Annotated in this window: 53 protein-coding genes and 4 pseudogenes (1 of these 57 running past the window's edge); 34 read left to right on the top strand and 23 right to left on the bottom strand. The window is 61.3% G+C overall.

Going from position 1 to position 56,965, the window contains the following annotated elements:
* Nucleotides 1-717: 717 nt before the first annotated feature.
* A pseudogene (locus tag FJ946_RS31420) lies at nt 718-1,107 on the bottom strand (transposase); the annotation flags it as partial.
* On the opposite strand from FJ946_RS31420, the gene FJ946_RS30195 reads away from it, so the two are divergent.
* Nucleotides 1,082-1,327 carry an FCD domain-containing protein gene (locus FJ946_RS30195; protein ID WP_140523216.1) on the top strand — a complete coding sequence of 82 codons (246 nt, stop codon included), beginning with the start codon at nt 1,082-1,084 and terminating at the stop codon, nt 1,325-1,327. The pseudogene FJ946_RS31420 and the gene FJ946_RS30195 overlap by 26 nt on opposite strands.
* A gap of 85 nt (nt 1,328-1,412) precedes the next feature.
* Here the strand turns inward: FJ946_RS30195 and FJ946_RS30190 are convergent, their stop codons facing one another.
* Nucleotides 1,413-2,420, bottom strand: coding sequence for a LysR family transcriptional regulator (locus FJ946_RS30190; protein WP_140523218.1), 1,008 nt, complete (start codon nt 2,418-2,420; stop codon nt 1,413-1,415).
* A gap of 122 nt (nt 2,421-2,542) precedes the next feature.
* On the opposite strand from FJ946_RS30190, the gene FJ946_RS30185 reads away from it, so the two are divergent.
* Together FJ946_RS30185 and FJ946_RS30180 are read left to right on the top strand one after the other, a co-directional pair.
* On the top strand, nt 2,543-3,241 hold the full coding sequence (locus FJ946_RS30185; protein WP_140523221.1) for an HAD-IA family hydrolase: 699 nt from the start codon (nt 2,543-2,545) through the stop codon (nt 3,239-3,241).
* 31 nt (nt 3,242-3,272) lie between these two features.
* Nucleotides 3,273-4,568 (top strand): FAD-binding oxidoreductase, encoded by a 1,296-nt coding sequence (locus tag FJ946_RS30180; protein WP_140523224.1) that lies wholly within the window; start codon nt 3,273-3,275, stop codon nt 4,566-4,568.
* Nucleotides 4,569-4,588: 20 nt separating this feature from the next.
* On the opposite strand, the gene FJ946_RS30175 is transcribed toward FJ946_RS30180, so the two are convergent.
* The 9 genes from FJ946_RS30175 to FJ946_RS30135 all read right to left on the bottom strand — a co-directional run bounded on the left by FJ946_RS30175 (nt 4,589) and on the right by FJ946_RS30135 (nt 15,428).
* On the bottom strand, nt 4,589-6,631 hold the full coding sequence (locus FJ946_RS30175) for an NADH:flavin oxidoreductase (RefSeq protein WP_140523226.1): 2,043 nt from the start codon (nt 6,629-6,631) through the stop codon (nt 4,589-4,591).
* A gap of 142 nt (nt 6,632-6,773) precedes the next feature.
* Entirely contained in the window at nt 6,774-7,565 is a 792-nt protein-coding gene (locus FJ946_RS30170) for an amino acid ABC transporter ATP-binding protein (protein ID WP_281405127.1), read from the bottom strand.
* Nucleotides 7,549-8,388, bottom strand: a complete 840-nt coding sequence (locus FJ946_RS30165) for an ABC transporter permease subunit (protein ID WP_140523229.1) — start codon at nt 8,386-8,388, stop codon at nt 7,549-7,551. The genes FJ946_RS30170 and FJ946_RS30165 overlap by 17 nt, the downstream gene beginning before the upstream one ends.
* Entirely contained in the window at nt 8,385-9,131 is a 747-nt protein-coding gene (locus tag FJ946_RS30160; RefSeq protein ID WP_140499588.1) for an amino acid ABC transporter permease, read from the bottom strand. The genes FJ946_RS30165 and FJ946_RS30160 overlap by 4 nt, the downstream gene beginning before the upstream one ends.
* Before the next feature lie 48 nt (nt 9,132-9,179).
* Nucleotides 9,180-10,040: a transporter substrate-binding domain-containing protein gene (locus tag FJ946_RS30155; protein WP_140523232.1), complete on the bottom strand. Its 861-nt coding sequence runs from the start codon at nt 10,038-10,040 to the stop codon at nt 9,180-9,182.
* A complete protein-coding gene (locus FJ946_RS30150; protein ID WP_140523234.1) occupies nt 10,037-11,623 on the bottom strand; it encodes an FAD-dependent oxidoreductase in 1,587 nt (528 codons plus the stop codon). Before FJ946_RS30150 ends, FJ946_RS30155 begins: the two co-directional genes overlap by 4 nt.
* A 69-nt stretch (nt 11,624-11,692) precedes the next feature.
* The gene (locus tag FJ946_RS30145) at nt 11,693-12,787 is read right to left on the bottom strand and encodes a LysR substrate-binding domain-containing protein (RefSeq protein ID WP_224684691.1); all 1,095 of its coding nucleotides are present in this window, start codon (nt 12,785-12,787) and stop codon (nt 11,693-11,695) included.
* A 48-nt stretch (nt 12,788-12,835) separates the two neighbouring features.
* Nucleotides 12,836-14,374, bottom strand: a complete 1,539-nt coding sequence (locus tag FJ946_RS30140; protein ID WP_140567532.1) for an FAD-dependent oxidoreductase — start codon at nt 14,372-14,374, stop codon at nt 12,836-12,838.
* A 202-nt stretch (nt 14,375-14,576) separates the two neighbouring features.
* Nucleotides 14,577-15,428 carry a transporter substrate-binding domain-containing protein gene (locus FJ946_RS30135; RefSeq protein ID WP_140523240.1) on the bottom strand — a complete coding sequence of 284 codons (852 nt, stop codon included), beginning with the start codon at nt 15,426-15,428 and terminating at the stop codon, nt 14,577-14,579.
* 155 nt (nt 15,429-15,583) lie between these two features.
* On the opposite strand from FJ946_RS30135, the gene FJ946_RS30130 reads away from it, so the two are divergent.
* The 5 genes and pseudogenes from FJ946_RS30130 (at nt 15,584) to FJ946_RS30110 (ending at nt 19,946) form a co-directional block, all read left to right on the top strand.
* Nucleotides 15,584-16,504, top strand: a complete 921-nt coding sequence (locus FJ946_RS30130; RefSeq protein ID WP_181165427.1) for a LysR substrate-binding domain-containing protein — start codon at nt 15,584-15,586, stop codon at nt 16,502-16,504.
* Nucleotides 16,505-16,603: 99 nt separating this feature from the next.
* Complete coding sequence (locus FJ946_RS30125) at nt 16,604-17,890, top strand: FAD-dependent oxidoreductase (RefSeq protein WP_140523245.1); 1,287 nt, start codon at nt 16,604-16,606, stop codon at nt 17,888-17,890.
* Nucleotides 17,794-18,378, top strand: a complete 585-nt coding sequence (locus FJ946_RS31505) for a DUF1403 family protein (protein WP_140567530.1) — start codon at nt 17,794-17,796, stop codon at nt 18,376-18,378. Before FJ946_RS30125 ends, FJ946_RS31505 begins: the two co-directional genes overlap by 97 nt.
* Nucleotides 18,359-18,598 (top strand): annotated as a pseudogene (locus FJ946_RS30115) (DDE-type integrase/transposase/recombinase); the annotation flags it as partial. The gene FJ946_RS31505 and the pseudogene FJ946_RS30115, both read left to right, overlap by 20 nt.
* Before the next feature lie 205 nt (nt 18,599-18,803).
* The gene (locus FJ946_RS30110; protein ID WP_140523249.1) at nt 18,804-19,946 is read left to right on the top strand and encodes a GSU2403 family nucleotidyltransferase fold protein; all 1,143 of its coding nucleotides are present in this window, start codon (nt 18,804-18,806) and stop codon (nt 19,944-19,946) included.
* A 444-nt stretch (nt 19,947-20,390) separates the two neighbouring features.
* Here the strand turns inward: FJ946_RS30110 and FJ946_RS30105 are convergent, their stop codons facing one another.
* The 6 genes from FJ946_RS30105 to FJ946_RS30080 all read right to left on the bottom strand — a co-directional run bounded on the left by FJ946_RS30105 (nt 20,391) and on the right by FJ946_RS30080 (nt 25,927).
* Nucleotides 20,391-21,305, bottom strand: coding sequence for a polysaccharide deacetylase family protein (locus FJ946_RS30105; protein ID WP_140523252.1), 915 nt, complete (start codon nt 21,303-21,305; stop codon nt 20,391-20,393).
* A 197-nt stretch (nt 21,306-21,502) separates the two neighbouring features.
* Nucleotides 21,503-22,261 (bottom strand): SDR family NAD(P)-dependent oxidoreductase, encoded by a 759-nt coding sequence (locus FJ946_RS30100; protein ID WP_140523255.1) that lies wholly within the window; start codon nt 22,259-22,261, stop codon nt 21,503-21,505.
* Between the two features lie 52 nt (nt 22,262-22,313).
* On the bottom strand, nt 22,314-22,619 hold the full coding sequence (locus tag FJ946_RS30095) for a hypothetical protein (protein ID WP_140567528.1): 306 nt from the start codon (nt 22,617-22,619) through the stop codon (nt 22,314-22,316).
* The gene (locus tag FJ946_RS30090; protein WP_140523261.1) at nt 22,616-23,785 is read right to left on the bottom strand and encodes a mandelate racemase/muconate lactonizing enzyme family protein; all 1,170 of its coding nucleotides are present in this window, start codon (nt 23,783-23,785) and stop codon (nt 22,616-22,618) included. Before FJ946_RS30090 ends, FJ946_RS30095 begins: the two co-directional genes overlap by 4 nt.
* 8 nt (nt 23,786-23,793) lie before the next feature.
* Nucleotides 23,794-24,870, bottom strand: a complete 1,077-nt coding sequence (locus FJ946_RS30085; protein WP_140523264.1) for a tartrate dehydrogenase — start codon at nt 24,868-24,870, stop codon at nt 23,794-23,796.
* A gap of 79 nt (nt 24,871-24,949) precedes the next feature.
* Nucleotides 24,950-25,927, bottom strand: coding sequence for an asparaginase (locus FJ946_RS30080; protein ID WP_140523267.1), 978 nt, complete (start codon nt 25,925-25,927; stop codon nt 24,950-24,952).
* Nucleotides 25,928-26,140: 213 nt separating this feature from the next.
* Between FJ946_RS30080 and FJ946_RS30075 the strand changes: the two genes are divergently transcribed.
* From FJ946_RS30075 to FJ946_RS30940, 15 genes are all read left to right on the top strand, one after another.
* Nucleotides 26,141-27,802: an ABC transporter substrate-binding protein gene (locus tag FJ946_RS30075; protein WP_140560030.1), complete on the top strand. Its 1,662-nt coding sequence runs from the start codon at nt 26,141-26,143 to the stop codon at nt 27,800-27,802.
* A 63-nt stretch (nt 27,803-27,865) separates the two neighbouring features.
* Nucleotides 27,866-28,789 (top strand): ABC transporter permease, encoded by a 924-nt coding sequence (locus tag FJ946_RS30070; RefSeq protein ID WP_140523273.1) that lies wholly within the window; start codon nt 27,866-27,868, stop codon nt 28,787-28,789.
* A complete protein-coding gene (locus FJ946_RS30065) occupies nt 28,789-29,799 on the top strand; it encodes an ABC transporter permease (protein ID WP_210239621.1) in 1,011 nt (336 codons plus the stop codon). Before FJ946_RS30070 ends, FJ946_RS30065 begins: the two co-directional genes overlap by 1 nt.
* 13 nt (nt 29,800-29,812) lie before the next feature.
* Nucleotides 29,813-30,832, top strand: a complete 1,020-nt coding sequence (locus FJ946_RS30060) for an ABC transporter ATP-binding protein (protein WP_181168562.1) — start codon at nt 29,813-29,815, stop codon at nt 30,830-30,832.
* A complete protein-coding gene (locus FJ946_RS30055; RefSeq protein WP_140523278.1) occupies nt 30,829-31,884 on the top strand; it encodes an ABC transporter ATP-binding protein in 1,056 nt (351 codons plus the stop codon). Before FJ946_RS30060 ends, FJ946_RS30055 begins: the two co-directional genes overlap by 4 nt.
* Before the next feature lie 29 nt (nt 31,885-31,913).
* Nucleotides 31,914-32,663 (top strand): 3-oxoacyl-ACP reductase FabG, encoded by a 750-nt coding sequence (gene fabG / locus FJ946_RS30050; protein WP_140523280.1) that lies wholly within the window; start codon nt 31,914-31,916, stop codon nt 32,661-32,663.
* A gap of 84 nt (nt 32,664-32,747) precedes the next feature.
* Nucleotides 32,748-33,512, top strand: a complete 765-nt coding sequence (locus tag FJ946_RS30045) for a FadR/GntR family transcriptional regulator (RefSeq protein ID WP_224656196.1) — start codon at nt 32,748-32,750, stop codon at nt 33,510-33,512.
* 41 nt (nt 33,513-33,553) lie between these two features.
* A complete protein-coding gene (locus FJ946_RS30040; RefSeq protein ID WP_140523283.1) occupies nt 33,554-34,453 on the top strand; it encodes a polysaccharide deacetylase in 900 nt (299 codons plus the stop codon).
* A 318-nt stretch (nt 34,454-34,771) separates the two neighbouring features.
* Nucleotides 34,772-36,307 (top strand): sugar ABC transporter ATP-binding protein, encoded by a 1,536-nt coding sequence (locus FJ946_RS30035; RefSeq protein WP_140567526.1) that lies wholly within the window; start codon nt 34,772-34,774, stop codon nt 36,305-36,307.
* A 2-nt stretch (nt 36,308-36,309) separates the two neighbouring features.
* The gene (locus FJ946_RS30030) at nt 36,310-37,284 is read left to right on the top strand and encodes an ABC transporter permease (RefSeq protein WP_140523288.1); all 975 of its coding nucleotides are present in this window, start codon (nt 36,310-36,312) and stop codon (nt 37,282-37,284) included.
* Entirely contained in the window at nt 37,284-38,294 is a 1,011-nt protein-coding gene (locus FJ946_RS30025) for an ABC transporter permease (protein ID WP_140523290.1), read from the top strand. The genes FJ946_RS30030 and FJ946_RS30025 overlap by 1 nt, the downstream gene beginning before the upstream one ends.
* A gap of 30 nt (nt 38,295-38,324) precedes the next feature.
* A complete protein-coding gene (locus FJ946_RS30020; RefSeq protein ID WP_140523293.1) occupies nt 38,325-39,539 on the top strand; it encodes a sugar ABC transporter substrate-binding protein in 1,215 nt (404 codons plus the stop codon).
* A gap of 183 nt (nt 39,540-39,722) precedes the next feature.
* Nucleotides 39,723-40,055, top strand: coding sequence for a hypothetical protein (locus tag FJ946_RS30015; protein ID WP_140523295.1), 333 nt, complete (start codon nt 39,723-39,725; stop codon nt 40,053-40,055).
* Complete coding sequence (locus FJ946_RS30010; protein ID WP_140523298.1) at nt 40,048-41,088, top strand: GTP-binding protein; 1,041 nt, start codon at nt 40,048-40,050, stop codon at nt 41,086-41,088. Before FJ946_RS30015 ends, FJ946_RS30010 begins: the two co-directional genes overlap by 8 nt.
* Nucleotides 41,089-41,142: 54 nt before the next feature.
* Nucleotides 41,143-41,316, top strand: a complete 174-nt coding sequence (locus tag FJ946_RS30940) for a hypothetical protein (RefSeq protein ID WP_181167739.1) — start codon at nt 41,143-41,145, stop codon at nt 41,314-41,316.
* 496 nt (nt 41,317-41,812) lie between these two features.
* Here FJ946_RS30940 and FJ946_RS30000 read toward each other — a convergent pair.
* Nucleotides 41,813-42,250: pseudogene (locus tag FJ946_RS30000) on the bottom strand (transposase); the annotation flags it as partial.
* 559 nt (nt 42,251-42,809) lie between these two features.
* On the opposite strand from FJ946_RS30000, the gene FJ946_RS29995 reads away from it, so the two are divergent.
* Entirely contained in the window at nt 42,810-43,685 is an 876-nt protein-coding gene (locus tag FJ946_RS29995) for a hypothetical protein (protein ID WP_224656195.1), read from the top strand.
* 215 nt (nt 43,686-43,900) lie between these two features.
* Here the strand turns inward: FJ946_RS29995 and xth are convergent, their stop codons facing one another.
* From xth to FJ946_RS29975, 3 genes are all read right to left on the bottom strand, one after another.
* Nucleotides 43,901-44,677 (bottom strand): exodeoxyribonuclease III, encoded by a 777-nt coding sequence (xth, locus tag FJ946_RS29990; protein ID WP_140523301.1) that lies wholly within the window; start codon nt 44,675-44,677, stop codon nt 43,901-43,903.
* A 10-nt stretch (nt 44,678-44,687) separates the two neighbouring features.
* Entirely contained in the window at nt 44,688-44,870 is a 183-nt protein-coding gene (locus tag FJ946_RS29985) for a DUF3606 domain-containing protein (RefSeq protein WP_140523303.1), read from the bottom strand.
* Nucleotides 44,871-46,076: 1,206 nt separating this feature from the next.
* Nucleotides 46,077-46,292 (bottom strand): hypothetical protein, encoded by a 216-nt coding sequence (locus FJ946_RS29975; protein ID WP_140523309.1) that lies wholly within the window; start codon nt 46,290-46,292, stop codon nt 46,077-46,079.
* A gap of 171 nt (nt 46,293-46,463) precedes the next feature.
* Between FJ946_RS29975 and FJ946_RS29970 the strand changes: the two genes are divergently transcribed.
* From FJ946_RS29970 to FJ946_RS31410, 5 genes and pseudogenes are all read left to right on the top strand, one after another.
* Entirely contained in the window at nt 46,464-47,474 is a 1,011-nt protein-coding gene (locus tag FJ946_RS29970; RefSeq protein ID WP_140555432.1) for an SDR family oxidoreductase, read from the top strand.
* A gap of 254 nt (nt 47,475-47,728) precedes the next feature.
* Nucleotides 47,729-47,866 (top strand): hypothetical protein, encoded by a 138-nt coding sequence (locus FJ946_RS29965; protein ID WP_246673105.1) that lies wholly within the window; start codon nt 47,729-47,731, stop codon nt 47,864-47,866.
* A 512-nt stretch (nt 47,867-48,378) separates the two neighbouring features.
* The gene (locus FJ946_RS29960) at nt 48,379-48,615 is read left to right on the top strand and encodes a hypothetical protein (RefSeq protein ID WP_140523311.1); all 237 of its coding nucleotides are present in this window, start codon (nt 48,379-48,381) and stop codon (nt 48,613-48,615) included.
* A 509-nt stretch (nt 48,616-49,124) separates the two neighbouring features.
* Entirely contained in the window at nt 49,125-49,925 is an 801-nt protein-coding gene (locus tag FJ946_RS29955) for an amidohydrolase (protein WP_318013598.1), read from the top strand.
* A pseudogene (locus FJ946_RS31410) lies at nt 49,907-50,041 on the top strand (ACP phosphodiesterase); the annotation flags it as partial. The gene FJ946_RS29955 and the pseudogene FJ946_RS31410, both read left to right, overlap by 19 nt.
* Nucleotides 50,042-50,265: 224 nt before the next feature.
* Here the strand turns inward: FJ946_RS31410 and FJ946_RS29945 are convergent.
* Nucleotides 50,266-51,144 carry a GNAT family N-acetyltransferase gene (locus FJ946_RS29945; RefSeq protein WP_140523314.1) on the bottom strand — a complete coding sequence of 293 codons (879 nt, stop codon included), beginning with the start codon at nt 51,142-51,144 and terminating at the stop codon, nt 50,266-50,268.
* A gap of 227 nt (nt 51,145-51,371) precedes the next feature.
* Between FJ946_RS29945 and argE the strand changes: the two genes are divergently transcribed.
* The 5 genes from argE to FJ946_RS29920 all read left to right on the top strand — a co-directional run bounded on the left by argE (nt 51,372) and on the right by FJ946_RS29920 (nt 56,577).
* The gene (argE, locus tag FJ946_RS29940) at nt 51,372-52,496 is read left to right on the top strand and encodes an acetylornithine deacetylase (protein ID WP_140523316.1); all 1,125 of its coding nucleotides are present in this window, start codon (nt 51,372-51,374) and stop codon (nt 52,494-52,496) included.
* 17 nt (nt 52,497-52,513) lie between these two features.
* On the top strand, nt 52,514-53,437 hold the full coding sequence (locus FJ946_RS29935; protein WP_140523319.1) for a glyoxylate/hydroxypyruvate reductase A: 924 nt from the start codon (nt 52,514-52,516) through the stop codon (nt 53,435-53,437).
* Between the two features lie 14 nt (nt 53,438-53,451).
* A complete protein-coding gene (locus FJ946_RS29930; RefSeq protein ID WP_140523322.1) occupies nt 53,452-53,808 on the top strand; it encodes a cupin domain-containing protein in 357 nt (118 codons plus the stop codon).
* 229 nt (nt 53,809-54,037) lie between these two features.
* Nucleotides 54,038-55,081, top strand: a complete 1,044-nt coding sequence (locus tag FJ946_RS29925; RefSeq protein ID WP_140523325.1) for a tartrate dehydrogenase — start codon at nt 54,038-54,040, stop codon at nt 55,079-55,081.
* A gap of 20 nt (nt 55,082-55,101) precedes the next feature.
* Nucleotides 55,102-56,577, top strand: a complete 1,476-nt coding sequence (locus tag FJ946_RS29920) for an NAD-dependent succinate-semialdehyde dehydrogenase (protein ID WP_140523327.1) — start codon at nt 55,102-55,104, stop codon at nt 56,575-56,577.
* Nucleotides 56,578-56,724: 147 nt separating this feature from the next.
* Here FJ946_RS29920 and FJ946_RS29915 read toward each other — a convergent pair whose 3' ends face one another.
* Nucleotides 56,725-56,965 carry the final stretch of a haloacid dehalogenase type II gene (locus tag FJ946_RS29915; RefSeq protein WP_140523330.1) on the bottom strand. Its footprint extends 449 nt past the window's final position, so the window shows 241 of its 690 coding nt (coding positions 450-690); the start codon falls outside the window, past its right edge; it ends in the stop codon at nt 56,725-56,727.

Here is a 56,965-nt window from a genome sequence, read left to right as displayed (position 1 = left end):
TGCTCTTTGGGTTTTGGTCATGCCTTGCATGTACTACTGCTTGTTCAATACTTACTGCTGGCGATATACCGGCATGTTTGACCGCATGTTATGCGTCTGGCTTCTGCTAAGCGCAATTCAGAAGGTTCGTTCGCAAGATCCGGATCGCCCGTTCATGCGGGCGCTCCTTGGTTAAAGCGTTCCTGCATGTTGGCGGACTGAAGTTTGTGTCGACAAATCGGGAGTTAGTCTGGTCAAATGCTATGATCGATAAAACCAACAAAGGAGGCGATCAAAATGAATATTCCTGGATTTGCTGCAGAAGCCGCTCTCTTACAAGAAAGAACCGGGCGCTACCGACTCATGCGATTTCCGATTCAAGCAGGGCCAATTACGCCGAGTCATGAAGGACGTTTGCGCAAACCGGTGAATCCCCAAGCGCTGAATTGGGGAGGAAGTCGACCGGGGAGCTGTGTGGACCGTTGTTTGGCGTCGTGCCCAAGGGACTCCGTCGGTGGAATCGAGGTCGCGTGTGCCCTCAACTGCCTTTGGATCTGCTCCGGATCTCGAGTTCTTGGGTATGCTTCCTTTGCCGCCACCTGAGTGCCGGTGCCCGTGGGCAAAGTTGGCGTCCGCGGACCCCACCCTAGTGGCAATCCGCATCGACATTTTCTTTTGAGGTATTTTGATAGTCACTTCCTCCTCTCGGCCAGCCAAACCGGTTGAGAACCGCTTCTCCATGCCGATCTCGATGTCGACCATGTTGAGCCAACTGGCGTGCTTGGGCGCATAGTGGAATTCGATGCGCCTGAGCAGGCGGCGCGCTTCCGATGACGGGAAGGCCGCATAGAGGACGGCGGGCGTGTGTCGACAGATTGACCAGCACGATCTGATGTACTCGGCCTTTGGGAAGTGGAGATCGACGAGTGCATGCAGAGCGCGAAGTCATCGGAGGTTCGCCGCTCGGTCACCTTGACGTTCCCCCATGACCGATGGGCATCGAGGCAAACGAAGAGATTGGCGGTGCCGTTGCGGCGATACTTCGTAATCGATACGCTGCGGCTTTCGCGATGCGGCGCCGTTCGGCTGGCGAAGTTCGCCGATGAGCTGGATCGGGCTCTTGTCGAACAAACGACCGGTCGTCGGGGGATCGGGAGCTGAGACGCTCGAGGCGCAGCGCCAGATGACGCATGATCCCGTCCGGTTGCAGATTTCCGACGCCGAATTCCACCACGCCATCTGTCGGGCCGGCGGCAATCCGCTTCTGGCCGATTTTCTGCACAAGATGTATTCGTTCGGCCTGGAATTCCGCCGCCGGGGCTTTTGGCGAAGGGCGCCGTGTCACTGAGCGTCCGCGATCACACCCGAATACTCGACGGCCTTGAAAAGCGCGATGCCGCCGCAGCCGTTGGAGCAATGGAGAAACACCCTTATCAGAATCCGCCGCAAGACGCTGGATGGGATGAACTCCTGATCGGATTACGGCCATTTTCCTGGCGCGATGGATCGGCACCAAGTTCAAGGCCAGGATACTGCGCGTCGACGCGCTTCATATCGGTGGTGAATTCGGTATCTATCCAATCGCAGATCTCGGAAACTACAGGAGTCTCCTGCTTGCGGGCGATGACCAGTTCGCAGGTCCGGCCGGTCTTCATGACCGGGCCTACCGGCACCAGGACACCGCGCGCCAGGTGATGCGACACGACGTTGAGCCAGCCGAGAGCGACGCCCTGCCCGAGCAGGGCGGCCTGGACCACGACTGTATAGTCCGAAAACTGCAGCCCGCCCGCCGTGCCATTTGCCGTGTTCTCCGAAAACAGGCCCGACCAGTCCGGTTCTGCCGTGCTGAGATTGATGATCCTGTCGAGCGCCGGCATGAACGTGCCGGTGGGCGCCTGTTTTTCCGGCAGGTGAGGAGCGCGGATCGGCACCAGCAATTCCGGCATCAGCTTGCGCGCGACGTGCCGGGCGTTGCTGCCATGATCGAAGCGCATCGCAATATCGACACCGTCCACGGCTCCGCCAAGCGGTCCGCTGATCAGCTGAAAGCGGATATCGACTTTCGGGAATCTCGACTGGAACAGCGCTAGCCTGGGCATGAACCAGTGCGTGGCGAAGGCAGACGACACCGAAAGAACCACTGTCCGCATTCCCGACTGCCTTGACTGCTGCACCCGCAGGACTGTTCGCTCGATTTCGTCGAAGCTGCCCGAAATTCCCGAAAAAAGCACGCTGCCCTGCTCCGTCAGGACGGCGCCGGAAGCGGTCCGGTGGAAAAGCGCGACGCCCAGATGGGCCTCCAGCCGCCCGATCGTGCGACTGACAGCCGGGCCGGTGACGCAAAGTTCCTGTGCGGCACGAGCAAAGGTCCCGCAGCGTACGGCCGCCTCGAAGGTCACGAGCGCATTGAGCGAAGGAAGCAGGTGTCGAAGGCGGGACATTACAAAATGTAAGCTCCCCGATCAGCATTTGTGGAATTGCGGCGACGCATCCTCTTCTGTTCATTGAACGCAAGCTTCCGCCGGTCGGAAGCCGGTTTCAGCGAGGAAGAGAGGCAGGTCTGATGTCCTTCAAGCAATTCAAAATTTTGACATTCGACGTCGTGGGGACGCTCATCGATTTCGAGAAAGGCATTCTCGACGCGTTCCGCTCGATCGGGGGAAAGGCTGCCGAGGGGCTGAGCGACGACGATCTCTTCGCCCCCTATCTTGAAGGGCGCGTCGATCATCCCGGCCGCTCCAGCCAGGTGATGGCGGACGTCTACCTCCATGTGGCCCATAAGCTCGGCCTGCCTGCGGACCAGCGCTCGGCCGACGCTTTCCAGATTGCCGTGCTGCGCTGGCCGGCATTCGAGGATTCCGCCGAGGCACTCAAGCGGCTGCGCCGGCATTTCCGCCTGGTCGCCATGACGAACGCCGACCGCGTTGCCTTCAGCGCCTACTCGCACACGCTGGGGACCCCTTTCCACGACGCCGTCACGATGGACGACGCCAGATGCGCCAAGCCTGACCCACGCTTCTTCTCGCATAATCTCGGGCGGCAATCCGCCTTCGGCTATCGCCAGGAGGACATGCTGCACGTTGCACAGAGCCAGTATCATGATATCGGCGTTGCCCGCTCGCTCGGTTACAAGGTCTGCTGGATCGAGCGGCGGATGCACCTGGAAGGCTATGGCGGCACACCGCATCCGGGCGAAGTGACGAAGCCGGATTTCCATTTCGCCACACTGCGCGACCTCGCCGACGCCGTCGAGCGGGAATAGCTCCGCCGGCGCCCAAGGGAGGACGATGCCGATGCAGGACCTGGCACATCCACGATCGCTGTGGCTGGAAACGGCCTCGCCGGCGCCGCCGCCGGTCGCGCTTGGAAACGCGGTCCAGGCCGATATCGCCATCATCGGCGGCGGATATACCGGCCTCAATGCCGCCTTGCGCGCCATCGAGCGCGGCCTGCATCCCGTCGTTCTGGAAGCGGTCGAAATCGGCTGGGGCGCTTCCGGCCGCAATGGCGGGGTCGTTTCCACCAAGTTTCGCGCCTCGCTAAGCGACATCGCGGCGCACCATGGGCTTGAAGCGGCGCGGCGCATGCACCGCATCGGCCATGATGCGATGGATCGCGTCGAACGGAATATCCAAGAACTGGGTATTGCCGACGCCGGCTTCATCCAGACCGGCAATTTGCGTTGCGCCCACAACGAACTTGCCCAGAAAAGGCTCGTGGCCGAAGCGGAGACGGCGCGGGGTATGTTCGGCGATGCCAGCCTGACCATACTCAACGCCAGCGCGGTGCGCGAGGAAACCGGTTCGGCCGATTTCGTCGGCGGCGTGCTTTCCACCCATGCCGGCATCGTTCATCCGCTGAACTATGCGCGGGGGCTTGCCGGCGCAGTGCGCAGCGGGGGCGGCGAGATCTTCGAGAATTCGGTCGTGGTGGCACGCCGGAAGGACGGCGACCGCACCGTTTTGACGACGGCGCGGGGCCAGGTCGCAGCCAGGCATGTCTTGATCGCCACCAACGGCTATTCCGACATTACCGCCGCCACTGCGCCGGTGCGCGGAACGGTGATCCCCTTCCGCAGCGCCATGATCGCGACCGAGCCGCTTGGCGCCGACCTCAGGGCCACGCTGATGCGGCACTGCCGCAGCTACAGCGAGACGCGGCGCATGATGCGCTGGTTTCGACCCGCCGGCGACCGGATGCTGTTCGGCGGGCGCGGGGCCTTCGGGCGCGAAGATTCCGCCTCCGCCTTCCAGGCGCTCGAAAGGGCGCTGAAGGAGATGCTCCCCCAGCTTGCCGGCACCGCGATCACCCACCGATGGTCGGGGCTCGTGGCCATGACCATGGATAGCCTGCCGCAGATCGGCATGCTCGACGAGCGGACCGGTTTCGCGCTCGGCTACAACGGGGCCGGCATCGCCATGTCGGGCCTCATGGGCCGCCGCGCCGTCGACCTGATGCTGGGAGACAGGCCGGAACTCAGCCTGATGCAACGCAACGAGCCGCAATCCATCCCCTTCTATTTCCTGCGCGAGCCGGCGGTGCGCACAGTGGCGGGCTGGTATCAGTTTCTCGACCGCATCGGCCGCTGACACCGCCGGCGCGCGCACCGTCACAGCGCGCTGCATATGCGCAAGGCGTCCAGCACCGCGGCATGGATGTTGCGGCTCGAAACCGCGTCGCCGATACGGTGCAGTTCGAAGCCGCTTTCCCGCAGGCGCGGTTGCGGCGCCGCCTTAACCATGGCGTCGAGATCGGTGACGCCATCATTCGCCGAGTGGCTGCGCAGCGCAAAATAGGTTTCGTCCATGGGAATGCTGCCCTGCTCGACGATGACCTGGTCGACAAGGATACTCGTCACCTCCCGCGAGATTTCATTGACAAAGCTGGCTTCCAGCCGGTTGTCCTTGCGCTGAACCGCGAAGAGTCGGCTCTCGAAGACTGGCCTCACGCCAAGCTGCAGGAAGCGCTTCTTCCAGCGCAGCCGCTCGGCATAGGTCAGTTCCTCCGAAAGCTGCGCGTCGATCGAGACATAGGCGACCTCCGCACCTGCATCTCTGGCTTGTTCGGCGGAAAGCGGGCCTGGATGCCGTCCGGTTCCGTCGTAAATCAGCACTTCGCCATGCAGCGGCACCTGTCCGGTCAGGACGTCCCATGTGTTGAGACAGAGTTCCGCGCCCTCCTGCAGGTCGATCTGCGGCAGGCCGCCCGTGGCGAGGATGACGACATCCGGTTCAAGCGCGGCGATATCGGCGCTTTCCATATAGGCGTTGGTATGGACGGCAACGCCGAGACGCTGCAGTTCGGCTTCGCGCCACTCCACAATGCCCATGAGGTCGCGACGCCAGGAGCCGGTCGCGCCGATCCGGATCTGCCCGCCGAGATCGCCAGCCGCCTCGTAGAGCGAAACGGCATGGCCGCGCTCGGCGCTGATACGCGCCGCCTCCAGGCCGGCCGGTCCGCCGCCGACGACGACTACCTTGCGGGCAGGTCCGTCAGTCTTCTGGATGATGTGGCGCAGCGTCAGTTCGCGGCCCGTCGCGGCATTGTGCAGGCAGGAGGGGCGATACGGCGACTGGCAATGCGTGGCGCCAACGCAAGGGCGTATCTCGGCCTCGCGGCCGCCGGCGAGCTTCTCCACCAGATGGGGGTCGGCGATCTGGGCGCGCGTCATGCCCGCCATGTCCAGCCTGCCTTCCGCCACCGCGAAGCGAGCCGAAGCGACATCGGCAATGCGCGCGGCGTGAAAGACGGGCAACCCGACCTCGTGGCGGAAGGCGCCGACCGGTTCGATCCATGGAGCCAGCGGCGAGCCCATGCCGGGCATGTTCTCCTCCGCAAGCGCGCGTGTCGTATCCATCGTGCCGTAAATGGCATTGAAGAAGTCAACGCCTCCCCCCGCCTTGAGCATCAGGGCCGCCTTGACGCATTCCTCGAAGTTCAGGCCGCCATCGGGGCCTTCGTCGACGACAAAACGTATGCCGACGAGGAAATCATCCCCCACGGCCTTGCGGATCGCTTCGTGGACCATCAGGCCGAAACGCAGGCGGTTCTCAAGCGCGCCGCCGAAACGATCCGTGCGGCGATTGGTCAACGGCGACAGGAATTGGCCGATCAGGTGCCCGGCCGCCAGGGTCTCGATCCCGTCCAGACCGCCTTCCTTGCAGCGCAGGGCAGCCTGGGCGTAAGCCTTCACGACACGGTCTATGTCGTGCTCGTCCATCTCCTTGGGGATGCTGCGGTGGAGCGTCTCGCGCACTGGCGAGGGTCCGATCGTAGAAAGCCGGTCGCCGGCATAAGGATCGCCGCGGCGGCCCAGATGGGTGATTTGGCACATCAGCGCCGCACCGAGATCATGCATGCGCGCGCTGAAGCGCTGGAAGTGCGGGATGATCGCGTCGGTGCCGACATTGAGCTGCCGGAAGATGTTGGGGGAATCCAGGTCGACGTTGGACGAGCCGCCGAACATCGATAGCGCCAATCCGCCGCGCGCCTTCTCCTCGTGATAGCGCTGATAAGCTTCCTCGGGCATGCCGCCGACTTCCAGGCCACAGGCATGACTGGTGCTTATGATACGGTTGCGCAATGTCAGCTTCTTGATGGTCAGCGGCTGCAGCAGCGGATCCCTGGTAATGGTCTTGACCGGCCCGTTCATTTCATTCTCCTGCCGAATTCCGGCCGAGCACGATCGCTCGCGCAGACGGATCGGTCCGCGCGTCGCCGTTGCCGGCCTGTTGGTTCAATTTCCGAGGCCCAAGGGTCTTGGGCCTAAACTCCTAGTCCGAGGGCCTGCGGCCCTAAAGAACCTGACTCAGGAACTGCCTCGTCCTGGGATCCTTCGCCTTGGTGAAAAACTCGTCCGGTGGGCCGTGCTCCACGATCACGCCCCGGTCGGTGAAATAGATGTGGTCCGCCACCTCGCGGGCGAATCCCATCTCATGGGTGACGAGGATGCAGGTCATGCCCTCTGCCGCCAGTTCCCTGATCGTGAGCAGCACCTCCTTCACCGTCTCGGGATCTAGCGCCGCCGTGACTTCGTCGAACAGCATGATGTCGGGGCGCATGGCCAGGCTGCGCGCAATGGCGACGCGCTGCTGCTGGCCACCCGACAGTTCTCCCGGATAGGCGTTTTCCTTGCCCTGCAGGCGGACTTTGGCGATCAGCGCGCGGGCGCGCTCCTCGACTTCCCTCTTCGGCTCCTTCAGCACCAGGACCGGCGCCATCATGACGTTCTGCAGGGCCGTCTTGTGCGGGAAGAGATTATATTGCTGGAACACGATGCCGACTTTCTTGCGCAGCGCGAGAAGATCGAGCTTGGTGTCGTTCACCTCCTGCCCTTCGACCTTGATCGAGCCCTTCTGGACAGGACTGAGCCCGTTGATGCAGCGGATCAGCGTCGATTTACCCGAGCCGGACGGGCCGATGACGCAGATCACCTCGCCTTTGCGGACATCGAAGCTGATCCCCTTCAGCACCTCCAGGGCGCCGAAGGACTTGTGCACGTCGCGCAGCGATATGATCGGCATGTCCGGCGACCAGCCTGATTTCAGCTTTGCTTCGTCGGTATTCGATTTAACTTGCAACGACATATTTTCGCTCGAGCTTCCGCGTCCAGATTGCGATCGGATAGATGTAGGCGAAGAACAGGCACAAAAGAAAAAGATAGAACGGAATGAGGAATTCCGGCCGCGCGCCCGCCGCTTCCATGGCGGCCTGGGCATTGCCGACCGCCTCGTGCACACCGAGGATCGAGGCCATCGGCGTCGCCAGCGCCAGCAATGCGTACCAGTTCATCCATGGCGGAATGGCGCGCCTGACGCATTGCGGCAGGATGATCCAGCGCAAGGTCTGGCCACGCGTGAAGGCAAGGCTCTCCGCCGATTCCCACTGACCCTTCGGGATGGAGTTGATGGCGCCGCGCAGCACCTCGCTGATATTGGCCATCACCGGTAGCGAAAAGGCGAAGGTGGCCTTGATCCAGTCCGGTATCGCCACCGTTCCGGCGCCGGGCAGGCGCATCTCGAACGGCACCAGCAGCATGACCGTGAACAGGATCACCAGCCACGGCGAATTGCGGAACAGATGCGTCACGAACCATGCGGGCGTTCGCAACAGCTTCGAGCGGCTGACCCGCAGCAATCCCAGCCCGATCCCCAGAAGGGTTGCGACCGCCATGGCGATGAAGCTCATCAGGAGATTGAGAGCGAAACCCTTGAGAATGAAAGGCAGCCACAGGATCAGCGTGGCGATGGCCGACGGGGCCTGCTGCTGGGGGTCCGATTGGGCATAGGCGAAGGCAAGCGAGCCGAAGAAGGCGAGCACCAGCCACAGCCCGTGCCGCCAATGGATGCGCGAGCAGAAGCTTTCTTCTGCGAAGCGGCCCCTTTCGATACGGAAAGCCGCGCCGCTCATTGGCCGTATCCCGGCAGGGTCAGCCTGTGCTCGATGAAATGGAGCCCGGCGGCCAGGAGCGAGACGACGAGCACATAGAACAGGAACAGGAGCAACATCATCTCCGGCACGTTCACATTGTCCGACCACACCTGGTTCAGCGTATAGGTCATCTCCGGGACGGAAATGACGTAGGCGAGCGATGTCGTCTTGGCGAGACTGACGAGATTGTTGGTGAGGGCCGGCAGGCTGATGCGGAAGGCCAGCGGTAGGGTGACATACAGGTATATCTGCCACTTGCTCATGCACAGGCTCTCGGCTGCTTCCTTCGTCGATCCCGGCACCGCCTCCAAGCCGGCGCGGAAGATCTCGACATTGAAGGCGCCGCCGAAAATGCCGAGCGAGATGATCGCCCAGGCGAAGGACGAGATCAGCGGCTGGTAATAGCCGCCAACATCGACCTGCGGCGTGAAGGCGCCGAGAGCGAAATAGAAGAACAGGAGCTGGATCATCGGCGGCGTGTTGCGGAATGCCTGGATATAGGCATCCATCAGCACCCGCAGGACGGGAGACCGGGCGCTTTGCGCCCAGGCCCCCAAGACGCCGATCACCAGCGACACGACGATCGACCAGAAGATCAGCTGTAGCGATATGCTGATGCCGGACAGGAAGCGCCCATATTCATAGCTGTCGTAGAAGACGATGAAATTGAGGCCCGTGCGGTCGTAGAGATCCTGGAAGAAGGGCGCGATCAACTGGAACATTTTAGCTCCGGCAGCCGGTCATCGATCAGCGTTTCGCAGAGCATCGGCTCAGTTGCCGCCCTTCAGGTAGCTCGTGTCCCACTCAGCCTTCTTGTGCTGCTCGGCGATCCACTGCGACGGCTTCACCTTCCATTTCTTTTCAAGCTCGACCAGCTTTCCGGACGCTTGCCAGCGATAGGCCATGCCTGCCATGAACACGCCCAAGGCCTTGTCCACTTCCGCCACGGGCACCGCGGCCGCCCAGGGATTGTCGAAGAGAACGGAAACAGGCATCTCATAACCCTTCCACTCGCCCGAAGCGAGGTCGGCCATAATGCTCGCATCGTCATAGACCCAGGCGATGCACTTGCCGGAGCGCAAGGCTTCCTTACCCTCCGTGTTTCCGGTGAAGGCGACGACCTTGGCGTGATATTCCGTCTCCACCAGCTTGTTGTAGTAGACGCCCTGCTTGGCGCAGACCGGCTTGTCGGCGATGTCCTTCCAGTCCTTGATGACACCCTCCTTGGCCAGCAGGGTCGGACCGGACGTCCAATAGGCCGGCTCGATGATGCCGACCGCCTTGCGCCGCTCAGTGGTGTCGTACATGCCGCCGATGATGACGTCGATCTTGCCCTGCTGCAGGAACTGCATGCGGTTGGCGGACGTGACCACGACCGGCTCAAGCTTGACGCCGAGCGCATCGGCTACCGACTGGGCGAGGTCCACCTCGATGCCTTGCATCGAACCATCCGGCGATGGGAAGGACCAGGGCTTGAACGCGCCGAGAACGCCGACACGCACGGCGCCTCGTTCCAGAATCTGCTGCAGATGCGATTCGGCCGCCTGCGCGCTGCTGGCGGGAAGGATCGCACTTGCGGCCAGCGTGACTGCAAGGGCGGCGATGGTTTTCAGTGCTGATCCGATTTTCATGCTTCTACATCTCCCATTTTGTGTGTTGTCGGCTGAATTGGAAGGTCCGATGCGGCGCGGAACGCCGTCTTCTGGTATCGGATGAACCCGTCGATTTCACTGACGGTCCGCTCCGGCGCCCAGCCGACCAGATCGGCAATGGCATCGGCAGCCTCCTCAACCTCGGCGCGGTCGAGATGGCGGCGCCAGGCGAGGCCTGTCCTCGTATAGAGAATACCTTTCAGGTCGCGGGCATGCTCGACCGAAACCGCTGTGCGGAAAGCGGCGCGCCTGCCTTGCGAAAGCGGCCTCGAAATTGCGAACTCCGCACCGCTGTCGCCTGTCTCCGGGATCCGCCTCGCCACGGACTTGCGCGTCGGCTTCAGTTGCTTCTCGACGATCCGCAGCATCTCGCGCCCTGCGCTCAGATGGCTCATGACCGGCCCTGCCGTCATCGCGAAGATACCCGGCCTGCCGGCAGATGCGAGATCGTGGATCTGACGCGTGCGCCGCCCCATCGGCTCGGCTGCATCGAAGGTGAGCGGCCGCACGCCGGCCCAGGTGAATTCGACGTGGCGGCGGCCGAGCCGCAGGCCGGGAAGCATGTGACTGGCTTCCGCAAGCAGGAAATCGATGTCTTCGTTGGTGGCTGCGGCACCGGCGGCGTCGCCGTCGAAAGGCGTCTCCGTCGGCCCGAAATAAAAGCAGTCGTCATGCGAAGGCAGACAATAGAACGGCATACCGCTGCGGTTGATCGTGGCGATGCCGTAGCCGCGATAGGAATCCGGCAGCCTGACCGCGATATGAGCGCCCTTGGTGCCGCGAACAAGGCAGGGCGCTGGCTTGCCGGCGACGGGATTGGCGTTCACCGCGTCCACCCAGGTGCCGGCCATGTTCAGCACGACGGACGCGCGAACCTCGGCCGCTTCCCCCTTACCGTCGCGCAGTTCGACGAGCCAGCCTTCCGGCTTCCTACGTATAACGGAAGCTTCGCAGAACAGGCGTATTTCGGCGCCGTTTCGCTCGGCGTCGAGGGCGGCATCCACGCACAGCCTGTCCGGCCAGTCCATGATGTATTCACGGTAGGTGGCAATCGACCGCAGACTTTCGGGGTCCCGCAGGTCGTTTGCGAATGGCAGGTGGGTTTCGAAATCACTCTTCAGCCGACGATAGGCGAGCGCCGGTTCCGGTGGCCCGAGACGGCGCAGGATGCGGAAACCGAGATCCAAATGCCAGCCGCGGACGGGGCTCTCCGGATAAATCGGAAAGCACATGGTGAAGGGCTTGCACCGTTGCGGGCTCCGCCCGACAAGTTCGGTTCGCGCTTCCATCCCCGCCCGCGCCATGCGCAAGGCCGCGGCGAAGCGCTGCGGATGAAACGCAAAGGTGCGGATCGGGTTGGGCGTTTCGAAATATCGAAGGCCGCAATGCAGGATGCGCGAGGATCGGCTGGAGGCGCCGGCGGCGAAATCGCTCCTGTCGACCAGGAGGACGCTGTAACCCGCTGCGGCCAGTTCTCGCGCCGCGCTCGAACCGTTGATGCCGGCGCCGACCACGACGACATCGTAGTCCCGGCCCTGCATCTCGATAATTCTAGGCGACATTGGCGGCCTGTTTTCCTGGACGGTCGATCACGCCAATAAAGCGCTGATACCGAAATGTTCAAAATAGAATTATCGGCGATTGATATGCGTAGTGTGCATATCGTCCTGGTCCGGCAATTGTCTCAGGATCCGATCGCGCTTTTGCGCCATCAGCTCCAGCAGGGCATCGGCGGCGGGGTTGGGCCCGCGCGACTCCGGGCGCAGCAGGGCAACGTTAAACGGGATCTTCGGCGCGAAGGGGATCAGCCTGACCCGGTCGTCCAACTGCTCGACCGCGGTGTAGGGATCGATGATCGCAATACCGATCCCGTGCTTGACCATTTCATAGGCCGACACCGAAAAGGTCGTCTCATAGGCGGCATCCACCTTGACGCTACTGGACAGCAGCGCCTGATCGAGGAGATGCCGTGCCGAGACGAAGGAAGTCCAGGAAATGAATGGCCCCTGGCGCAGGTCGGCCGGGCCGAGCCGGCTGCGCCCGGCGAGCGGATGATCGCGCGGAACAGCCGCGATATAGGGCGCGTCACTGAAGACTTCGGTCCGGAACCCGGAGCGCTTGAACGGTGTTTCCGCCAGTCCGAAATCAATCTGCTGCGCGGCCGCCCATTCCTCGATCTTGACGGACATGCGCACGTTCAGCGTGACCTTGGTCTTCGGCCAGTTCTTCCTGAAATCGGCCAGCAGATGCGGCACGAAATTGATGCCCAGCGCCGGCATGACCGCAAGGCTGATCTCGCCGCCTTCCCCGCTTGCCAACCGTGCTGCGAAGCTGCTCAACGCGTCCAGCGAGACATAGGCTCGCTCGATCTCGTCGAGTAACAGGTGTGCCACGGTGGTCGGCGTGATCAGGCCCCTGCGGCGCTCGAAAAGCGAAACGCCAAGCTCGTATTCCAGCTTGTCGAGAAGCCGGCTGACGGCCGGCTGGCTGCGCCCCAGCAATTCGGCCGCGCCGCTGACGGTGCCGGTGAGCATGACGGCGCGAAATGCCGAGTAGTGCAGAAGGTTCAACGTACTTGTCATGGCGCACCGGTCTTCCCCGGACTCCCTGCAAAGCCATTCGTCCCGTAATCGCGATTCCCGCGATCGCGTACCGGCTGTGTAGCATCTATCCATCAGCAGGCTGTCATTATCTTTGACGGCTTCAAGGCGCGGACTGTCCTGCAAAGAGGGCATGAAACACTGCCTCTGGTGGCAGGTGGGCCCGATATTGGGTCAAGCGGGCGGATCAATGTGCAGCCGATGGGCGATAGCCTCCCGGGCGGAAGCAGCCTCCTGCCGCTTCCTCTGCGCCGACCATGAGCGCGCCTTGGCAAGCACCTCGGCTGCCAGGTCCACGTCTTCGCCAAGCGGGTCGTCGTTCCAGACGAGGCCGCTGCGGCGTACCAGCAGATCGTCGATGGTCTCGGCCTGCTCGCTCTCCACGCCCCGTTGCATGATCGAAAGCTTGTCCTCGCGTGAGCTGTTCCCGGTTTCGCGCGGAACGCTCCTGGAAGCGAAATCCGGCTGCTGGCTCGGCCGTGACGGTGCCAGTCCCTTGCCCAGTGCCGTCAATGCGAGCTGCCCTGCCGAGCGATGGCTCATGATCGGCCCTGCCGTCATGGCGAACAGGTTGGGCGCTCCTTCAGGACCGAAGTCATGCAGTTGCCGCGAACGTGCGCCCATGGGCTGCGCCGGATCGTAAGTGAGCGGCCGCACGCCCGCCCAGCCATAGAGAATGTCGGACCGCCTGATATCGAGCGTCGGCAGGAGATGATTGGCTTCGCCGAGCAGGAACTCGAAATCCTCCTCGGTCGGATGGATGTCGTCGGGATCGCCGTCATACAACGTTTCGGTCGGTCCGAAATAATGCAGGCCACGCCACGGGATACAGTACAGCCCCTCATTCAGCCGGTTGAGCGTTGCGATGCCGAAACGGCTGCATTCGGGCGGCAGGCGGACCACGATATGCACGCCCTTGGTGCCGGTGATGCGACGACCGATCCGCCCAGCCTCGACGCGCGCATTAATGCGGTCGATCCATATCCCGCCCATGTTGAAAACACTGCGCGCGACGACGTGAACGGGCCGGGCGGCAGCATCCAGCGTATCGCCGAGCTCCAGCTGCCACAGATCGCCCTGCTGCGCCGCATGGGTGACTTCGGTATAGTTGCGTACCGACGCACCCAGACGCTGCGCTTCCAGCACCGCATCCACCACCACCCGTTCGGGCCAGTCGAACTGGTATTCGTCGAACATGGCGACCGACTGGAGCGCCTGCTTGTCGCGCAGATGCTGGAGAAGCGGCATCTGCGCGACTTCTGCGCCCGATAACCGGCGGTAATTCAGCGGCACCTCGCGGCCGCCCAGGGATTTCAGGATGCGGAACGCCGCATCGATCTGCCACCCGCTATAAGGGCCTCCACGGTAGACGGGAAAGCAGAACCTCATGGAGCGTATACGGTCGGGCGTGTCGCGGACGAATTGCGCCCGTGACTGCATCGCCGCCCGGGCCATCCGGCACGCGGTCAGGAAGCGCTGCGGCTGGCGCACGAATTCCCAGACGGATTTTCCGGGCGCGAGATAACGCAGACCACAATGAAGGAGCCGCGAAGACCGTCCGCTGGCGCCGGCGGCGAAATCACTCTTGTCGACGAGCAGCACCGAATAGCCGGCAGCACTGAGGCAACGCGCTGTTTCGGCGCCGTTGATGCCGGCACCAACGATGGCGACGTCGAAGACTGATCCGGAAAGTTCATCGAGTGAAAGGCGCATGATATCCCTGCTTGTTTGCAACTATGGATCCGCTTGGCGCAGGCGCCCGCGCCGGGCCGATCGAACCAAGAGTTGAAAAAAATCGACCGGAGGACCGCGTCCACCGGTCTCAAAATGGAGCTTTTCCGTCTCCGGCCGGCGGCTCGACAAAGGCTGTCTGTCGACCGCCAACCGGCCTGGCGGCGCGCCTGTCGCGTTGAGACTACTGGCTGTCCATTTTCGTGTTGTCAGCCTCAAGCAGCTTTTCGTGTTCGGCTTCGAACCACGGATCCGCGACCACTTTCCATTTCTCGGCAAGTTCGATGAGCTTGCCGGAGGCATGCCAGCCATGGCTCATGCCGGTCATGAATTTTCCCCAGATGCCGTCGCGCTCCTCCAGTGGAACGCCTGCCGCCCAATAGCTGTGATAACGGGATTTCAGGGGCATTTCGTAACCATCCCAGCCTTCGGTTCTCAACGACTGCTGGATCGCCGTATCGTCCGACAGCCACGCTGCGCATTTGCCGCTGCGCAGGGCCTGTTTGGTTTCCGTATTGCCGGAAAAGGAAATGATCTTGGCGTCATAGGCCTGAGCGATCACGGTATTGTAGAAAAGGCCTTGCTTGGCGCAAAGCGGCTTGCCGCTGAGATCCTCCCAACTCTTGATCAGTCCGGCCTTGGCCATGACATTGGCGCCCGATACCCAATAGGCTGGCTGCACCATCCCGACGACCTTGCGTCGCTCCGGCAGGTCGGACATCGCCCCGAGGATGAGGTCGATCCTTCCCTGCTGCAGGAGTTGCATGCGGTTGGCGGATTCGATCTGAACCAGTTCCAGCTTGACGCCCAGCTTTTCGGCGACATCCGCAGCGAGATCAGGCTCGATCCCGACGAGCCTGCCATCGGGGTCACGATAGGACCAGGGCGGATAGGCACCCTGCACTCCGACCCGCAGCGTGCCGCGTTCAAGGACTTCCTTGAAGCGATCATTGGCCGCGTCCGCCTTTGCGGCAACTCCCGCAAGGACCGCGCCAGCCACGACGGCGATCGACGTGAACTTCACCCATAAATCCATTGCCCAATCCTCCCATTGCAATTATTGGCGACAAATGTCGCGGTCCGGCGATTGGTCACCGCCTCATCAATCGGACTTCGCGCCGATCCCATTGTCAAATAAGGGGAATTATGGACGCTATGCAGTTCCGTTATAGGCTGCAAAGGAGAGGCGGCTTGAACATCAGGCAACTCGAAGCCTTCAAGGCAACGATGACTGCAAAGACCACCATCGGGGCCGCGGAGCTTCTCGGCGTTTCCCAGCCGGCCGTAAGCCGGCTTCTGGGTCAATTGGAAACATCTTTGTCAGTGACCCTGTTCGACCGGTCCGGCGGGCACCTCAATCCCACGCCGGAAGCCCTCCTGCTGCATGAGGAGGTTCTTCGTGCCTTCGTGTCGATCGACAAAATCCGCGAGATCGCCCGCGAAATGCAGGTCGCCAATTCCGGGATGGTCTCGGCGGCGTCGCTGCCGATGCTGGCAATGGACTTCATGCCTTCGGCGATCGCCCGCTTCACGGCAAGCCGGCCGGAGAGCCGCATTTCGCTGCGTATCCAGATGTCGCCGCGCATAGAAGAACTCGTCGCCAGCCAGCTTGTGGATGTCGGCATCGCCGAATATCCCTTCGACCGCTCCGGCATCGAAATCGAGGAATTCTGCTCCGCGCATTATCTGATGGCGGTTCCAAGCCATCATCGGCTGGCGCAGAAGGCACGGCTGACGCCGGAAGATTTACGCGACGAACGCTATATCTCCATCACCCACAATCATCTGGGGAGGCAACTCGCCGACCAGATTTTCGACCGCTACGGCGTTAAGCGCCGCATTGTCCTTGAAGCCCAGCTTTTTAGCACCATCGCCAACATGGTGGCCAAGGGGCTGGGAATCGGATTGATCGACCCCTTCACGGCGTTCGATTTTCGCGAGCATCCGGGAGTGCGCTCCATTCCCTTCGAGCCCGCGGTCAGCCTGCGTCTCGGCATGCTTTATCCGACACACCGTTCCCCCTCGCGCGTCGCGCGCGAATTCATTTCCAGCCTCAAGGCATCGCGCCGCGATGTCCTGCGTCAGATCGACGATATCTTCCACCGCAATTGAAGCCGGGCGCGCATCTATGCCGATCCGGCATAGCCCTATGCCACGCGCGGCTGCCTTCTCCTGTTATTGTCGCGGCGAAGGATCGGGCAAGGAACATAGATGGGCACCTTTCAAACGGACGTGGCCATTGTCGGTGGAGGAATTGTCGGCTGCTCGACCGCTCTTTCCCTAGCCCGCAAAGGGAGGTCGGTAACAATCTTCGAGCGCGGCAAGATCGCTTCCGAACAATCCAGCCGTGCCTGGGGTTTCATCCGCCGGCAAGGACGGCATGAAGCCGAGCTGCCGCTCGCGGTCGAAGCCTTGGAACTGTGGGCGGACTTGACCTCGAGATACGGCACACAGGCGACGCAGTTCACCCGCAGCGGAATCCTGGTCCCCGCGGAAACCGCTGCCGATGAGGATCGGATCCGCAGCGGCCACGATATTGCGCGCAGCTTCGGCCTTTCGACGCGCCTGCTGGATGCCGCGGACGTTCGTCAGACAATCCCCGAATTGGCTGGGCAATGGCGCGGCGGACTTTTCACCGCCGACGACGCCCATGCCGATCCGGCTCTTTCGACCCGGACCATCGCGGCTGCGGCACGCGAAGCCGGAGTCACTATCCTGGAAGATACACCGGTTTTCCGGCTCGACCTCGACAGGCAGGACAGACCGAGGCTCCTGGCGTCTAACGGGATCTTCGAAGCAAAAACCGTCGTTTTGGCAAACGGCATCGGCGCACCGGTGCTGGCCGCTTCGGCCGGCCTGCACCTGCCTATCCAGATCGTCAAATCCTCCGTCGGCCGCACCCGGAAGGCAGCACCCTTCACCCGCATCGCGATGTGGGGTCCCCGCGTTGCATTCCGCCCCTCTATGGGCGGCGATTTCATTATCGGTAACGGCTATCGCGGCATGGGAGTCGATTACGAAATCACCGTCGACTCATTTCGCTGCATGCGCCATTTCATACCCGCCTATCGCAACAACTGGCGTCAACTGCACCTCAGCATCGGAGCCGATTTCCGTCATCAATTAGCCGCGCGCTTCAGCCGCCGCAATGCCGTGCAGGCGCTGCCGGAGCCGAAGCCCAATATGCGCAAGGTGATGGCCAACCTTGCTGGCTTCCGGCAGATCTTTCCGCATCTGAATACGATCGAACTGCAGAACGCCTGGGCCGGCAGGCTGGATATCACGCCCGACGTCATTCCAATCATCGATCGGCCCAAGCCAGAGCTCGAACTCTTCGTGGCGGCCGGCTTCAGCGGCCACGGCTTTGCGCTTGGACCTTCCATCGGCAAACAACTCGGCGAATGGGTCACACAGGGCAGCCCCTCGATCAATCTTTCCGCCTTTGCTCTTTCCCGGTTCGAAAAGGGCATCGTTCACAAAGCGCAACAGGCGCTTTGAGATCGTGTTCGTTCACGCGGCCTCGCCTTAGACTTAACGGCGGAGCCGGGCTTGACGGACTTGTCAGACAGGCCGGAGCCGAGCTCACCGCGATAGGAAGCGCGGCCGGCAGCATGCGGCTCGCCGGCTGCGCCGAGGACGCCCTGCGCGACCCCTGGTACCTGCGCCCGGCCGGCGCCGATCCCGGCCCCGCCGGCGCGGTTCTTGGCGCCTGGCGGCAGCTGTCCGTGCAGCCGCCCGCTGGCAGCGCCGACCGACTCGAAAAGATCGTCGACCAGCTCGGGCTCCATTGCCACCGCGCGGCGCTCGCCGACCTTTGCACGGAGATCGAAAAACTGGCGGGATCGCAGCGGCCGGTGCCGTTCGCTGCAACGGCAATCGCCGCCCGCGTCGCCGCGATTCGGCCCGACCCCGAGCTTTTGGCCTGGTGGCTTGCCGACCTGGTGCTGGCAGCACCAGCCCACCCTGGAGGCTGTCGTTTCCTGTGACAACTCAAATCGCTTGCAGTATCGTTCCCGGCGTCGGCTGAAGCCGATCCGGACCCGCAAGAGTAAATACCTGAGTAACCGGATCGAACAGGACCATCGGCGCATCAAGCGCCGCATCGGGTCAATGCTCGGCTTCAAATCACCGGGATCAGCCGCGATCATCCTAAACGGCATCAAAATGGTTCACATGATCAGCGGCGGTCACGCGGTGCCTGATTGATCGGCGCGGCTCCAGCATCGTTGGCGGTAGCATTGGCCAAAGCCGGGCGCATCGATCGCCATGTGTGGCATGACGGGTCTGCGTGAACCCTGGATGATGCGGCGGCGTTATAAGATTTCTGCAACTGTCTTATAACCACCGCTTGCGTCGCTTGAGTTCATCCTGTTATAAGAGAAACTCATTTTTCTTATAACGGAGCCGGCGCATGAAGACGGTCGATCTCGTTTATCGCACGATGTATGCGGAACTCGTTCAGCGCTGCCTTGGTGCATCGTTCGAAACCGACTTCTCAACGGCGGGAAATTTCGTTCGGGTTCCGGTGAAGGGGCGGGATTATTGGTATTTTGAGGAGACCCAACCCAAGAAGACGCGGAAGTATGTCGGCCCGTCCGATGATCCCGAGATCGCGAAACGCGTTGCAGCCTTCCAAGAGATCAAGGAAGACCTCCGCGGGCGACGGAAACTCGTCTCCACGCTGACTCGCCAAGCAGGGCTGACTGCACCGGACCGGTTCACTGGCGATGTCGTTGGAGCAATGGGAGCAGCAGGAATCTTCCGCCTGAGAGGCGTGCTCGTCGGTACGGTTGCCTTCCAGACGTATGCGGGACATCTCGGCGTGAGATTGCCCGGTGCCTCATTGCAAACCGGCGATGCCGATTTCGCGCAGCACTACTCGATCTCCTCGTCAGTCGACGACAGCCGGCCGCCGATCTTGGAAATCTTGAGAGAGATTGACCCGACCTTCAGGGAGATCCCGCACAGATCGGATCCCGCACACGCGACGCAATTCGAGAATGCAACGAGATACAAGGTCGAATTCCTCACGCCGAACCGGGGATCCGATCACTACACCGACCATGCCACTCCGATGCCAGCACTGGGCAGAGCTTCGGCGCAGCCCTTGCGTTTCCTTGATTTCCTCATCCACGAGCCCATCCGGACCGTGATGCTGCATCGGTCAGGGGTGCCTGTAACCGTGCCGTCGCCGGAACGCTATGCAGTTCACAAGCTCATCGTCGCCTCTCGCAGGCAATCAGATGCAAACGGCGTCGCCAAGCGCGAAAAGGACGTCTATCAGGCCAGCCTCCTTATCGAGGCACTGGAGGCCACCCGTCGCCAGGACGACCTTGCAACAGCGCTCGCGGAAGCGTGGGGCAGGGGGCAGCACTGGCGCGAGGCGATGCTGAAGGGGCTGAGCCTGATGCCGCCGAAGAAACGACAGGAAGTTGAGGAGACAGTCAGAAAGGCCCTTGTCGAGATCGGCGAGGAGTTGGACGGCTTCAACTCGGCCGTGAAGTCGTCGCCAGAAAAAAGTGCGACCCGAAAGCCGCCCTGTCGCTTGGACTGAGGAATATCCTCGTTGATCAGGATCGCGTACGAGGGAATATACCGTAGCTGAGGTCTGTTCGCCGTGTTCGTCTAAAACAAGGCACTAAGGAACTATAAGCTGGATTGCCTCGGGCGATCGCTTGCCTACCTGGCCAATACGGTAAAGAACCCTGCCTGACCAGCCGGAAAAGTGCGTAGATCGCACCACGACCGCAGCGGCCGTATGGTGGTTTTGCGTCTTCACCACGCTGGCGAGTTGGAGCGCGACCTGACCCGTGAATGCGCCAGCTGGTCTTCCTACCGCCAGAGCACGCGGCCGCAAAGGCGGACGGAAATTCGCGCTCACCAAAGCGCGGATACGCCTCGCCCAAGCTGCCACGGGCCCGCCAGTTCCGCAATAGCATTCCGAACAGCCCGATCGACGAGAATGCTGCGCTTCGGTGGAGACGAGCGTTTGCTTTTTTCAACCCATAGCCGTGCCAGACAGCTCTACCGACCCTGCGGGGAGCCGCGCAAAAGTGTACCAATTATAGATCTGCTCGCCCGTCCAGAATGCCACGTCGCGATGAGAGGAGATATAATCCAGCAATTCCTCCAGATAGCCAATCCGATGCGGAACACCGCTAAGATAAGGATGGACGCTGATGGACATGATCCGGGGCGAGGTCGCGCTCTCCCGATACAGCCGGTCGAACTGGCGCTTGCCGCGCTCGAGCAGTTCCGCCGACGAGTGCTGCGCCACAGCCATTATTGCGACATCGTTAATCTCCACCGTATAGGGGAGTGTCACCAGCCGGCCGGCCGTCGTCTTCAGTTCGCAAGGCAGGTCGTCCATTACCCAATCGGCGACGTACCGAATTCCTTCTTCAGCGAGGATGTCGGCGGTGTCCGAGGTCTCCGTAAGCCCTGGGCTTTCCCATCCCACCGGCGGCTTACCGGAAATCTTGGACAGCGCGCCGATTGTGCGCCGAATTGCAACGCGCTGGTCTTCGAGGTTGTGCATCGGCCCTTGGAGCCAACCGTGACCCATCAGTTCCCATCCGGCGTCGTGCGCGGCATGCGCGATCCTGGGATAGACCTCGCACACTGATCCATTGATGGCCAACGTCGGAACAATTGTTCGGGATGTCAGGCTCTCGTGGATGCGCCAGAAGCCGACCCGCATGCCGTATTCGTGCCACGACCAATTCGGAATATCGGGTAGCATCGGCATGCCCATCGGCGGCGGCAAGACGGTGCGCGGCATCGGCCGCCTCGCGTCCCAATGTTCGACATTGACGATCAGCCACACCGGCATCCTGACGCCGTCAGGCAATTTCAGCGGCTGTCTATCGACGATGGCCTGGTAGTCTATTCGTTCGCGAGGGCTCAGCGGCATGCGACGGTCCTAAGGGCTTGGAACGCACTTGGATTGATCAGCTTCATAGGGTGACTCGCCGTCAACCCAGTCGCACCACCAGTGGGCCGATACGTATAGACCTCCACCACGCCGCCGCCAAGCGGATGCAACGTGGGGCGCCTTGGCTTGGCACAAAGGACGACCAGTTGCACAAGCAAGCAGACGCATGATGATGTTTAGCCTTGTTTGATCGTCAGCCCGCCGTCTACCAGCAAAGTCTGGCCCGTCACGTATCGCGCTGCGTCGGAAGCCAGAAACAGGATTACATCCGCCACCTCGTCGGGTTCGCCGATGCGACGCAATGGAATGGAAGGAGCCTGAGCCACCAGCCGCGCTTCACCCATCGAGTGCTCCTCGGAGAGGGATTGTGCCGTGCGGATGAAACCGGGCGCGACGCCGTTGACCCGGATCCCGTCGCCGCCCAACTCGGCGGCCAAGCCTCGCACCAAACCCAGAACGCCGGCTTTGGCGGCGGAATAATGGACATGCTCGGCCCAGCCATAGCTCATGCCTGAAATCGACGATACCGCCACGATGGCGCCTTTGCGACGCTCTCGCATGCGCGGCGTGGCAGCGCGTGCCATCCGGAACACGCCTTTTAGGTCAATGTCGACTGTGATGTCCCACTTGGCATCGCTCATCTGCGCCAGCGGCACCTTGTGGGCGATACCCGCATTGGCCACCACGACGTCCACGCCGCCATACTGCTTGTCGATTTCCCCCACGACGTCGTCGACCTGATCCGATCTGGTCACATCGAGTTTGCGGAAATAAGCATCCCCGCCGCCCGCCTTGATCTCTTCGGCCACCTGCTTGCCTTCGGTCTCGAGAATGTCGGTCACGCAGATTCTGTAGCCAACCCTGGCGAAAGCGAGGGCCGTGGCGCGGCCAATGCCGATGCCGGCGCCGCTGATGATTACGGTAGGCTTGGTCATGACGATCTCCCGGACACTGCGTGGTTCGATGCGATTGTGGACATGAGGCGCATCACTCGATGACGCCGATCTTGCCGTGTTCCAGCGAAAGAAACACCGCAAGGATGAGAATTAGGCCGGTGATGATCTTCTGCTTCTCGCACGAGATGCCGAGAATGATCAGGCCATTGCTCCGCATGGCCATTATGAGGGCCGATATCACACTGAGTTCGAAGGAGGTTGCGGTTGTCGGCGTCGCCGCACCCAATCTTGCGGCGACGACGCGCGAAGTCACCGAAGCAGTCTGCAACGCTATAGGCGGGTGCAACGTCCTGACAGGCTGAAAACTGTCGTTCGGCACGGCCGGCGTCTCGCTCACGGCTGGTGCAATTGTCGGAACAGCTTGAACAGTTCGGCTTTCTTCTCGAAGCCGACACCGGGAACATCGGGTAGCCCGACATAGCCATCTTCGACCGCGATGTCGTCGGCGAAGCCGCCAAAGGGCTGGAAAACGTCGGGATAGGATTCGTTGCCGCCCAGATGCAGCCCTGCGGCAATGTTGAGCGACATCTGGTGTCCACCATGCGGCACCACGCGTCGTGACGACCAGCCAAGCGCCTTCATCACCTCCAGCGTGCGCAGGTATTCCACCAGGCCATAGGAGAGGGCACAGTCGAACTGAAGATAGTCGCGGTCGGGCCGCATGCCGCCGTAGCGCAAGAGGTTGCGCGCATCCTGGTGCGAGAACAGGTTCTCGCCTGTCGCCATCGGCCCACCGTAGTGGTTCGCCAGTTCCGTCTGCAACGCATAGTCCAGCGGATCGCCGGCCTCCTCGTACCAGAACAGGCCGTATGGCTGCATCGCCTTGGCATAGGCGACGGCGGTCTTCAGGTCGAAGCGTCCGTTGGCATCGACAGCCAGATACTGGCCCCCACCGACCACCTCCAGCACGGCCTCGATGCGGCGCAGATCCTCATCCAGGGGCGCCGCGCCGATCTTCATCTTCACGACCTTGTAGCCGCGGTCGAGATAGCCCCGCATCTCCGCCTGAAGCTTCGAGTGATCCTTGCCGGGATAATAGTAGCCGCCTGCCGCGTAGACCCAAACTTTCTCGTCCGCCACGCCCGCCCGGTAACGGTCCGCCAGCAGGCGCCACAGCGGGACGCCGGCGACCTTGGCGACGGCATCCCAGACGGCCATGTCGATGGTGCCCACCGCCACGGACCGTTCGCCGTGGCCTCCGGGCTTCTCGTTGGTCATCAGCGTCTTCCAGATGGCGAACGGGTCAAGGTTGTCGTTCTCATGGTCGATCAGTGTTTCGGGATCGGCCTCGAGGACGCGCGCGAGGAAACGGTCGCGCATCAGCGCGCCCTGCCCGTAGCGGCCATTCGAGTTGAAGCCGTAGCCAACCACCGGCTTGCCATCACGCACCACGTCGGTGATCACGGCGACGGCCGAGCAAGTCATCTTCGAAAAGTCGATATAGGCGTTGGCGATGGGGGAGGCGATCGAGACGGTCTTTTCCCTGATGTCGACGATGCGCATGCTTGGTCCTATCCTTCGAGTGCCTCCGCCACCGCCTTGCCGCAGGTGACGGTATCGGCCTTGCCCCCGAGATCACCGGTGCGGGTGGCTTCGCTCTTCAGCGTGGCTTCGATGGCTTCCACGATCGCGCGGCCAGCCTCCTCGTGACCAAGATGGTCGAGCATCATGGCGGCCGTCCAGATCTGTCCGATCGGATTGGCGATGCCTTTCCCGGCGATGTCCGGAGCCGAGCCGTGTACCGGCTCGAATAGCGACGGAAAGCGGCGTTCCGGGTTGATGTTGGCCGACGGGGCGATGCCGATCGTGCCGGTGCAGGCGGGTCCGAGATCCGAGAGAATGTCGCCGAACAGGTTCGATGCCACCACAACGTCGAAACGGTTCGGATTGAGCACGAAATGGGCTGCCAGAATATCGATGTGGTACTTGTCCCAAGAGACATCCGGGTATTGGGCGGCCATCGCCTCGACGCGCTCGTCCCAATACGGCATGGTGATCGAGATGCCGTTGGATTTGGTGGCCGATGTGAGGTGCTTGCGCGGACGCTTCTGCGCCAGATCGAACGCATAACGCAGGATGCGATCGACGCCGACGCGCGACATCACGGTTTCCTGGATGACGATCTCGCGCTCCGTGCCCGGATACATCCGGCCGCCGATAGATGAATATTCGCCCTCGGTGTTCTCGCGCACGACGTAGAAATCAATATCGCCGGGCTTGCGGTTGGCGAGCGGCGAGGGCACGCCCGGCATCAACCGGACGGGGCGCAGGTTGACGTATTGGTCGAACTCGCGGCGAAACTGCAGCAGCGATCCCCAAAGCGAGATATGGTCGGGAACCATGGCCGGCCAGCCCACCGCGCCGAAGAAGATGGCATCATGGTTTCCGATCCGGGACTTCCAGTCCTCCGGCATCATGCGGCCATGCCTGGCATGGTAATCGCACGACGCAAAGTCGAAATGGTCGAGCTGTAGGTCGATGCCGAAGCGCCTTGCCGCCACTTCCAGTACACGAAGTCCCTCGGGGACGACCTCCTTGCCGATCCCGTCACCGGGAATGACCGCGATCCTGTGCTTCTTTGCTGACATCATGGTTCCTCGGCTGCAGGAATGGGACGGCGGCGATGGACGGCCGCCTTACGGAAATCAGGCGGTGGAAGAGCGGGCATCAGCCGCCGAAATATTCGATCTCCTGGCGCAGGCGTTCGCCCTCGATGCCCATGCCGAGCAGGACGGCCACGAGCACTCGTGCTTTCTGGCCGCTCAAGTCGCCGGCAAAGATCACGCCCCCGTCGGAGAGTGTCTTGCCGCCGCCATTGCCATAAATCGGCTTGACCCGGCCGCGCTGGCAACGACTGGTCATGATGACGGGAGTACCATTGGCGACAAGCGACGTCGCGGCGGCAGTGACGGCGGGCGTCGCGTTACCCCGCCCGAAACCCTCCAGAATGATGGCCTTGGCACCATCCTGGGCGGCGAAGCGGATGTAGCGGTCACCGATCCCCATGACCAGCTTGATAAGATCGACATCAGCGACAATGCCTTTTGCGTCGTAGGTGCGGCGCAGGACCGGCTTGCGGTGCAATACGATGCGGTCGCCGTCCACTTCCCCGAGCTTGCCGTGCTCGTAGGAGATGAAGGTATCGGTGCGTGAACTGTGCGACTTGCTCACGTCACGCGCAGCATGGAATTCCTGCTCGAAGCAGATCATCGCGCCCAGGCCCCGCGCAGTTTCGGACGCGGCTAGCCGGATGGCATCCGTGAGGTTGCGTGGGCCGTCGGGGTTCGCCTCATCGGCCGCGTGCTGTGCGCCGGTGAACACTATCGGCTTGTTAGTCGCGACAAGGAGATCAGCCAAAAAGGCGCTTTCCTCCATCGTATCGGTCCCGTGGGTCACCACGACCCCATCGAAGTCACCTTGAAGGTGGTGTGAAATCCGCTGGGCCAGTGCAAAGCCGAGCGGGAGGTCGATGGCATAGCTGCCGACGTTGCAGAACTCGTCGATGGCGATGTCAATGCCATCGAGCGGATCGTGCAGCATGGCGCGCAACTCCGATCCTGTGACGCTTGCGGTGACATGTCCGCTCTCGGCTTCCAGCTTGGATGCGATCGTCCCTCCTGTTGTCATCAGACAGATTTTTCGCATTTCGGTTCCTCGCTGCCGTACCCGACGTTGAATAATTTGGTCAGACCAAGAAATCAAGAAGCTATTTTTTTGTGCATGAAATGCACGAATTTTTCGCATTTTTTGTGATTGACGGTCAGGCCAATTTGTCCATTAATGTCAGTTACGCTCTTTGGTCTGTCCAAAAGCGGAAAGATAACGAAGCGTATTCGCGCAACCAATGGGGAACGAGAGATGGTTGATGATTTTACCAGAATTCGGTTGGCGCCCACGCGCCGTCAGTTCCTGAAAACGACTGCCGCCTTCGGCGGTGCCGCACTTGCTGCATCGACCGGCCGCTTGGGGGAAGCCTTCGCGCAGGACGCAAACAGTACGCTGGTGATCGCGGCGCCCGCGACGCCCCAGGGCCTCGACATCGAGTTCGACGTCAGCCTGGGCTCCATCGATTCCCTCGGTGCGCTCTACGAGTACATGCTTGGCTATGAGAAGATGGATGATCCCAATGCACCCGGCGTGCTGCGGGAGGATACCGGCGTCCATACCGACAAGCCGAACAACCTCGCCTTGCGCGGCCGGTTGGCGGAAAGCTGGGAAGTGGCCCCCGATGGCCGCAAGGCGACCTTCAAGCTACGCGAGGGTGTCGTCTCCAACTGGGGCAACAAGTTCACGTCCAAGGACGTAAAATGGACTTGGGACCGCAAGTTCAACCTCAAGGGGCAAGGCCTGTTCCAGACCGCGGTGCTCGGTCTCAAGACGCCTGACCAGATCAAGGTGGAAGGCGACTATGCGGTCTCCTTCAATCTCGAACAGCCAAATCCATTGCTTCTCAAGCAGCAGTGTAACCTCGCCAACCCGATCTACGACGCCACCAAATGCGCCGAAGCCGGTGGCTCCGACGACCCGTGGGCGGTCAATTTCCTCAAGAACGATAGTGCTGGCTTTGGCCCATATCGCCTTGCCCAGCTCGTGCGCGGTCAACAAGCCGTGTTCGAGGCGCGCGAAGACTACTGGGATGAAAAGCCCTTCATGAAGCGCGTCATCATGCGCGAAGTGCCGCAGTCGGCCAGTCGTTTCTCGCTGCTGCAGGGCGGCGCGGTCGACATCGCACAGTTCCTGCAGCCGCGCGAACTGGAGGCGCTGAAGAAGCAGCAGAACGTGGCGGTGGATGCCGTCAATTCGTCCTACATGATCTGGCTGGAGCTCAACTCCAAGATCGCTCCATTCGATAATGTCGACGTGCGCCGTGCCATCAACCTCGCTATCCCGCGCGACGAGATCATCCGCACCATCTACTACGGCTATGCCGACGAGCAGAAGGCGCCGATGCCCTATATCTACCCGATGGCGGATGAAAGCTTCTTCGCGTACGGCTATGATCTTGCCAAGGCCAAGGAGCTTCTTGACAAGGCAGGCGCCAAGAACCTGGCGACCACCTTGTCCTACAACGCCGGCGACCCGACGCAGGAGCCGATCGCATTGCTGATCCAGACCGCGCTAAAGCAGATCGGCGTGGAGCTGACGTTGGAGAAGCTGCCGGCCGGCGTGTTTTACGAGAACGTCACCAAGCGCGCCAAGCCGATGATCTTCTATCTGGATTCGCCGTGGACGCCGGATCCGGGCTACTCGACCTACCTCTACTTCAACTCCGAAAGCTACGTGAACTATTCCAATTATGACAACAAGAGCGTCGATCAGATGATCAAGGACGGTCTTGCCACGCTTGATGACAATGTGCGTAAGCAGAAATACTCGGAGGTGCAGAAGACGTTGATGGACGAAGCGCCCTGGGGCTTCATTGCTTATCCGAAATACACGCTGGCGCGTAAGGCGAACCTCAAGGGTTACACTTACTACACGTCCAATAATCTTCGGTTCCAGGATTTCAGCCGCGGCTGATGAGGTCTTGTCCCTGGAGGCTGCCGCCTCCGGGGACAAGTTAGTGTATCGGAAAGATCTTAGATGTCTTCGAAGCTTAGCCTTCTCCTGAGGCTGGCGGTCATCCGGCCGAGATTTGCGATCGGCTATCTGATCGTCATCGCGATCACCCTGCTGGCGATCTTCGCGCCGGCCATTGCACCCTATTCGCCGACCGAGGCGGATTCGGCCAGCTTCCTGCAGCCGCCGGATGCCACCCATCTCTTTGGCACCGACAATGTCGGCATGGATATTTTCAGTCGTTCCATCTACGCGCCCCGCATCGACCTGACGATCGCGATACTGGGCACGCTCCTGTCGGCGCTGATTGGCGGCTCGATCGGTGCTGTTGTTGGTTTCTACAGCAGCGGGCGCGGCATTCGCGTGTGGCTATCCTTCGCCGTCATGCGCGCGGCCGACGTGCTGCAGGCATTTCCCATTTTCGTCTTCGCCATCGCCCTGGTTGCCAGCCTCGGTCAGAGCATCCAGACGGTGGTTCTGGCCATAGCCTTCGTCAATGCGCCGATCTACTTGCGTCTCATGCGCTCGCAGGTGCTCAGCATCCGCTCCATGCGCTATGTCGAGGCTTCGCAGGTCAATGGCCTGTCGGACATGCAGACCATTCGGCGCCACATCATTCCCAATGCGATGGCGCCGGTGCTGGCGCAGCTATCGGTCAATGTCGGCTGGGGCATCCTGCTGACCTCGGCGCTGTCCTTCGTTGGTGCCGGCGTGCGCGCGCCGACACCTGAATGGGGCAGCATGATCGCCATGGGCTTTCAAAACGTGGTGACCGGCCAGTGGTGGCCGTCCATGTTCCCCGGCGCGATGCTCGCGATCACCGTATTCGGCTTCTCGTTGGTCGGCGCGTCCATCGAGGTCCTGGCCGATCCGTCCAAGCGCCGGCAGCTGCTGAGCGATGCACGCGAGCATCGCCGCCGGGTCGACCGGCCGGCGGAGGGCGCCTGATGCGCATCCTGGCCTATCTCGCCAAGCGCCTGATTTTCGTGATCCCGCAGTTGCTGGGCATTGTGCTCGTGAGCTTCCTGCTGGTGAAGAGCATTCCGGGTGACCCCGCTGTGCTGATGCTCGGGCCCACGGCGACGCCTTCGGCCATCGCCTCACTGCGCCAGCAGCTCGGGCTCGACCAGCCTCTCTACATGCAGTTCCTGATCTATGTGCGCAATCTCTTGCATGGCGACCTGGGAACCTCCTGGCAGACAACGCGGCCGGTGCTCGAGGATCTGCTTCAGCGCTTCCCGGCGACCCTCGAACTCGTCACGCTTTCGCTGCTCCTGGCTATCATCGTTGGGGTAACGCTGGGCGTCTATGCGGCGCGCAAGCCAAACGGCTGGATCGCGCGCCTGTCCGATCTCTATGGCTTGAGTGCCGGTGCGCTACCGGACTTCTGGTTCGCCCTCGTGCTGATCTTCATCTTCTATACCGTGCTCGGCTGGGCGCCTGCGCCTCTCGGCCGTATCGACATGATCGTCATACCGCCGGCGCCGGTCACCGGAGCCCTCACCATCGACGCGCTTCTCGCCGGCGACCTGCAGGCCTTCTGGTCTGCCTGCGCGCATCTGGTCCTGCCGGTGATGACGCTCGGGCTCCTGAATGCCGGTCCCATCCTCAAGATGACGCAGGCGACGATGGAGAAGATGCTGGACTCCGATTTCAGCCGCTTTGAAGTTTTGTGCGGGGTGCCGCAGAACCTTGTCGTGCGCCATGCGCTGCGCAATGCGTTGCCATCGATCGTCACCATTATCAGCGTGCTCTACGGCTTCCTGATCGGCGGTGCGGTGCTCGTCGAGATCGTGTTCTCGTGGGGAGGGGCGGGGCAATACGCGGTGCAAGGTGTGCTGAATTCGGACATCTATCCGGTTCTGGGCTTTGTGCTCTTCTCCGCCATCTTCTCCCTCATCGTCTACATCGCGGTCGACCTCATCTATTTCCTGCTCGACCCGCGGATCAGCAATTAATGTGAGAATGTCATTGGGCGCAGCAGAAATCATAAGCAAAACGCGCAACGCGTCCGGCGGCGACAAGCCGCCGTTGATCGACATCAGGAACTTGCGCGTGACGTTCCCGTCCGGAAGCGCCGAACCGAAGGCGGTGCTGAAGGGCATCGACCTTGCAGTACAGCCTGGCGAGATCGTTGGCCTGGTCGGTGAGAGTGGCGCGGGCAAGACGACGCTCGCCCGCTCCATCCTCGGGCTGCCGCCATCGCCGGGCCGCATCGCCGGCGGCGAAGTCCACTTCGAGGGCCGCCAGATCCTCAGCCTGTCCGAATCCGAACTCCGCCGTCTTCGCGGCCGCCGTCTCTCGGTCGTGGTGCCGAATCCCCGCGCTGAGCTCAATCCGCTGCTCAAGGTCGGCGACCAGATCGCCGCGATGGCGAGGATCCATCTCGGCGTCGGCGGCAAGGAGGCGCGGCGCATGGCGTTGAAGATCCTGCACGACGTGCAGATACCGGACCCGGAACGGCGCATGGATGCCTATCCTCACGAACTGTCCGGCGGCATGGCGCAGCGCGTCGTCATCGCCATGGCGCTGATCTGCAGCCCGGCCTTTATCATCTCGGATGACGCCACCAGCGGACTCGACGTCACGGTGCAGGCGCAGATCCTGGCCCTGCTGACCAAGCTTGCCTCGGAGCATGGCAGCGCCATGCTGTTCATCACCCGCGACGTCGGCATCACCGCGCATTTCTGCAATCGCATCGCTGTGCTGTTCTCGGGCGAAATCGTCGAAATCGCGCCGCGCGAGGCTCTCTTCCTCGCGCCCGCGCATCCCTACACATTGATGCTGCTTGCAGCCTTCTCCCATAGCCCCAGGCTGCGCGACAGCTGGAGCGTGCCGGACACTGGCCGGCGGCGCGAACCGCCCACCGGCTGCCAGTATGCCAACCGCTGTCCCATCTCTCAGCCGGTTTGCCGCGCACAGCGGCCACCTTTCGCCGAGATCGGTCCGGGCCACTTCGTCCGCTGCCATTTCCCCGTGAGGCACGCATGAACGCCGTCCTGACCATCGACAACCTCTACAAGCGCTTCCCCATTGCCGGCTCCAAGCAGGTGGTACAGGCGATCAACGGCGTCAGCCTGACCATCGAGCCGGGTGAGACACTGGGGCTCGTGGGCGAGAGTGGCTCAGGCAAGACCACGGTCGGCCGCTGCATCGTCGGCCTGATCGAGCCGACCGCCGGAAACATTCGCTTCCGCGGCACCGACCTGGCGCAGCGCCATCAACACAAGAGCAAGCTGGCTGGCAAGATTCAGCTTGTATTCCAGGAACCGAACGAGTCGCTCGACCCGCGCATGAAGATCGGCGACACGATCTGCGAGCCGCTCCTGCCGCTAAAGCTCGACCGCGAAACGAGGCGCCGCCGCACGGCCGACGCCTTGCGCCTGGTGCGGCTGGATACCGACTTGCTCGACGCCTATCCTTCCGAGCTGCCTTCCGGGCAACAGCAGCGTGTCGGCATAGCGCGCGCCATGGTCACGGAGCCCGAACTCGTCGTCCTCGACGAACCGACCTCGGCGCTCGACCCGACCGCCCGCGCCGAGATCATCGATTTGCTGCGGCGCATCCAGAGCGAACGCAACACCGCCTATCTGTTCATCTCCCACGACCTCTCCACGGTGCGCTTCATCAGCCACCGCGTCGCGGTGATGTATCTCGGCATGATCGTTGAGCAGGGCAGCGCCGAAACGGTCTTCAATCGCCCGCAACATCCCTATTCCAGTGGTTTGCTGTCGTCGGTCATGCTGCCGCATCCGCATCTCAAGATCGAAAGCAGCGTCAGCCTCAAAGGCGAGATCCCGAGCCCGATCAATCTGCCCCAGGGCTGCTTCCTGGCATCGCGCTGCCCGTTCGTCATCGATCGCTGCCGCCGTGAGATGCCGCCGGCTGAGACGGTCGGCGAACGGCACACGGTCCATTGCTTTCGCCACAAGGACGTCGCCGCTTCGGTGCCGGCCTCCGACACCTTCAACGTGTTCATGAAGGAAGCCGAACGCATCCTCGGCCGGCCGGCGCCCGGTGGTCTCGCGTCTTCGCTACGATAGTCAATCAACCAGGAAATGGGAAACCAAGCATGTCAGGACGTCTCGCTGGAAAGAAAGCACTGGTCACGGGAGGCGCACGCGGCATCGGTGGCGCGATTGCCACGGCCTTCGCGCGCGAGGGCGCCGACGTGGCCGTTCTCGACCTGAAACTCGAGGCCGCCGAGGCGCGCATCTCCGCCCTTGCTGATTTCGGTGCAAGGACCTTCGCCGTCGCGGCCGACGTCAGCGACGAGGCGCAGGTCGAGGCAGCCGTCAAGAAGGTGGAGGCGGCGCTCGGCCATATCGACATACTGGTCAACAATGCCGGCATCGACACGACGTCCGTCGTCGCCGAAATGAGCACCGGCATGTGGGACCAGATGATGGCCGTCAACCTGCGCAGCGTCTTTCTTTGCACGCGCGCGGTGCTGAAGCCGATGATTTCCCGCAAGTTCGGCCGCATCATCAATATCGCCTCGCAGCTCGGTCACAAGGGCGCGCCGGAAATGGCGCACTATGCGGCCGCCAAGGCCGGTGTCATCGGCTTCACCCGCTCGCTCGCCTATGAGGTGGCGCGCGACGGCATCACCGTGAATGCCATCTGTCCCGGCCCGATCGAAACGGAGCTATTCAAGGCGCTGCCGGAGGAATGGAAGAAGCGCAAGCTCGGCGAACTGCCGATCGGCCGCGCCGGCCATGTCGACGAAATCGCTCCCACCGCCGTGCTGCTGGCGTCGGAGGAGGGCGCTTACTACATCGGCGCGACCATGAATCCGAACGGCGGCGATGTCATGCTCTGATCAACCGCGGGCTGAATGGTTCCATCCAAATGTATCTTGTTCTAGCTATGTGGCGACAATTCCTGCTGACGCTGGGGCCTAGCCATGATGAAACGCAATCTTAGTGATGATGGAAAGACGGCGGCCTTACAGCCGCCCGACCTGCGGCGCGAGCGCCGGGAAGCCAGCGGCGGTGTGGCCCAGGCAACGGTGGCCGCCTTGCAGTCGATGATCCGCGACGGCAGGTTGCGACCAGGCGATACATTGCCGCCGCAGCGCGACCTGGCCCGCGACCTCAATGTGAGCCGCGCCACGCTGCGCGAGGCTCTGTCGATCCTCGCCACCATCGGCGAGATCGTTGCGCGCGAGGGAGGGCGGGGCTTCGTTTGTGCCGACCCTTCCGGCGCACCGGCAACTCCGTCCTGGCGCTTCGCGGCGCGTTATTCGCTGAGCGAGGTCTATCAGTTCCGCTACATCGTCGAATCCTACGCCGCCGAGCTCGCGGCGCTGACCCATACCGATCAGGAGATCGCCGACCTGAAGGAATGCACGATCGCCTTTCGCAACGCGGCGCGCGAAAAGGACCTCAATTCCTACGCGCAGACGGACTTCGATTTCCACAACCTCATCATGCGCATCTCGCGCAACAAGCTGCTGGTGGACATGCACCAGACATTCGCGAGCGTGCTGCTGGAGAGCCAGCGCCTGCCCACCGAGCGGCGGGGCAATCTGCTGTTCGCGGTGCAGGAGCATGATCGCATCCTGGAGGCGATTGCCATGGGCGATCCCGATGGCGCCAACTACTACATGCGCAAACATATCAGCATGGCGGGAAGCCGGGCCGGTCTTCCACCCTCGCAACTACCCTAGACGCCCTTCGGCCGGGGACATGAACAACGAAAGGAAGAGAGATGCCGAAAGAAATGTTTGTATCCTACGGAGTGGACGTTGACGCTGTCGCCGGCTGGTTGGGTTCCTACGGCGGTGAGGACAGCCCTTGCGACATCTCTCGCGGCGCCTTCGCAGGCAAGGTCGGCAGCCTCCGGCTGCTTCGGATGTTCGAAAAGTGGGGGATCAAGACGACATGGTTCATCCCCGGTCATTCCATCGAGAGCTTTTGGGACGAAATGAAGGAAGTGGCGGACGCTGGCCACGAGATCGGCATGCATGGCTACAGCCACGAGAACCCGATCGCCATGTCGCCCGAGCAGGAAGAGGCCATCTTCAACAAGTGCGTCGACCTGATCACCAAGCTTTGCGGCAAGGCGCCTCGCGGCTATGTCGCTCCCTGGTGGGAGTTCGGCTCGAAAACAAATGAGCTTTTGAAGCAGAAGGGGCTGCTCTACGACCACTCGCTGATGCATAACGACCATCACCCCTACTATGTGACGGTCGGCGACCAGTGGACGAAGATCGATTATTCCAAGCATCCATCCAGCTGGATGAAGCCGTATTCGCAAGGCGAGGAGACCGATCTCATCGAGATACCGGCATCCTGGTATCTCGATGACCTGCCGCCGATGATGTTCATCAAGGCCTCGCCCAACAGTCACGGCTTCGTCAACCCGCGCGATATCGAGCAGATGTGGCGCGACCAGTTCGACTGGGTCTACGAGAACTACGACTATGCCGTGTTCCCGCTGACGATCCATCCCGACGTGTCGGGCAAGCCGCATGTGCTGAAGATGCACGAACGGCTCCATGACTATATGAAGGGCTTCGAGGGCGTGAAGTTCGTCAAGATGGAAGAGATCGCGGCCGATTTCGGCAAGCGCTTCCCGCGCAGCGGCAAGGCACGTCCCAAATCCTGAGCGGCTTCGGCGTACTATGCCGGGATCGCCGCGCGGTCTCCGGCCCGGTTCGCTTGAGTGGTCAGACCCGATAGATCGGATTGATTATACTTTCTGTGTCATCTCGCCGATGGCAGCTCCCGTCAATTCTGCTGGAAACAGCAGAATTGATGGTGGATTTGGTGCCCTTCGCATTGCTTTTCGACCACCCATTTCCGGTCAGACCAAATGTGCTGAAAATTCAAGCTTTCTTGCAAGTTTTCTTAATTGTCATGGCGGGTAAGGCGTGCTAGCTCCAATCTTGGTCTGACCAAATAGGGAAGACTGGGAAGAGGTGGAATGAAGGATAGAACGCACAACGTCCTTGATTTCCGATCCGTGTCCAAGCGCTACGGTGCCACGATTGCGCTTGAGGATATTTCGTTTGAAATGCGCTCCGGCGAAGTGTGCGGTCTGCTCGGCGAAAATGGCGCCGGCAAGTCGACACTCGTGAAGATACTGAGTGGCGTCGTCACACCTGATACCGGCTCCATCGAATTGCGCGGCGCTCCTTTCAAGCCGCAGGGCATTGTGGACGCCCGCTTGGCCGGCATAGCAACCGCCTTCCAGGAACTCAGCCTGATTCCGACATTGTCAGTGGCCGCGAACCTGTTCCTGCCGCGCCCGGCACTCAACCGCCTTGGTCTGGTGTCGGCGCGCAACATCGAGCGTGAGGCGGCTGAGATTCTTCAAGCCCATGACGTGGCGGATATCGCGCCCCGGCGGCTGGTCGAGGATCTGCCGCTCGGCACGCGCCAGAAGGTCGAGATCGTGCGTGCGCTGCGGCACCGCCCGGCCGTGCTGGTGCTCGACGAAGCGACCGCCGCGCTCTCCGACCGTGAATGGCTTTTCAAGCTGGTCGATGCCGCTGTTCGTGGCGGCACGTCAGTGCTCTACATAAGCCACAAGCTCGACGAGATCCGCCGCTTGTGCCAGCGCTGCGTTATCCTGCGTAACGGCCGCAAGGTGCTGGAAAGCGATGTTGAATCCATGAGCGACGAAGCGATATTCAGCAGTATGGCCGGTCGCTCCGTGGTTGAATCCGCGGAGAAGGCGCCGTCGGCGGTTCGCGTCGGCGCCACGCCGGCGCTGGAGGTCGGTCACCTGATCGGCCCTGGCGTCAATGATATCAGCTTCTCGCTGGCTCCCGGCGAGATTCTTGGTGTGGCGGGTCTGGAGGGTCACGGGCAGTCCAGTCTCTTCAAGTCGCTGGTGGGCTTGTCGACGCTGCGAGAGGGCACGATCTCGATCGCAGGCAAGGCGACTTCGGTCGGCTCGCCTCGCGCGGCGCGTAGGCTCGGCATGGTGCTGGTGCCGGAGGAACGAAAGTCCGAAGGACTGTTTCACGATCTCACCACGCAGGCGAATATCTCGCTGCCGGTGATAGACAAGGTGAGCCCATTCAAGCTCGTAAACAGATCTTCCGAGCTGCGGCTGGTGGAGCAGGTAACCCCGGCAGTGAACCTTTCGAAGCAGCTCCTGCCCCTCAACGTCGGCGCGCTTTCGGGCGGCAACCAGCAGAAGGCGGTGCTGGCGCGGGCGCTGATAACGGGCGCGCGGTGCCTGCTGTTGTTCGATCCCACGCGCGGTGTCGATGTCGGCGCCAAGCGCAACATATACGCCATGATGCGCGCGTTCGTGCGCGATGGCGGCTCGATCCTGTTCTATTCGACTGAACTGGACGAACTCGTTCAGCTCTGTGATCGCTGCCTCGTTCTCTACCGCAATTCGATTGCCGGCGAGCTGGGCCGCGACCATCTCTCACAGGACCGTATGCTGTCGCTGGCATCCGGTTATCGCGACGGGTCGCGGCGGCCTGCCGCCCAAGGGGCGTAACGATGGCATCCGATACGCCTCGCGGCCGCTTGACAATTCTAGGCAACGGAGCGGTCGCCGCCATCGGCCTGCTTATCGTCATGTTCGCCGTCTATGCCGCCCACGAGCCTTCGGCACTCTCGCTGTTCGGCATCGGTAACCTCCTCAACAACGCCATCGTACTCGCCCTCGCCGCAACGGGACTGACGCTCGTCGTGGTATGCGGCGAGCTGGACCTTTCGGGCCCCGGTGTGATCGCCATCGCGAATGTGGTGGTGGCGACGGTGAGTGGCGGCGATGCGGGCGCCCTTGGCAGCTTCGGCCTGGTTCTGTTGGTCGGCCTCGTGGTCGGTGGTCTCAACGGCATACTGGTCGCCTATTTTGGACTGCAGTCGCTCGCCGTGACGCTCGGTTCTCTGATCGCATGCCAAGGCATCGCGCTCCTCATCCTTCCGGCACCTGGCGGCGAGGTGGTGGAATCCATCGCTTATGGCATCACCGGCGACATTCTACGCATTCCCGTGCCGGCGATCCTGTTGGTGCTGGTGCTCGTCTTCTGGTTTCTGCTCAAGCATTCGCGCATGGGCATAGCAATGTACGCGGTCGGCACGGATCAGACGGCCGCGCGGCTCTCGGGGCTCAATATCCGCGCCACCAGGCTATTCGCTTTCGTGGCCGCCGGCCTGTTCTATGCCATGGCCGGCTTCGTTTTCAGCGCCGAGATCGGTTCGGGCGATCCACGCATCAGCGATTCCTTCTTGCTGTTCATGTTCGCGGCGGTCGCGATCGGCGGCACGTCCCTGTTCGGCGGTCGCGGCGGGGTGGTCGGCACGCTGGCCGGTGCAGGTATTTTGACGGTGTTGCAAAAGATGCTGTTCGCGCTCGGCGTGGCTGACTTTTACACCAACATCTTCAACGGACTTATCATGATCTTGGCAATCCTTTTCGGCCAAGCCTCCGTCTATTTGGCGCGCCGTTCCGCGAGAAGGGAAGCCTGATGACCGACAAGGACATTACGACCCCGGCACAGACGTCCGAGCACGGCGCGCAGAGCGCGCGCCGCGCACTTGTCTCATCGGACCTTGTGCCGCCGATCACCGTGTTCGCCGCCACGGCGCTGCTGGTCATCGGCACGAAGATCGCCAGTCCCAATTTCGGTTCGTTCGACCAGCTCACCGCCATACTGGTTACCGCCATCTTCCTGGTGGTCGCTTCGTTCGGGCAGGGGCTGGTGATCCTTCTGGGCGGCATCGACTTGTCACTGGGCGTGGTCATCGGTGTCGGCGGCATGATGATCGCGGAACTTACGCGCGGCAGCAACGACGCGCTGCTGTACGCCATTCCGCTTACCCTCTTGTGCTGTCTTGGCATCGGTCTCATCAACGGCATCGGTGTGGCGATTGCCAAGATCCCGCCCTTCATCGTGACGCTGGCGTCCGGCATCACATTCTTCGGGGTGGCGCTGGGTTTCACCGCGGGCAATTCGCAACAATCGGTCGCTCCTGCGATCCAGCAGTTCATGAGCTCCCGCTGGCTGGGGGTACCCTACCCCGTCTATTTCATAATCGTCTTTGCGGTGTTCGCCTGGCTGTTCCAGAACAAGAGCGCGGAAGGCCGCAAGCTCTACGCCATTGGCAGCAGCCCTGGCGCGGCCAACGTGCTGGGCCTGCCGATCGCCGCGCTCACCATCGCAGTCTATGCCATCAGCGGCCTTTGTGCCGGAATGACCGGCATCCTCTTGGCCGGCTATTCCTCGAGCGCGACGCTTGACATGGGCGATGCGCTGCTGATGCCCTCCATCGCCGCCGTCGTCATCGGCGGCGCACGGGTCACCGGTGGCTCCGGCATCTATCTCGGAACTCTTGCCGGCGCGCTCTTCCTCAGCACGTTGTCCACCGTCATCACCACGCTCAGCCTCTCGCAGGGATTCCGCGACCTGGTGCAGGGCGGGATCATCATCATCGCTTTGCTGCTCCAGCGTGGGCGGCTCAATCTGCGAAGCCGTTAGTCGGCGGTCGCTTCAAATGGGAGAAAGAACATGAAGAACGCTTCGCGTAGACTGACTTACGGCCGGGCGGCCATCGCCGCCACGTTGCTTGGTCTGGGGACATCCAGCGCGAATGCCCAGGATACCTACAAGGTGTTCCTGAACATGAGCTACAGCGGCAACACCTGGCAGGCGAGCGCCGCCAACGGCATCAAGGCACTGGCTTCGACCCCGCCTTACGACAACCAGGTAGAGTTCAAGACCATTATCTCCGGCACCGACGTGCAGAAGCAGATATCTGACCTCCAGAGCATGATCGCGGCAGGCGCCAACGCCATTCTTCTGTATCCGCTCTCGCCGACTGCGCTCAACCGCACCATCAAGCAAGCCTGCGATCAAGGCGTCGTGGTGTTCACATACGACAGTACGGTTACGGAGTCCTGCGCGCACAACGTCTCCAACATCACCGCCCGTTACGGCGCCAATACGGCGCAGTGGATGGTGAACCAGATGGGCGGCAAGGGAGAGCTGATCTTCAACCACGGCGTCGCCGGCACGACCGTGACCAAGACCTATGACGAACAGGCCTATGGCGTGTTCAAGAAATATCCCGACATCAAGATCGTCGGCGATTTCTATGGCAACTGGAACGACGCGACCTCGCAGGAGGAGGTTGCCAAGATCCTAGCCGCGCACCCCAACGTCGACGGTATCTGGACGGTTGACGGCACCTTTGGCTCTTTGCAAGCCGTCATCAACAGTCGTCCCGACAAGCTGGTCGTGATTGCCGGCCAGTCCAACAACGGCTATCGTCTCGCGATGGCGGATCCGGCAATGCAGGCCAAGGGCCTGAAAGGCGTCTCCTCGAGCGCGGGTCCGGCCGTTGGCGGCTACGCCTTCAAGCTCATGATGGAAGTCGTGACCGGCAAGAAGAAGCTAACCGCTAACAACATCGAATATCCGCTGCCATGGGTTGAGCCGCAGGATGTGAAGCTCTGCCAGGGTGAGACCTTCGTTGACGGCTGCAACACTTTCCCTGCCGACAAGGTGCCACCGCTCTTCATCGACACCTCGCTGAACGGCGATCTGCTGCCCGAACTCAGCTTGAAGTCGGTGCAAGATGGTACGCCCACGCCGGGCGCAACCATCAAGGATCTGCCCGACGTGACCTACGCCGACAATTTGCCCGGCATCAACTGCGGAAAATGTGAGCCGACCAAGGGCTGGCTGGAGCCAAACAAGGTTAAGCCGATCCCGGCCCCTTGAGTTCCTCGACAGAAGAACGCGGCCTCGGCATTTCCGAGACCGCGTTCTTCTTCTGGTCGAAGCCTGCGGTAGACCAGGCAGGGGGGACTTGGCATCGCCAGGCAGGGCAACCACCTACAGAGGAACTGTAAGGCCCTGTCGGGGTCAAACGGTCTCCGAAGACGGTCATCCAAGGAGCAGATCATGTGCTCGCTATGCGGCGTTCTAGGCAGCAACGAACATTGGACCGATGCCGTGGCCCGGCCCGGCGTTTACACGCGCAACGTCGAAAACGTTGACCGGCGCCGTGAGCGCGCCAATCGCGTCAGGATAGCTAATCTCATCCTGGCCTCCTTCGGCATGCGGCTGGCGGACTGGCAGGGGACGGCCTTTGTCATTTCAACGCGAACGGGCAAGACCGAGATCATCAACGATCTCGGACACCTATGGCAGGCTGCGGAGCGTCTTTCGGGCAGGACTTGCGATCCGTTGGAGGCCGATGTCATCGCAAGCTTCGAAGCCGGTCGCGATGGCTGAACTACCGCCTTTCACCCCGGTCCACCTGCTGACAGGTTTTCTCGGCTCGGGCAAAACGACGCTTCTGAAACGGTTGCTTGATGACCCTGATCTATCGGACGCGGCCGTGCTCATCAATGAATTCGGCCAGGTTGGGCTCGACCACCACTTGGTGGAACGAATTGACGAAACCATGGTACTGCTTCAGTCCGGCTGCGTGTGCTGCACCGTGCGCGGTGAACTGGCCGACGCGATCCGCGATCTATATTCGAAGCGGGAGCGAGGCCAGATATCCCCGTTCCGGCAGGTAGTGGTCGAAAGTACGGGGCTGGCTGACCCATTTCCGATTCTTTCGACGCTAAAATCCGATCCGATGCTGAAGCACCATTTCATCGTGGGAAATGTGGTGACCACCGTCGACGTCATGAACGGGATTGCCAACCTCGACCGATATATCGAATCCAATCGTCAGGTGGCCATTGCCGACAGGCTGGTCATGACCAAGACCGATCTCGCTGACGACGCCAAAATCGGGCGACTTGCAGATCGGCTGGAGCGCATCAATCCGGATGCCCCGATACTGAATGTCCGCTCCGGGTTCTGCGCACGAGATCTGTTCGAGCAGGAGACTGTAGCCCGTGCAAGCCAGCTGCAATCGCAGTCAGGCTTCTTCTGCGAGGAGGCTGCCGTGTTGGCGACTGCCGACGGACAGGCGCATCAAGCGGCGATCGCATCCTGCGTCCTGGTCTGGGACGAGCAAGTCGATTGGACCGCGTTCGGCTTATGGCTCACCATGCTGCTCAACAGACATGGAGAGCGTGTCCTTCGGGTGAAGGGCATCCTGAACATCGCAGGTGAAGACCGCCCGGTCGCGGTCCACGGTGTGCAGCATCTCGTTCATCCTCCTGTACATATGGAGGCGTGGCCGAGCCAAGACCGCACATCGCGGCTGGTCATCATTGCCGACGGCCTCGATTTAGAACGGGTGCAGCGCTCATTCGCTGCATTCGCATTGGCCAGCCAGCCCAAAGTCATGGTGATCGGCGGCGCGTAGCCGAGCGCCAATGTACCCCACACGGACCAACCGACCGCGGCGATGGTCATTGGCATGCCGATCATGATGATCATCGTGGCGATGCTGGTGCTGCTGATGATCATGCGTCATCGGCGACCGAAGCGCGGCGGCGATGATCAGCATCACGCTGCCTTCGTCCCAAGCGAAAGCCGCTCCCCGCTCAGAAGACACAAACCGCCAAGCGCGGCGCGGCCGACGCGATGTTGAGCGCCTCTCATACACGCTGCGGCTCGGTGCGGCATCCCAGAACCACGATCACGCCCAACTGCGTCGGCATCTTGCCGATTTGGTCGCGGCCTACAATTTCGGTCGCAGACTCGAAACCCTCAAAGTCTCACCCCCTACGAGTTCATCTGCAAGGCATGAGCTTCCCAGCCCGAGCGCTTCACTCTCAATCCGCTCCAGCAAATGCCGGGACTTCTCTATTCGGTGTGTTGAAGTCAATCGCTTTCAAGCTTCCTCTACCATGGGCATTTGATGTCTTTCGCGAGGCCCTGCTTCTCTTCGGGATCGGCGCTTTGGCCCTCCCAGCATGGGATCAGTTGGAATGAAGGGGACAATCTAAACAGCGTTCTCACCACGTTGCCGCGGTGGAAACGAGTCCCGGCACGTCCTCTCTTCATCCTCCGTCCCGCGAAGGACATGTATCCGCCCTTGGCGGATCCCGTTATCGGATCTTCTCCCTTTCGTTTGGTGGACCCGGCTATATCACCCCCGTCGCTTCCTCTCGCGCCCAGCGGAACTCACCGCCGTCGGACCATATTCTGTGCATGATGACAGCCATTCTGCGAGCAAGGGCAACGGTCGCCCTTTGCCGGCCTCGACGTTTGGCGATGTTCATCCCCAAGTTTTCAGCCATGACCACTTTTTCACCACCGTCAGCAAGACTTGCGCGGCTTCATAAAGCAGCGTCCGCATCATGGCGTCACCGCACAGGGAAACACGTCCGACGCGATTGTCCTCGCCTGATTGATGCAACCGCGGCGTCAACCCGAGAGCCGGACCTACGGCTTTCGAGTTCTTGAAGCGTGCAGGAACGTCGACCGTGGCATTGAAAGCCAGCGCAACGACAGGGCCGATACCAGGCACGGTCATCAACCGCCTGCAGAACCGTGTCATCCTTCACGATCGACAACAACCTTTCATGCAGCACCGTGAACTGCTCGCGAAGTTTCTGTCGGGCGGCAAGCAACGCCTCCATAATGTCACATAGCTCCGGAATGTCGTTGGAAAGGTCCTGGATGCGATCTGCAAATTTGGCAGCGCCGACAGACTGGTGCAGCCATGGGTATCTCCCCTCGACAACCCCCTTCAGAAAAAACGCATCCAGCGGCCATTTCTCCTGAATTCCCGCACTTTGGCTTTCCAGCGATAAACTGGCCTTGGGCGATGAATGGAAACGGTCAGGTGTCTGTGCTCGAGAAGGTCCACATAATTGGCACTGTTGAATTTCGATTTCGGTCTCGAATTAAGAAAGCTGGTGCAAATCCAGCTTGATCGGCCTCTCGGGCTTCCGGACGAAAAGCGCAGATCCTGTTGCATTGCGCGCTGGATCGCCGATCGCGCTATCGCCCAGGCCCTAGCGAAGTAAGCAAAGGTACGTTCGCCTCCTGCAATCTGGGAGTTCTTGCCGACATCGGCGCGAAGGGCACTTGCGCCTTCGTAAAGCGTTCTCCTGTCAGAGATGCGGTGAAGGCTCCATGATCATGAAGAGAACGGATGGATCAGGTTCGAATGACAATGTCTCAACGGGCGTGCCGGCGTCCTTCCCCTTTGATCGGACCACCGTCGAACGCTTCCGGAAGAGTTTTCCCCGGGCCCGCTGGAGCGATCAACTCAAGGCCTGGTTTGTCCCGGGAAAGACCGCAGCTCGGCGCGTCAATCGTTGGATGGAGCAAGAACTCGCCGGATCGAGCGTGCATGCTGACAGCAGAGGACGCGACGCCTACGCCTTCGATCCTATCGTTTCCAAGTACCTGTTCGTGCACCAGGATCGGCTGGAGGTGCAAACACCATATTCTCGCTCGGTGGTGAAGGTGATGCGCGACGTGCCGTTTGCGTCCTGGGATCCCGACAGGCACGCTTGGAAAGTGCCATATCGCTCCTATGAACAACTGCATCGACGCTGGGCGGAAATTGAGGCTGCCGCTCTTCGCAACGAGCCCGAAGCGCGAAAACAGCGCGCGGCGCAGAGGCAGGGGTCTCCGCAAGAACTGGCGTCTCGCGCCCATGCCACGGAACGCCGCCGCAGGCGCTATCCGCTGGATCCAAACGATCTTCCGCCGCTTGGCCGGCCGGTAATGACACGGGGCTACGGTGTCATCGTCTTCATCGGGTGCGATGGCGAGCCCGTCGATGGCGACATTCTTGGTACCCAGTACGCCGACTTTCCAGACCACCATGACTATGTCTGGGGTCGGTGGCGTCCCGCCGCCTTCGATGAGCTCATCAAGACCTGGCCCTCGCGAACCAAGACGGAGATTGGTGACGCGCTTTGGTGGCAGCCAACTCTCGATGACCTCAGGGTCGCACGAAAGGCGGCGCGTGGGTTGGAAAGACGGCGAGGTCGAGTGTGACCCTGTTTGCCACCGTTGAGGCTCTTCTCGATGCCTCCACCGAAGTCTGCAAAGTCGGCGGGTCCATACCTCGTCGGGTTTGGACTCGATCCGTGCAAGCACGCGCGTACGGAAATTGCTGTCAGGCTCAACCAAGGACATGTCCGAAATATGCGACAAGTTTCGGACAAAGGCGTGAACCTGCTGACATCTGAACTTGGCCCCGTCAAAATCGACTAGTCGAGCTCTATCCAAGCCGGCGCATGATCGCTGGGCTTTTCCCACCCTCGCGTCCCAACATCCACGCCGGCATCGCGAAGCCTGGGCGACAACGATGGACTGACGAGCAGATGGTCCATTCGCAGGCCAGAACTCTTGTCGTAGCCGCCGCCATAGGAGTGATTCCAATAAGTATAGACCCCCTTCTCCGGGCGGATGCGCCGGACCGCATCGATCCAGCCATCCTCAAGCATCTCGGCATAGGCTTGCCGGCTCTCGGGGAAGAAAACCGCATCGCCGAGCCATCGTCGCGGCACCACGGCGTCAATCGGAGTTGGAACGACGTTGTAGTCTCCACACAGCACTGTCGGCGCTCCCGCTTTGAGCAAGTCCTGGCCGTGGCTGATCAAGCGGTCGAACCAGCGCAGCTTGTAGTCGAACTTGGGACCAGGCGCTGGATTCCCATTGGGCACGTAGAGACAGCCGACAACGAGCCGGTCCACCTGGGCTTCGATGTAGCGGCTGTGAGTGTCATCAGGATCGCCAGGCAAGCCGCGCCGGCGTTCAACCGGGTCCATCCCTCGAGTTACAATGGCCACTCCGTTGTAGGATTTCTGGCCATGCCAGATGGCGCCGTACCCCGCCTCGCGGATGGCCTCGATCGGAAATTTCTCGTCGGACGTTTTTAGTTCCTGGAGGCAGACGATGTCGTAGTTGGTGGCCGAGAGCCACTTGAGGAGCACGGGCAGCCGTCCATTGACACCGTTCACATTGAAGGTGGCAATCCGAACCATTTGTCGTGGCTCATTTCTTTCCGAGTTTGTCCTTGACCTTCTTGCGACTGTTGCCGACCGATTTCACGGCCGATTTGACGTCGGCTTTGCTTGCCCCACTCTTGCCCGCCTCGTATTTCACCTCATGATTCTGCCCGCCAGCGACCTTTGCGCGGTCCTGGCTGCGCCCGCGAGTTGTTTGAGTAGCGGCCATTTCTTCCTCCAAGGATTACGTTTCGATTTCCCAACAACGCGGCCGGACTCTTCCGGTTCAATTCATCGGCGCGTAGTGTGGAACTGAAAGTCAGGGCCGGCTATTGGATCGAACTATGTGTTCGGGTTCCGCATGCCGGCCGTAGAGGCCGCCCTCTACCCGGACATTACCCCCTGCCTCAGTTTCGTCCGTTCCAGCGCTGCGCGCTGATCGACGACATACCGGTCCATACGGGAATGACGAAGTGCAGGTGAAATGAATAGGAGATCGCGGCGATCTCTCCTCGATATACACATGGCGAGGCGAGCGACCGCGAGAAGCACGAATGTCCTCTTTGGAAATCCGGTACCCATCCGGTGAAGCAGCCTTGCTGACATAGGCTGAAGGGCTGCAAGTTCTAGTGCCAGCACTAGGAGTAGCCCTATGACGAAGCATCAGATTGAAGTGATCACCTCGGTCGAGCGGCGCCGGCGCTGGGCCGGAGGAGAAGGAGCGGGTGGTCGGCGCGACATTTGAACCGGACGCCAATGTTTGGAGCTTGCGCGATCGGCCGGCATTCAAGGATCGATGACGGACGCTTTGATCGCATTGGTAGCCGCGGCCACAGAGCGCACGGGACTGCCGCTCCCGGGTCCAGCGGCTTCACTTCGTCCAAGTTTTCAGGCTCTCTCACATTCTCCCGAGCAGCCAGATCAGCCCAGCGTCCGGCTCGGCCTCAGTGCTGCTGGTACCTGACGCCCTTTCGAGGGCGCAATGGATGTTTCGCAAAGTCGAGGTGCATGACTATCATAGTTAATTGTAACTGCTGGTAACCTTGCGTAACCGGTAGCCATCAGTAGCTTTTGAGCAGAGAACGGTATGTTGTATCCTGGTCGTTTTTTGGGGCCGAGCGATATTGTTATGCTTGCCCACGTTTGTCACTCCGTCTGCAAAGAGCGCGGCGTAGCCCCTGCTTCGAACGAAGCAGCGCGCATTGCTGCGCACGTCCTCAGGCTCTTTATGAACGGCCTGACTGAGGAGGATGAACTGCTCGATGCTGAGAGGAACTGGGCTCGACGGCTCGACCCGTCATACCTGCAGAATCCCGTCAATTACGCTGAGACGGAAGAGGCCGCGTAATCCCCAGGCGCTTGTCAAAGGTGAAATTATGTCGGTCGTGCAGACCGATTAGATCAATCACCAGCCGCGAGCTCCGGATCGGCCGGCTCAAATCATTGGACGAAGATGCGTTGCCGCTAACGGGCAAAGAACTCTGCTAGCGGTCAATTGGGTGGGCGAAATTCTGTGGGCCCACAACGCCAGCAGGATCGCCTCGTACGCACTGCCGATCTCCCAGTCGAGGTAATTTCGGCTGTCATAGCCGATGATTTGCTCCATTGCTTCCTTATCTCGGGCATTGAGAGCTCTTGGGTTCGCGGTCAATCGGACCTCCTGCGCAACCAGCCGCCCAGCCATTCGCCATCCCGTGGAGAAAATTCGCCATCCCGTGGAGAAAAGATGACATGGCGGCCCTCCTCGGGCTCTCTCGATCGGACCAAGGAGCCTTATCAGGCCGAGGCGGTTCGGACGTTTCACGCGCCTCGGAGAAGTCGAATGACCAAAGACCGTCCCCGTTCATTGTCCCGACGTGAAGTCATGGCGGCAGCAGGAGTCGGAATAGCGGCCGGCGTCTCGGGTACGGCCAGCGCCCAGCAAACAACGACCAAAATCTCAGAGAACGGACCCGCGATGCAAGATCCCCGCTCCAAGTACCCGAAGCCGCCATTCGAAGCACAGACGCAGCCCTGGCCCGGCCTGGCACGCGACATGAAGCCGAAACCCGACCACGGAGAGACCAGCTACAAGGGTTCAGACCGGCTTGCGGGTCGCAAAGCTCTGATCACGGGAGGCGATTCCGGTATGGGCCGGGCCGCCGCTATTGCTTATGCGCGCGAAGGAGCGGATGTCGCGATCAACTTCTATCCGTCGGAAGAGCCCGACGCGAGTGAGGTGATCCAACTTATACGAGATGCCGGCAGGACCGGAGTCGCGCTTCCCGGCGATTTGCGGGAGGAGGCTTTCTGCCAGAAATTGGTTGCCGACGCCCTGCAGCAGCTCGGCGGGCTCGATATCGTCGTCTGCAATGCCGGCCGGCAGCAGGCGAAACCCTCCATCCTCGACATAACGAGCGAGGACTTCGACGCTACAATGAAGACCAACATCTACGCGCCGTTCTGGATCATCAAGGCGGTGCTGCCGCATCTGAAGCCAGGATCCTGCATAATCGGAACGACCTCGGAACAGGCCTACGATCCTTCGCCCGAGCTCTACGACTACGCTCAGACCAAGGCCGCGACTATGAACTACGTGAAGTCGTTGGCGAAGCAGCTCGGACCTAAGGGTATTCGCGTAAACGGCGTGGCCCCGGGACCGATCTGGACGCCCCTGCAGATAAGCGGCGGCGCGTCGGAGGAAAAATACAAGAAATTCGGCAGCACAACTGCGTTGGAACGGCCGGGTCAGCCGGCGGAACTGGCCTCCATCTATGTGCAGTTGGCAGCCAACGATGCAAGCTTCGCAACCGGAAATATCTACGGGTCCGGCGGCGGCCAGGGGCAGCCATAAGCAAACAAAGGGGCAAAGGTGATGCTCCCAAGCGGATCCTTCATCACCTCGTCGCCCGCAAGATCCGCTGAGCGGCTGAGCGATGCCATCAGCTCCGCCTGCGGGGATATTCGCCGTGCAGGAGGAACATTTCGCGAGGGGGGCAGTTTGCGATCTGTGTCTTCCACTTCCACGAAACAGGTGCGAAATGACCGTTCGCGAGCTTTTAGAGCAGATCAAGGATTTACCGCCGGACGCTGGTCTGCAGCGCCGAAGTGGACGAAGCCTTTGGCATGAATCCTACTGCGGTAGAAATCGTTGACGACGCTCAAATTGGTAGCCGCAAGTCCGATGGCACCGAGGCGATCCAACTGGGCGGCGGGAGACATAAGGTGATCGTCATTCGCTGGTGAGGCGCCGAGGGCAGCTTCCGTTCTTCAATAGAATTCACGTCAGCCATCGACGGCAAAGGCAAAACCGAGTTTGGAAGGAGCTTTGTCATGGCCATGCAGTCGAAAGCGCCGGCCTCGTGAAGCGCAGAAGGAGACCGTTCAGCGGGTGACGCACGAGTACAACCACGGCCCGCTATCGCGCCTGGAACTGGAAAGCCCGAAGGGAAGGGGGCCCGGTCTCATCGATGCTCTCAGCACGAAGGGGAATGTCGGCGGCATGATATGTGTTTCGCAGGACAGACCACGTTCCGTGATCCGGCCCCGAGGGCTATCGAGCTTCACACAAACCTTTGAACCCGGTCGGGCAAGCGCGGGATCGCCTGGCGAGGGATGCCGAGTTCGGGACAACTTGCAAAGATCGCAGCTTTCTCTTCACCGAACTGGTCTCATCTCTGCTTCGAATGATGCGAACCCGACCGGGCGCGAGCCAGTGCATGCTTCGTGTGTGGCACGCTCGACTTGAGCGCCGGTTGATGCTTTCCTATCTGGCTGGAGAGGCAAGGAATTGCATGGCAAGACTCGTTCGTCTCATAATCTGGCTGTTGATCGCGCCCGGTGACATTATCTCGATCTCGGATCGGCTTGGCGTTACCAAGGACCAAAACCGCGACCTTGTTCGCATGCTCTTCAATTCGCTCTTTTGGATATTAATCGTCATCATCGGCTTGGCGATCTGGACGTCACGAATGCCGGCGTTTGGCTCGCGCTAAGATATGGTAGTGTCTCGGCCGTCTAATCGCGGACCGAAATGCAAATTTGTATTGGGATGTCGTTTGCCGGGAGCACGGTCGAAATAAGCCTGCTGCTGCCAAGCCGTGCACGACGCGGACAAGACCGACGTAACTAGCCGCACGGGCAGTGGCCCTCCGGGAAGCGTATCCGTACGTTTCGCCTCCCTGCGATCGTTTGGCAGAGCAAGTAGCCAAGCTCGCAGCTATGGAAATCGATCAAGGATGACTGGTGAGTGGACAGTTCGCCCCCCGAAACTGATCTTTGACATCGCCACAAGGCGACTAAGCCATCGAGGCCGAGCCCTTGCAAATACGCATGAAGGCTTCGCCCGGAACACCGGCACCGTATCGGGATGAGGTCACGATTTGGTTGATCATAGGAATCGGACTTGCTGTCGATACAGGGGACAGCAATGATCATCGTCTACTCCGCTGGGCCATCGAAGGCTTAAAAGGCCGGTTGTCCAAGCCGTCGGCAGGAGATTGTCATGAAGAAGCATACTTCTCGTGAGGACACATCCGCCGTCCTGTCGAACATGGGCAGGCTGCTGCCCGATCTTGAGGCGCTCTACAAAGACATTCACGCCCATCCGGAACTGTCGATGCAGGAGACGCGAACAGCGGGCATTGCCGCTGAAAGGCTCAAGAACGCCGGTTACGAGGTAACAGCCGGGGTGGGCAAGACGGGTGTGGTGGGATTGCTCCGCAACGGCAAGGGGCCGACGGTGATGCTGCGGGCCGACATGGACGCGCTCCCGATCGCCGAGAATACGGGCCTCGCCTTGGCCAGCAAGGTCACGGCGACGGACGCCGAAGGGAACACGGTGCCGGTAGGGCATATGTGCGGCCACGACATGCACGTCGCCTGGCTTGTCGGTGCGGCCACGCTGTTGGCGCAGACGCGCAAAGACTGGAAGGGTACATTGATGGCCGTCTTCCAGCCTGGTGAAGAAACCGCCCAAGGCACCCAGGCCATGATCGATGACGGTCTGCTTAAACGCTTCCCCACGCCTGATGTCGTGCTTGGCCAGCATGTCATGGTCGGTCCCGCCGGCACCGTCGCCGGCAGCGCCGGGCCAATCACCTCCGCGGCGGACAGCCTTCAAATCCGGCTGTTCGGACGAGGGGCCCATGGGTCGATGCCGCAAGCGAGTATAGATCCCGCCGTTATGGCGGCATCCGTCGTCCTGCGACTTCAGACCATCGTGTCCCGCGAGGTTGCCGCCACCGATGCGGCAGTGGTCACGGTCGGTGTGTTGCAGGCCGGCACCAGTTCACGCCGGGCCTGATCACGGACGGCGGCGAAGTCACAGTCGAATCCACGCAGGAGTTCTTGCGCAACTACATGGCCGAGTTCCATATGTTCATCGCACGGGTCCTTCAGGTGCTTCCAAAGGATGCCTGATGTTGTCACGGAGCCCCTAGACGGCTGCGATCCGGAGGCTGAGGGAAGGGCGGCCTGCTTGCTGCCTTTCGCAACAATGCGAGAGTGATTGATGGCGGATGGCCCACACCGAAGATATCTTCAAGGGAACGGGTAACCCAGAAATGCCACTACGAAGGCATAGTCGTGGAAATGCACTACCACAATCTGCAGTGGCGTCTTTCGGTCGCATTGTGGTGCCGCAGTCAGCTCAATGCGTGGCCAGCCAATCCATAAACCCACGGTCCGTTTTCTTCCCGGTTCAGGAAGCGACGCCCTTTGGACATGGTCGTAACGGTTTCGGCAATGCCAAGGCCGCACTGCTCGAGAAACGCGGCAAACATGCCATCCTTCTCCCGGGTATCGACTCGGGCGAACCGTCCTGCAAGATTTCTCAGATGGACGGCTGTGAGATGGACCGCGTCCAGATCACTGCGCGCGACCATCGGGCCGATCACGTAGCCACGCCCGAACTCGCGACACATGGAGTAGCCGACGATCTCGCCGCCACGGCTCAAAGTGCAGATCGAGGCATCCGCTGAGAGCAATGCGAGCAGCCTCTCGCGGTTTGTTCCAAACGCGCGCGTATCCAGCTCGATGATCTCATTCAGCCTGTCGCTCGGCAGCGTCTGCAATTCACCTTCCAAATCAGCCATGGCCGGGAGTACCAGCGGAACCTCCCCCTGTCGCATATATACGATGGCCTCGGTCGTGAAGCCAAGTGAGACATAGAGAGGATAGGCGACATGGGTGGCGTTGAGCGCCAGATTGCGATCGCCACACTGCTCAAGCACTTGGTCCATAAGCCATCGGCCACCGCCTTGCGCTTGCGTGCGGGGCGTTGTGATCACTACGCCAATGGTGGCGAAATCGTCCCCTTGCGGAAACCACATCGCGCTGCCGAAAACCCGACCAATGCCGTCTACGGCAACAATGCCGCGGCCGGCGCGGCGCAGAATATCCCAGTCCTTTGGCCGATGCGGCCAGCGGACTGAGATCGACAGCGCGTGCAGCAACTCGACGTCAACATCATCGATGTCCCGCGCGACCAGTTCGAAAGACTTCAGGCGCACTGATCTCTGCATTTCAGTCGACCTGCTCCTTATATCCAACTCGCGAGCACGTCCTGTCGTCGCTGACGGTGCCGCAGCCGTCTTTTGCCTTATGATTACACCCGAAAGCCAGCAGGTTTCGCTGGTTCCGGGCCAATATTCGAAATCTTCGGCCAAAGCATAGCTTCATTCGGCACGGAATGCTCTCGCCTGCTGCCACACTTGTCGCATCCAGCGAACTGCGAGTGGAGCGGCGCCCGGTGAATGTCGAAGAAATTCTAGCGACGCTGATCGCGTTCCCCTCGGTCGTGGGCTCGCCCAACGGCGCGATCGTCGACTGGGTGCGTGAATATTGCGAGGCGGCCGGAGCAGAAACGACCGTCCTTTGCGGCCCCGAAGGCGACCGGTCCAACCTGTTTGTCACGATCGGGCCGCGGCGTGCCCGCGGCTACATCTTGTCGGGCCACCTGGATGTCGTGCCGGCCGGTGAGCGGGAATGGAACTCGGATCCCTTTGTTCTGCGCCAAGATGGTGCCAGGCTTCATGGCCGAGGCACCTCCGACATGAAGGGCTTTCTTGCCTGCGTGCTGGCTGCGCTGCCGCGGCTTGCGGCGACGAACTTGCAGCGGCCCATTCATCTCGCATTCTCCTATGACGAGGAGGCGGGTGCCCGTGGTGTGCCGCATCTCATCGCCGCCCTGCCAAGCCTGTGCGAGAAGCCGCTTGGCGCGATTATCGGTGAGCCGAGCCGAATGGAAGCCGTGCGGGGGCACAAAGGCAAGGCGGCCGCGCGGCTCGAGGTGATAGGCAGGTCCGGTCATTCTTCACGGCCCGAGCTGGGACTGAATGCCGTGCATGCAATGTCAGGTCTCGTCACGCAGATCGTGGCCTATGGTCAGACCCTTGCGGATGGGCCGTTCGACACGGATTTCGCGCCTCCATACTCGTCATTGCAGGTTGGTGTCATCGCTGGCGGCCAAGCCGTCAACATCATCCCTGATCGCTGCACCGCCGATATCGAGCTCCGTGCCGTGCCGGGTGTTTCCCCATCATCATTGCTTGAGCCGGTAAAGGCCCAGCTAATCGCTCTCCGTGACAGCGGCTTTGACGTGGCGTGGCATGAGTTGAGCGCGTATCCCGGTCTTTCGCTCCCGCAGAAGAGTGAACTGACAACCCTTCTGGCCGAGTTGACGGGGCAAGAGCCGCTGCCTGCGGTAAGTTACGGCACGGAGGCTGGCCTCTATCAGCAGGCCGGCATCGACGCGATCATCTGCGGTCCCGGCGATATCAGCCGGGCTCATCGTGCCAACGAATATATCGAGATCGGCGAACTTGTTGCCTGCCGGAGCATGATCGAGCGTCTCGGCACGCGCCTAGCCGCATAGCCGGAGAGGGCGGTTTCATGGCTTTTCTTTTCAATTCCGACCCGGTGCGCGCAGCGGTCTTCCGCAAGGTTTTCGCACGCGAGCTCCCGGACGTCGAATTGTTCCACAGCAGCGAATGTGTCGACCCGGAGAAGGTGCGCTACCTCCTGACTTGGACGGCACCAGATGACATCGCGCGCTATCGCAATCTCGAAGTGCTGTTTTCGCTTGGCGCCGGCGTCGACCAGTTCAAGCGTGAGAGCCTGCCTCAGCAGGTGAAGCTGGTGCGCATGGTCGAGGACGGCATCATTCGCATGATGCAGGAATATGTCGTTCTCGGCGTGCTGAGTCTCCACCGGGATATGGTGGCGTATCGTGAACAGCAGAAGCGCCAAGCGTGGCTCGGTCTTGCCGCTCCGCAAGCCGCCGAGCGCCGCGTGGGCTTTCTCGGCCTCGGCATGCTGGCGCAGGCGGCTATCGAGCGATTGCTGCCGTTTCGCTTTCCCCTCGCTGCCTGGAGCCGAAGCAGGAAGGAGATCGACGGCGTCACCTGCTTTTATGGAGCGGATCAGCTTGCCGGTTTCCTCGCGCGCACGGACATTCTCGTTTGCCTGCTGCCGCTGACGGAAGAAACCCGTGGCATCCTCGATGCGGCCCTCTTCTCCCGGCTGCCTGCCGGGGCGAGGCTGCTGCATGTCGGCCGCGGGCCGCAGTTAGACCAAACCGCCCTGCTTCAGGCTCTCGATAGCGGGCACCTTGATGCCGCAATGCTCGATGTCACCGATCCCGAGCCGCTGCCGGACGGCCATCCGCTCTGGCGGCACCCGAAGGTGATGATCACGCCGCACATCGCTTCCGTAACGCAAGCAGATTCCGCGGCGCAATCCGTCGTGGACAATATCCGGCGCCACCGCGCCGGGGAAGAACTGATCGGCCTCGTCGATCGGACACTCGGCTACTAACAGGGAAACATGACATGTCACTTCTGATCACGATCGACACAGATCCAGCCTTCGCGCCGAAGGAGGCATTGCCAACTCCAGAGCGGCTCATTTCGGGCAATCCATCCTTCAAGACGTGGGCGCAGGATGCCTCGAAAGGCGAAAAGGTCCTGACCGGCGTCTGGGAGGCGACGCCCGGCGAGACGCATTCGATCAAGGGCACTACCTGCGAGTTCTGCCACATCGTTTCGGGTCTCGTCGAGATCGAGGAGAAGGGCGGTGAGACCAAGACTTACCGTACCGGAGACAGTTTCGTGATGAAGCCCGGCTTTGTCGGCGTCTGGCGCACGATCGAAACCGTGCGCAAGATCTACGTCAGCGTTTACGACTGAGCTCAACGCTCAAGGTCCGGCCGAATAGCGCGCGCGGCGGTTCCAGAACAATCGACTTTCCAGATTCCGCCCGACGCGATTCGACGCGGTCGGGCGGCTCATTCTCGGCGAAAAATGCGGCGCGCTGTCGACTATTGTTCTGATGAAACCAGGTACGAGATGCCGAATGTCGCTGCAATGTTGAGCAAGCTGCGACCTTCGGTGCCCGTCGGTCTCCAGGAGGACCTCAATGAAGGCTTACACGATAGCGCACATCCCAGGCGACGGCATCGGCAAGGAGGTGACCGAGGCGGGATGGGACGTGCTGCAGGCTGCGGCAAAGCGAGGCGGTTTCGCCCTTGAGAATACAAGGTTCCCATGGTCGTGCGCCTACTACCTGGAAACCGGTGCGATGATGCCCCCAGACGGCGTCGAGATCCTACAGAAATTCGATGCGATCTACCTCGGCGCCGTGGGGTGGCCAGCGAAGGTGGCCGACTCCGTATCGCTTCACGGACTGCTCCTGCCGATCCGCAAAGGATTCACGCAGTATGCCAACATACGGCCGCACAGGCTGTTGCCAGGCGTTCGGGGACCCCTTCGCCGTGATGGTTTCGATATCCTGTGCATCCGCGAGAACACGGAAGGCGAATATTGCGGCGCCGGTGGGCGCATTCATACCGGCACGGCCAATGAGGTCGCGATCGAGACGGCAATCTTCACGCGTGCGGGTGTCGAACGGATCCTTCGCTTCGGATTCGAACAGGCGCGGACGCGCCGCAAACAGCTTGCATCCGTCACCAAATCCAACGCGCAGAGACATTCCATGGTTTTCTGGGATGAGGTCACGCGCGAGGTGGCGAAGGACTACGCCGATGTGGAGGTCTCGCAATACCACGTCGACGCCATTGCCGCCCGCATGGTGCTGGCGCCTGAAAGCCTCGACGTGATCGTCGCCTCCAACCTTTTTGGCGACATCCTCACGGATATTGGAGCGGCCATTCAGGGCGGGCTGGGTTACGCCGCCTCCGCCAATATCAATCCCGATCGCAGCGCGCCTTCGATGTTCGAGCCGGTCCATGGTTCGGCACCCGATATCGCAAATCTCGGTATCGCCAATCCGATCGCCGCGATCTGGTCCGGCGCCATGATGCTCGGGCATCTGGGCGAGCGGCAGGCGGCAGCCGAAGTGATGTCGGCAATCGAGTCCGCAACCGCACGCGGGATAGGCACGATTGCAGGCAAGGACAGGACTGAAGCAATCACGCAGGCCGTGCTGGCCGGATTAAGCTGAAAGAGCAGAGGAAAAGAACCATGAACGCAATAACGAAGATTGGTTTCCTGAAGGATGCGGACCTGTTTCGCCAGCGGGGACTCATTGGCGATGTCTGGCAGCATGCGCACAGCAACGCGACTGTCGATGTGATCGATCCGGCCAGTTTGGAAGTGCTTGGAACCGTACCCGACATGGGCCGGGATGAGACAAGGGCTGCAATAGATGCAGCGCAGGCAGCGTTCAAGGACTGGAAAGCCAGGACCCATGCCGAACGCGGAGCGCTTCTGGAACGCTGGCACAGCCTGATACGGGAAAATGAAGAGGACCTGGCGTTGCTGCTGACGCTGGAACAGGGCAAGCCTCTGGCGGAGGCACGCGGTGAAATCCGCTATGGCGCCTCCTTCGTGAAATGGTTCGCCGAAGAAGCACGCCGGATCGGTGGCTCGACCATTCCGTCGCCAACGCCCGACCGCCGCATTCTGGTGCTGAAGGAGGCCGTCGGCGTCTGTGCCATCGTCACGCCATGGAATTTCCCCAACGCGATGATCACGCGCAAGGTGGCGCCGGCGCTGGCCGCGGGTTGTACGGTTGTCATTAAGCCGTCGGAATTCACGCCATTCTCGGCGCTGGCGCTCGGCGTTCTGGCGGAACGGGCAGGTATTCCGGCCGGGGTGATCAACATTGTCACCGGCATGCCCACCGAAATCGGCAACGAACTGATGGCCAACGAGACGGTGCGCAAGATCTCGTTCACCGGCTCGACCCGCGTAGGAGCGCTGCTCATGCGTGGCGCGGCCGATAGCATCAAGCGGCTCAGCCTCGAGCTCGGCGGCAACGCGCCCTTTATCGTGTTTGACGACGCCGATCTGGGCAACGCAGTCGAGGGGGTGATCGCATCCAAGTTCCGCAATGGGGGTCAAACCTGCGTTTGCGCGAACCGGATTCTCGTGCAGGCGGGCGTTTACGAGGCTTTCGCAGAAAAGCTGAGCCAGCGCGTATCGCGAATGAAGGTTGGCGCAGGGACCGATGACGGCACTGAGATCGGCCCGATGATCAATTCGGCCGCGATCGACAAGATCGAGCGTCACATCGCGGATGCACAGGCGAAAGGCGCGCGGATCATCGCCCAGAGCGAGACGGTGCCGGACGGCAAGCAATATGCACGGCCCGTCGTGCTGGGACAGGCTACGACCGATATGCTGCTGGCATCGGAAGAGACGTTCGGCCCGGTGGCGCCGCTTTTTCGCTTCGAGACGGAGGAAGAGGCTATCGCGATCGCGAACGGTACGCCATTTGGCCTTGCTGCCTATTTCTATACGGAGAACCTCAAGCGCTCGTGGCGTGTGGCCGAGGCGCTGGAGTTCGGCATGGTCGGGCTCAACACCGGCCTCATCTCGACCGAGGTTGCGCCTTTCGGCGGTGTCAAGCAGTCAGGAGTGGGCCGCGAAGGATCGCAGCTTGGCATCGAGGAATATCTCGAGGTCAAGACCCTTCATGTTGGCGGGCTTAACTAGGAAGTAGGTGGAAACACCTGCAGCTTCCAAAGTGTTGGAACAACAAGAAAGGGGCGGTGAAAACCGCCCCTTTCTCCGTATTGCGACCGGTGATCATTAACGAGGTGGGGAGCGCCGCAGCTTGGCGACTGCACTGGCAACAGACGTTCAGGCGAATTCACGAACGGGCTCCAGCCCGACGGCGCCGGCCAGACCGCCGATGTCCTTGATCTCGGTGTATTCGTAGAAGGGGTTCGCGGGCTCGTGGCCGCGATTCACCCAGACCTTGCTCTTGATGCCAAGATCATAGGCGGTCATGAGATCGTAGCGGAACGAGGACGACACATGCGTAATGTCTTCCGGGCCGCAGCCGAGCTTGTCGAACATGTGCTCGAAGCCCTTCATATGC

Source organism: Mesorhizobium sp. B2-4-7 (assembly GCF_006442685.1).
GTDB lineage: Bacteria > Pseudomonadota > Alphaproteobacteria > Rhizobiales > Rhizobiaceae > Mesorhizobium.
Note: the sequence above shows the minus strand (reverse complement) of the source record. Positions and strands in the feature narration are given on the sequence as shown.

Bases quoted from the DNA above. Each gene is read 5' to 3' on its own strand.
- FJ946_RS30140 (WP_140567532.1), bottom strand. From the start codon at position 14,374: ATGCGCCTTTCACTCGATGAACTTTCCGGATCAGTCTTCGACGTCGCC.
- FJ946_RS30080 (WP_140523267.1), bottom strand. From the start codon at position 25,927: ATGCGAAAAATCTGTCTGATGACAACAGGAGGGACGATCGCATCCAAG.
- FJ946_RS30035 (WP_140567526.1), top strand. From the start codon at position 34,772: ATGAAGGATAGAACGCACAACGTCCTTGATTTCCGATCCGTGTCCAAG.
- FJ946_RS31505 (WP_140567530.1), top strand. From the start codon at position 17,794: ATGGGTCACACAGGGCAGCCCCTCGATCAATCTTTCCGCCTTTGCTCT.
- FJ946_RS30075 (WP_140560030.1), top strand. From the start codon at position 26,141: ATGGTTGATGATTTTACCAGAATTCGGTTGGCGCCCACGCGCCGTCAG.
- FJ946_RS29995 (WP_224656195.1), top strand. From the start codon at position 42,810: ATGATCATGAAGAGAACGGATGGATCAGGTTCGAATGACAATGTCTCA.
- xth (WP_140523301.1), bottom strand. From the start codon at position 44,677: ATGGTTCGGATTGCCACCTTCAATGTGAACGGTGTCAATGGACGGCTG.
- FJ946_RS29925 (WP_140523325.1), top strand. From the start codon at position 54,038: ATGAAGGCTTACACGATAGCGCACATCCCAGGCGACGGCATCGGCAAG.
- FJ946_RS30190 (WP_140523218.1), bottom strand. From the start codon at position 2,420: ATGTCCCGCCTTCGACACCTGCTTCCTTCGCTCAATGCGCTCGTGACC.
- FJ946_RS30155 (WP_140523232.1), bottom strand. From the start codon at position 10,040: ATGAAAATCGGATCAGCACTGAAAACCATCGCCGCCCTTGCAGTCACG.
- FJ946_RS30105 (WP_140523252.1), bottom strand. From the start codon at position 21,305: ATGCCGCTGAGCCCTCGCGAACGAATAGACTACCAGGCCATCGTCGAT.
- FJ946_RS30100 (WP_140523255.1), bottom strand. From the start codon at position 22,261: ATGACCAAGCCTACCGTAATCATCAGCGGCGCCGGCATCGGCATTGGC.
- FJ946_RS30125 (WP_140523245.1), top strand. From the start codon at position 16,604: ATGGGCACCTTTCAAACGGACGTGGCCATTGTCGGTGGAGGAATTGTC.
- FJ946_RS30090 (WP_140523261.1), bottom strand. From the start codon at position 23,785: ATGCGCATCGTCGACATCAGGGAAAAGACCGTCTCGATCGCCTCCCCC.
- FJ946_RS30020 (WP_140523293.1), top strand. From the start codon at position 38,325: ATGAAGAACGCTTCGCGTAGACTGACTTACGGCCGGGCGGCCATCGCC.
- FJ946_RS30165 (WP_140523229.1), bottom strand. From the start codon at position 8,388: ATGAGCGGCGCGGCTTTCCGTATCGAAAGGGGCCGCTTCGCAGAAGAA.
- FJ946_RS29985 (WP_140523303.1), bottom strand. From the start codon at position 44,870: ATGGCCGCTACTCAAACAACTCGCGGGCGCAGCCAGGACCGCGCAAAG.
- FJ946_RS30055 (WP_140523278.1), top strand. From the start codon at position 30,829: ATGAACGCCGTCCTGACCATCGACAACCTCTACAAGCGCTTCCCCATT.
- FJ946_RS29955 (WP_318013598.1), top strand. From the start codon at position 49,125: ATGAAGAAGCATACTTCTCGTGAGGACACATCCGCCGTCCTGTCGAAC.
- FJ946_RS29920 (WP_140523327.1), top strand. From the start codon at position 55,102: ATGAACGCAATAACGAAGATTGGTTTCCTGAAGGATGCGGACCTGTTT.
- FJ946_RS30940 (WP_181167739.1), top strand. From the start codon at position 41,143: ATGCCGATCATGATGATCATCGTGGCGATGCTGGTGCTGCTGATGATC.
- FJ946_RS30185 (WP_140523221.1), top strand. From the start codon at position 2,543: ATGTCCTTCAAGCAATTCAAAATTTTGACATTCGACGTCGTGGGGACG.
- FJ946_RS30015 (WP_140523295.1), top strand. From the start codon at position 39,723: ATGTGCTCGCTATGCGGCGTTCTAGGCAGCAACGAACATTGGACCGAT.
- FJ946_RS30010 (WP_140523298.1), top strand. From the start codon at position 40,048: ATGGCTGAACTACCGCCTTTCACCCCGGTCCACCTGCTGACAGGTTTT.
- FJ946_RS29960 (WP_140523311.1), top strand. From the start codon at position 48,379: ATGCTTTCCTATCTGGCTGGAGAGGCAAGGAATTGCATGGCAAGACTC.
- FJ946_RS30160 (WP_140499588.1), bottom strand. From the start codon at position 9,131: ATGTTCCAGTTGATCGCGCCCTTCTTCCAGGATCTCTACGACCGCACG.
- fabG (WP_140523280.1), top strand. From the start codon at position 31,914: ATGTCAGGACGTCTCGCTGGAAAGAAAGCACTGGTCACGGGAGGCGCA.
- FJ946_RS30065 (WP_210239621.1), top strand. From the start codon at position 28,789: ATGCGCATCCTGGCCTATCTCGCCAAGCGCCTGATTTTCGTGATCCCG.
- FJ946_RS30170 (WP_281405127.1), bottom strand. From the start codon at position 7,565: ATGTCGTTGCAAGTTAAATCGAATACCGACGAAGCAAAGCTGAAATCA.
- FJ946_RS30110 (WP_140523249.1), top strand. From the start codon at position 18,804: ATGAAGACGGTCGATCTCGTTTATCGCACGATGTATGCGGAACTCGTT.
- FJ946_RS30135 (WP_140523240.1), bottom strand. From the start codon at position 15,428: ATGGATTTATGGGTGAAGTTCACGTCGATCGCCGTCGTGGCTGGCGCG.
- FJ946_RS29930 (WP_140523322.1), top strand. From the start codon at position 53,452: ATGTCACTTCTGATCACGATCGACACAGATCCAGCCTTCGCGCCGAAG.
- FJ946_RS30070 (WP_140523273.1), top strand. From the start codon at position 27,866: ATGTCTTCGAAGCTTAGCCTTCTCCTGAGGCTGGCGGTCATCCGGCCG.
- FJ946_RS30045 (WP_224656196.1), top strand. From the start codon at position 32,748: ATGATGAAACGCAATCTTAGTGATGATGGAAAGACGGCGGCCTTACAG.
- FJ946_RS30025 (WP_140523290.1), top strand. From the start codon at position 37,284: ATGACCGACAAGGACATTACGACCCCGGCACAGACGTCCGAGCACGGC.
- FJ946_RS30180 (WP_140523224.1), top strand. From the start codon at position 3,273: ATGCAGGACCTGGCACATCCACGATCGCTGTGGCTGGAAACGGCCTCG.
- FJ946_RS30040 (WP_140523283.1), top strand. From the start codon at position 33,554: ATGCCGAAAGAAATGTTTGTATCCTACGGAGTGGACGTTGACGCTGTC.
- FJ946_RS29935 (WP_140523319.1), top strand. From the start codon at position 52,514: ATGGCTTTTCTTTTCAATTCCGACCCGGTGCGCGCAGCGGTCTTCCGC.
- FJ946_RS29970 (WP_140555432.1), top strand. From the start codon at position 46,464: ATGACCAAAGACCGTCCCCGTTCATTGTCCCGACGTGAAGTCATGGCG.
- FJ946_RS29945 (WP_140523314.1), bottom strand. From the start codon at position 51,144: ATGCAGAGATCAGTGCGCCTGAAGTCTTTCGAACTGGTCGCGCGGGAC.
- FJ946_RS30150 (WP_140523234.1), bottom strand. From the start codon at position 11,623: ATGTCGCCTAGAATTATCGAGATGCAGGGCCGGGACTACGATGTCGTC.
- FJ946_RS30175 (WP_140523226.1), bottom strand. From the start codon at position 6,631: ATGAACGGGCCGGTCAAGACCATTACCAGGGATCCGCTGCTGCAGCCG.
- FJ946_RS30195 (WP_140523216.1), top strand. From the start codon at position 1,082: ATGAGCTGGATCGGGCTCTTGTCGAACAAACGACCGGTCGTCGGGGGA.
- FJ946_RS30030 (WP_140523288.1), top strand. From the start codon at position 36,310: ATGGCATCCGATACGCCTCGCGGCCGCTTGACAATTCTAGGCAACGGA.
- FJ946_RS30085 (WP_140523264.1), bottom strand. From the start codon at position 24,870: ATGTCAGCAAAGAAGCACAGGATCGCGGTCATTCCCGGTGACGGGATC.